General features: G+C 54.2%; 54 protein-coding genes, 1 tRNA gene and 3 pseudogenes (2 of these 58 running past the window's edge). 29 read left to right on the forward strand and 29 right to left on the reverse strand.

The window, feature by feature from the left end:
- Positions 1–342 carry the 3' portion of an energy transducer TonB gene (locus B3041_RS08075; RefSeq protein ID WP_292971249.1) on the forward strand. 396 nt of this gene lie to the left of the window's left edge, so the window shows 342 of its 738 coding nt (coding positions 397–738); the start codon falls outside the window, past its left edge; it ends in the stop codon at positions 340–342.
- A 45-nt stretch (positions 343–387) separates the two neighbouring features.
- On the opposite strand, the gene yciA is transcribed toward B3041_RS08075, so the two are convergent.
- Genes yciA through B3041_RS08095 form a run of 4 tightly spaced genes read right to left on the reverse strand, consistent with a single transcriptional unit; the run spans position 388 to position 2,637 of the window.
- The gene (yciA, locus tag B3041_RS08080) at positions 388–804 is read right to left on the reverse strand and encodes an acyl-CoA thioester hydrolase YciA (RefSeq protein ID WP_065649192.1); all 417 of its coding nucleotides are present in this window, start codon (positions 802–804) and stop codon (positions 388–390) included.
- A gap of 54 nt (positions 805–858) precedes the next feature.
- Positions 859–1,398: a septation protein A gene (locus B3041_RS08085; protein WP_039384629.1), complete on the reverse strand. Its 540-nt coding sequence runs from the start codon at positions 1,396–1,398 to the stop codon at positions 859–861.
- 59 nt (positions 1,399–1,457) lie between these two features.
- On the reverse strand, positions 1,458–2,192 hold the full coding sequence (locus tag B3041_RS08090) for a YciC family protein (protein WP_292971255.1): 735 nt from the start codon (positions 2,190–2,192) through the stop codon (positions 1,458–1,460).
- 49 nt (positions 2,193–2,241) lie between these two features.
- The gene (locus B3041_RS08095) at positions 2,242–2,637 is read right to left on the reverse strand and encodes a YkgJ family cysteine cluster protein (protein ID WP_292971258.1); all 396 of its coding nucleotides are present in this window, start codon (positions 2,635–2,637) and stop codon (positions 2,242–2,244) included.
- A 232-nt stretch (positions 2,638–2,869) separates the two neighbouring features.
- Between B3041_RS08095 and ompW the strand changes: the two genes are divergently transcribed.
- Entirely contained in the window at positions 2,870–3,502 is a 633-nt protein-coding gene (ompW, locus tag B3041_RS08100) for an outer membrane protein OmpW (protein ID WP_065649254.1), read from the forward strand.
- 38 nt (positions 3,503–3,540) lie between these two features.
- Here ompW and B3041_RS08105 read toward each other — a convergent pair whose 3' ends face one another.
- The 6 genes and pseudogenes from B3041_RS08105 to B3041_RS08130 all read right to left on the reverse strand — a co-directional run bounded on the left by B3041_RS08105 (position 3,541) and on the right by B3041_RS08130 (position 10,612).
- Positions 3,541–3,855 carry a BON domain-containing protein gene (locus tag B3041_RS08105; protein WP_065649255.1) on the reverse strand — a complete coding sequence of 105 codons (315 nt, stop codon included), beginning with the start codon at positions 3,853–3,855 and terminating at the stop codon, positions 3,541–3,543.
- Positions 3,856–4,047: 192 nt separating this feature from the next.
- Positions 4,048–4,851: a tryptophan synthase subunit alpha gene (gene trpA, locus B3041_RS08110; RefSeq protein ID WP_065650465.1), complete on the reverse strand. Its 804-nt coding sequence runs from the start codon at positions 4,849–4,851 to the stop codon at positions 4,048–4,050.
- Positions 4,851–6,044, reverse strand: coding sequence for a tryptophan synthase subunit beta (gene trpB, locus B3041_RS08115; protein WP_065649256.1), 1,194 nt, complete (start codon positions 6,042–6,044; stop codon positions 4,851–4,853). The genes trpA and trpB overlap by 1 nt, the downstream gene beginning before the upstream one ends.
- A gap of 43 nt (positions 6,045–6,087) precedes the next feature.
- Entirely contained in the window at positions 6,088–7,449 is a 1,362-nt protein-coding gene (gene trpCF / locus B3041_RS08120; protein ID WP_292972411.1) for a bifunctional indole-3-glycerol-phosphate synthase TrpC/phosphoribosylanthranilate isomerase TrpF, read from the reverse strand.
- A 7-nt stretch (positions 7,450–7,456) separates the two neighbouring features.
- Positions 7,457–9,050, reverse strand: a pseudogene (gene trpD, locus B3041_RS08125) (bifunctional anthranilate synthase glutamate amidotransferase component TrpG/anthranilate phosphoribosyltransferase TrpD).
- Complete coding sequence (locus B3041_RS08130) at positions 9,050–10,612, reverse strand: anthranilate synthase component 1 (RefSeq protein ID WP_065649260.1); 1,563 nt, start codon at positions 10,610–10,612, stop codon at positions 9,050–9,052. The pseudogene trpD and the gene B3041_RS08130 overlap by 1 nt, the downstream one beginning before the upstream one ends.
- Before the next feature lie 280 nt (positions 10,613–10,892).
- Between B3041_RS08130 and rnm the strand changes: the two genes are divergently transcribed.
- Together rnm and B3041_RS08140 are read left to right on the forward strand one after the other, a co-directional pair.
- Entirely contained in the window at positions 10,893–11,768 is an 876-nt protein-coding gene (rnm, locus tag B3041_RS08135; RefSeq protein ID WP_065649261.1) for an RNase RNM, read from the forward strand.
- 21 nt (positions 11,769–11,789) lie between these two features.
- Positions 11,790–12,410, forward strand: coding sequence for an L-threonylcarbamoyladenylate synthase (locus tag B3041_RS08140; RefSeq protein WP_065649262.1), 621 nt, complete (start codon positions 11,790–11,792; stop codon positions 12,408–12,410).
- Positions 12,411–12,433: 23 nt separating this feature from the next.
- Here B3041_RS08140 and B3041_RS08145 read toward each other — a convergent pair whose 3' ends face one another.
- Complete coding sequence (locus B3041_RS08145) at positions 12,434–13,075, reverse strand: hypothetical protein (RefSeq protein ID WP_065649263.1); 642 nt, start codon at positions 13,073–13,075, stop codon at positions 12,434–12,436.
- A gap of 787 nt (positions 13,076–13,862) precedes the next feature.
- Here B3041_RS08145 and rluB point away from each other — a divergent pair.
- Positions 13,863–14,741 (forward strand): 23S rRNA pseudouridine(2605) synthase RluB, encoded by an 879-nt coding sequence (rluB, locus tag B3041_RS08150; RefSeq protein WP_065649264.1) that lies wholly within the window; start codon positions 13,863–13,865, stop codon positions 14,739–14,741.
- Positions 14,742–14,769: 28 nt separating this feature from the next.
- On the opposite strand, the gene cobO is transcribed toward rluB, so the two are convergent.
- A complete protein-coding gene (gene cobO, locus B3041_RS08155; RefSeq protein ID WP_065649265.1) occupies positions 14,770–15,357 on the reverse strand; it encodes a cob(I)yrinic acid a,c-diamide adenosyltransferase in 588 nt (195 codons plus the stop codon).
- Entirely contained in the window at positions 15,354–16,118 is a 765-nt protein-coding gene (locus tag B3041_RS08160; RefSeq protein WP_065649266.1) for a YciK family oxidoreductase, read from the reverse strand. Before B3041_RS08160 ends, cobO begins: the two co-directional genes overlap by 4 nt.
- A gap of 174 nt (positions 16,119–16,292) precedes the next feature.
- On the opposite strand from B3041_RS08160, the gene sohB reads away from it, so the two are divergent.
- The 5 genes from sohB (at position 16,293) to acnA (ending at position 25,594) form a co-directional block, all read left to right on the forward strand.
- Positions 16,293–17,339: a protease SohB gene (gene sohB / locus B3041_RS08165; protein ID WP_292971274.1), complete on the forward strand. Its 1,047-nt coding sequence runs from the start codon at positions 16,293–16,295 to the stop codon at positions 17,337–17,339.
- 558 nt (positions 17,340–17,897) lie between these two features.
- Positions 17,898–20,495 carry a type I DNA topoisomerase gene (gene topA, locus B3041_RS08170; protein ID WP_292971277.1) on the forward strand — a complete coding sequence of 866 codons (2,598 nt, stop codon included), beginning with the start codon at positions 17,898–17,900 and terminating at the stop codon, positions 20,493–20,495.
- 184 nt (positions 20,496–20,679) lie between these two features.
- On the forward strand, positions 20,680–21,654 hold the full coding sequence (gene cysB / locus B3041_RS08175; RefSeq protein WP_039384577.1) for an HTH-type transcriptional regulator CysB: 975 nt from the start codon (positions 20,680–20,682) through the stop codon (positions 21,652–21,654).
- 493 nt (positions 21,655–22,147) lie between these two features.
- The gene (locus B3041_RS08180; protein WP_075050740.1) at positions 22,148–22,306 is read left to right on the forward strand and encodes a YmiA family putative membrane protein; all 159 of its coding nucleotides are present in this window, start codon (positions 22,148–22,150) and stop codon (positions 22,304–22,306) included.
- Positions 22,307–22,912: 606 nt separating this feature from the next.
- Entirely contained in the window at positions 22,913–25,594 is a 2,682-nt protein-coding gene (gene acnA / locus B3041_RS08185; protein WP_065649270.1) for an aconitate hydratase AcnA, read from the forward strand.
- Positions 25,595–25,625: 31 nt separating this feature from the next.
- Here the strand turns inward: acnA and ribA are convergent, their stop codons facing one another.
- Positions 25,626–26,219 (reverse strand): GTP cyclohydrolase II, encoded by a 594-nt coding sequence (ribA, locus tag B3041_RS08190; protein ID WP_039384570.1) that lies wholly within the window; start codon positions 26,217–26,219, stop codon positions 25,626–25,628.
- Between the two features lie 225 nt (positions 26,220–26,444).
- Here ribA and pgpB point away from each other — a divergent pair, with 225 nt between their 5' ends.
- From pgpB to yciH, 5 genes are all read left to right on the forward strand, one after another.
- Positions 26,445–27,209 carry a phosphatidylglycerophosphatase B gene (gene pgpB / locus B3041_RS08195; RefSeq protein WP_065649271.1) on the forward strand — a complete coding sequence of 255 codons (765 nt, stop codon included), beginning with the start codon at positions 26,445–26,447 and terminating at the stop codon, positions 27,207–27,209.
- A 124-nt stretch (positions 27,210–27,333) separates the two neighbouring features.
- Positions 27,334–27,639, forward strand: coding sequence for a LapA family protein (locus B3041_RS08200; protein WP_065649272.1), 306 nt, complete (start codon positions 27,334–27,336; stop codon positions 27,637–27,639).
- Positions 27,640–27,645: 6 nt separating this feature from the next.
- A complete protein-coding gene (gene lapB, locus B3041_RS08205; protein ID WP_065649273.1) occupies positions 27,646–28,815 on the forward strand; it encodes a lipopolysaccharide assembly protein LapB in 1,170 nt (389 codons plus the stop codon).
- Between the two features lie 187 nt (positions 28,816–29,002).
- Positions 29,003–29,710: an orotidine-5'-phosphate decarboxylase gene (gene pyrF, locus B3041_RS08210; protein WP_065649274.1), complete on the forward strand. Its 708-nt coding sequence runs from the start codon at positions 29,003–29,005 to the stop codon at positions 29,708–29,710.
- Positions 29,710–30,033 carry a stress response translation initiation inhibitor YciH gene (gene yciH, locus B3041_RS08215; protein ID WP_292971292.1) on the forward strand — a complete coding sequence of 108 codons (324 nt, stop codon included), beginning with the start codon at positions 29,710–29,712 and terminating at the stop codon, positions 30,031–30,033. Before pyrF ends, yciH begins: the two co-directional genes overlap by 1 nt.
- A gap of 61 nt (positions 30,034–30,094) precedes the next feature.
- On the opposite strand, the gene osmB is transcribed toward yciH, so the two are convergent.
- On the reverse strand, positions 30,095–30,313 hold the full coding sequence (osmB, locus tag B3041_RS08220; RefSeq protein WP_039384556.1) for an osmotically-inducible lipoprotein OsmB: 219 nt from the start codon (positions 30,311–30,313) through the stop codon (positions 30,095–30,097).
- 316 nt (positions 30,314–30,629) lie between these two features.
- On the opposite strand from osmB, the gene araD reads away from it, so the two are divergent.
- Entirely contained in the window at positions 30,630–31,325 is a 696-nt protein-coding gene (gene araD, locus B3041_RS08225) for an L-ribulose-5-phosphate 4-epimerase (protein ID WP_292972414.1), read from the forward strand.
- Between the two features lie 313 nt (positions 31,326–31,638).
- On the forward strand, positions 31,639–32,505 hold the full coding sequence (locus tag B3041_RS08230) for a crotonase/enoyl-CoA hydratase family protein (RefSeq protein WP_065649276.1): 867 nt from the start codon (positions 31,639–31,641) through the stop codon (positions 32,503–32,505).
- A gap of 15 nt (positions 32,506–32,520) precedes the next feature.
- Here B3041_RS08230 and pdeR read toward each other — a convergent pair whose 3' ends face one another.
- The 5 genes from pdeR to B3041_RS08255 form a co-directional block, all read right to left on the reverse strand.
- Positions 32,521–34,503, reverse strand: a complete 1,983-nt coding sequence (gene pdeR / locus B3041_RS08235) for a cyclic di-GMP phosphodiesterase (RefSeq protein ID WP_065649277.1) — start codon at positions 34,501–34,503, stop codon at positions 32,521–32,523.
- Between the two features lie 153 nt (positions 34,504–34,656).
- Positions 34,657–34,953, reverse strand: coding sequence for a YbdD/YjiX family protein (locus B3041_RS08240; RefSeq protein ID WP_292971300.1), 297 nt, complete (start codon positions 34,951–34,953; stop codon positions 34,657–34,659).
- Positions 34,946–37,012, reverse strand: a complete 2,067-nt coding sequence (locus B3041_RS08245; RefSeq protein ID WP_065649279.1) for a carbon starvation CstA family protein — start codon at positions 37,010–37,012, stop codon at positions 34,946–34,948. Before B3041_RS08245 ends, B3041_RS08240 begins: the two co-directional genes overlap by 8 nt.
- A gap of 189 nt (positions 37,013–37,201) precedes the next feature.
- The gene (locus B3041_RS08250) at positions 37,202–39,136 is read right to left on the reverse strand and encodes an exoribonuclease II (protein ID WP_065649280.1); all 1,935 of its coding nucleotides are present in this window, start codon (positions 39,134–39,136) and stop codon (positions 37,202–37,204) included.
- Positions 39,137–39,260: 124 nt separating this feature from the next.
- Positions 39,261–41,570, reverse strand: a complete 2,310-nt coding sequence (locus B3041_RS08255; RefSeq protein WP_292971305.1) for an FdhF/YdeP family oxidoreductase — start codon at positions 41,568–41,570, stop codon at positions 39,261–39,263.
- A gap of 242 nt (positions 41,571–41,812) precedes the next feature.
- Between B3041_RS08255 and B3041_RS08260 the strand changes: the two genes are divergently transcribed.
- The 3 genes from B3041_RS08260 to B3041_RS16900 all read left to right on the forward strand — a co-directional run bounded on the left by B3041_RS08260 (position 41,813) and on the right by B3041_RS16900 (position 45,065).
- A complete protein-coding gene (locus tag B3041_RS08260) occupies positions 41,813–43,402 on the forward strand; it encodes a PTS transporter subunit EIIC (protein ID WP_292971308.1) in 1,590 nt (529 codons plus the stop codon).
- Positions 43,403–44,142: 740 nt separating this feature from the next.
- Positions 44,143–44,217, forward strand: a tRNA-Lys gene (locus B3041_RS08265).
- A 707-nt stretch (positions 44,218–44,924) separates the two neighbouring features.
- Positions 44,925–45,065, forward strand: coding sequence for an antitermination protein (locus B3041_RS16900; RefSeq protein WP_414692378.1), 141 nt, complete (start codon positions 44,925–44,927; stop codon positions 45,063–45,065).
- A 94-nt stretch (positions 45,066–45,159) separates the two neighbouring features.
- On the opposite strand, the gene B3041_RS08270 is transcribed toward B3041_RS16900, so the two are convergent.
- Both B3041_RS08270 and B3041_RS08275 read right to left on the reverse strand, forming a co-directional pair.
- Positions 45,160–45,447, reverse strand: a complete 288-nt coding sequence (locus B3041_RS08270; RefSeq protein WP_292971311.1) for a hypothetical protein — start codon at positions 45,445–45,447, stop codon at positions 45,160–45,162.
- Between the two features lie 231 nt (positions 45,448–45,678).
- Positions 45,679–45,987 (reverse strand): hypothetical protein, encoded by a 309-nt coding sequence (locus B3041_RS08275; RefSeq protein ID WP_292971314.1) that lies wholly within the window; start codon positions 45,985–45,987, stop codon positions 45,679–45,681.
- A gap of 211 nt (positions 45,988–46,198) precedes the next feature.
- Here B3041_RS08275 and B3041_RS08280 point away from each other — a divergent pair, with 211 nt between their 5' ends.
- From B3041_RS08280 to B3041_RS08315, 9 genes and pseudogenes are all read left to right on the forward strand, one after another.
- Positions 46,199–46,438 (forward strand): phage holin, encoded by a 240-nt coding sequence (locus B3041_RS08280; RefSeq protein WP_292971317.1) that lies wholly within the window; start codon positions 46,199–46,201, stop codon positions 46,436–46,438.
- Between the two features lie 58 nt (positions 46,439–46,496).
- Positions 46,497–46,950 (forward strand): annotated as a pseudogene (locus B3041_RS08285) (lysozyme).
- A gap of 93 nt (positions 46,951–47,043) precedes the next feature.
- A complete protein-coding gene (locus B3041_RS08290; protein WP_349678556.1) occupies positions 47,044–47,355 on the forward strand; it encodes a lysis system i-spanin subunit Rz in 312 nt (103 codons plus the stop codon).
- Between the two features lie 289 nt (positions 47,356–47,644).
- The gene (locus B3041_RS08295; protein WP_292971320.1) at positions 47,645–47,896 is read left to right on the forward strand and encodes a bacteriocin immunity protein; all 252 of its coding nucleotides are present in this window, start codon (positions 47,645–47,647) and stop codon (positions 47,894–47,896) included.
- A 154-nt stretch (positions 47,897–48,050) separates the two neighbouring features.
- A complete protein-coding gene (locus B3041_RS08300) occupies positions 48,051–48,566 on the forward strand; it encodes a hypothetical protein (RefSeq protein ID WP_292971323.1) in 516 nt (171 codons plus the stop codon).
- 265 nt (positions 48,567–48,831) lie between these two features.
- On the forward strand, positions 48,832–49,083 hold the full coding sequence (locus B3041_RS08305; RefSeq protein WP_292971326.1) for a bacteriocin immunity protein: 252 nt from the start codon (positions 48,832–48,834) through the stop codon (positions 49,081–49,083).
- Positions 49,084–49,156: 73 nt separating this feature from the next.
- Complete coding sequence (locus B3041_RS08310; RefSeq protein WP_292971328.1) at positions 49,157–49,300, forward strand: hypothetical protein; 144 nt, start codon at positions 49,157–49,159, stop codon at positions 49,298–49,300.
- Positions 49,301–49,494: 194 nt separating this feature from the next.
- Positions 49,495–49,784 (forward strand): annotated as a pseudogene (locus B3041_RS16875) (terminase); the annotation flags it as partial.
- A gap of 257 nt (positions 49,785–50,041) precedes the next feature.
- Positions 50,042–50,938, forward strand: coding sequence for a LysR family transcriptional regulator (locus tag B3041_RS08315; protein WP_065649287.1), 897 nt, complete (start codon positions 50,042–50,044; stop codon positions 50,936–50,938).
- On the opposite strand, the gene B3041_RS08320 is transcribed toward B3041_RS08315, so the two are convergent.
- From B3041_RS08320 to sapA, 7 genes are all read right to left on the reverse strand, one after another.
- Positions 50,929–52,050 carry a carboxymuconolactone decarboxylase family protein gene (locus tag B3041_RS08320; RefSeq protein WP_292971331.1) on the reverse strand — a complete coding sequence of 374 codons (1,122 nt, stop codon included), beginning with the start codon at positions 52,048–52,050 and terminating at the stop codon, positions 50,929–50,931. The two genes, B3041_RS08315 and B3041_RS08320, sit on opposite strands and share 10 nt — an antisense overlap.
- Before the next feature lie 194 nt (positions 52,051–52,244).
- Positions 52,245–53,033, reverse strand: coding sequence for an enoyl-ACP reductase FabI (gene fabI / locus B3041_RS08325; RefSeq protein WP_039384517.1), 789 nt, complete (start codon positions 53,031–53,033; stop codon positions 52,245–52,247).
- A gap of 141 nt (positions 53,034–53,174) precedes the next feature.
- Positions 53,175–53,978: a putrescine export ABC transporter ATP-binding protein SapF gene (gene sapF / locus B3041_RS08330; RefSeq protein ID WP_039384515.1), complete on the reverse strand. Its 804-nt coding sequence runs from the start codon at positions 53,976–53,978 to the stop codon at positions 53,175–53,177.
- Complete coding sequence (sapD, locus tag B3041_RS08335; RefSeq protein WP_065649289.1) at positions 53,978–54,973, reverse strand: putrescine export ABC transporter ATP-binding protein SapD; 996 nt, start codon at positions 54,971–54,973, stop codon at positions 53,978–53,980. Before sapD ends, sapF begins: the two co-directional genes overlap by 1 nt.
- Complete coding sequence (sapC, locus tag B3041_RS08340; protein WP_292971340.1) at positions 54,973–55,863, reverse strand: putrescine export ABC transporter permease SapC; 891 nt, start codon at positions 55,861–55,863, stop codon at positions 54,973–54,975. Before sapC ends, sapD begins: the two co-directional genes overlap by 1 nt.
- Positions 55,850–56,815: a putrescine export ABC transporter permease SapB gene (gene sapB / locus B3041_RS08345; protein WP_065649291.1), complete on the reverse strand. Its 966-nt coding sequence runs from the start codon at positions 56,813–56,815 to the stop codon at positions 55,850–55,852. The genes sapC and sapB overlap by 14 nt, the downstream gene beginning before the upstream one ends.
- Positions 56,816–56,818: 3 nt before the next feature.
- Positions 56,819–57,671, reverse strand: the 3' portion of a protein-coding gene (gene sapA / locus B3041_RS08350; RefSeq protein WP_065649292.1) for an ABC transporter substrate-binding protein SapA. The gene runs 764 nt beyond the window's last position; only the last 853 of its 1,617 coding nucleotides appear in the window; its start codon lies beyond the right edge, outside the window; its stop codon occupies positions 56,819–56,821.

Raw genomic sequence — 57,671 nt, forward strand, 5'->3', positions numbered from 1 at the left:
GAGCGCGCAGCGACTCAGCCCCGGCCCGCCACTGCACCAAAAGCGGCCACGGCCACGGCGCCGGTTAACGCTACCGGACCTAAAGCGCTCAGCATCAGCAAACCTGCTTATCCGGCGCGGGCGGCCGCGCTGCGTATTGAGGGCAACGTACGGGTAAAATTTGATGTCGACAGTGACGGCCGGGTCGGCAACGTCACCATTCTTTCGGCACAGCCGCGCAATATGTTCGAGCGCAGCGTGAAAGATCAGGTTAAAAAGTGGCGTTATCAGCCAGGCCAGCCAGGTCAGGGCATTACCATGAATATTGTCTTTCGTATTAACGGCGGCGCGAAGATCGAGTAGTACGGACACCAGAGCGGCCGGGAAAGCCGCTCTGGTATTTATGGCTCAGTGACTGCGGTTGGCGCGATCTGCAGGCAGCGGACGCGACTTGCCGCTGCTGTCGACCGCCACGTAAACAAACACTGCTTCGGTGGCGCAGTAAGTCTGGCCTATCGGTTCTGATGAAACCTTTTTGATCCAGACCTCAACGTTGATGGTCATAGAACTGTTGCCGGTGCGCAGGCAGTGCGCATGGCAGCTGACCACATCGCCTACCGCGACCGGCTTAAGAAAACTCATGCCGTCGACACGAACCGTGACGACGCGACCTTCAGCGATCTCTTTTGCCAGAATCGCACCGCCCATGTCCATCTGTGACATTAACCAGCCGCCAAAAATATCACCATTAGCATTGGTGTCAGCTGGCATAGCCAGCGTACGCAAAACCATCTCGCCGAGTGGCTGCTTATGTTTATCGTTCATTGCTCAGTTCTTCTGCAGGTGAAAAAAAGCCCGGCTGACCGGGCAATGGAAAGACTATTTTGATTCCTGCTGAGGCATCTGCCGCCAGATATAGAGCCCGCTCAGCAGGGTAAACAGCAGCGTCAGTCCTGTCAGGCCAAACACTTTAAAATTAACCCATACTGGCTGTGGTAACCAGAACGCAACGTAGATGTTGGCAAGGCCGCACAGCAGAAAGAACAGCGCCCAGGCAATATTGAGCCGGCGCCAGACCGTAGCGGGCAGCTGCAGCTCTTTGCCCAGCATGGTCTGGATCAGGGGCTGCTGCATAAACCACTGGCTGTAAAGCAGCGCGAGCGCGAACAGCGAATAGATCACGGTGACCTTCCACTTGATGAACTCATCATTATGAAACACCAGTGTCAGGGTACCGAACACGGCCACCAGCACAAAGGTAAACAGGGTCATCTTTTCCAGCTTGCGATAGAGCACCCAGCTCACTACCAGCGCCAGGCCGGTAGCCACTACCAGCGCGCCCGATGCAACGTAGATGTCGTAGAGTTTGTAAAAAACAAAGAAAACGACCAGGGGGAGAAAGTCGAGTAACTGCTTCATAGCGTTTCCAGTCCGGACAGTAGCCTACAGTTATGGCGCTCAGCGAAGCGCCGTAACCCTTAACGTAACAGCATATAGAGCCGATACAAATAAATAATCAAAACGGCAGAGACCAGATTACCCAGCGCGTTAAGCACCACGGAGGCAATATTGGCGGGCAGAACCGTCAGCGAAGAGAAAAAGAACATCAGAACAATTTTTGCCAGCAGCCACAGCAGAATAGCGGGTGCAATCAGGCGGAGATTTTGCCACGCCAGACGCATGCTGGTGCGCATGGCACCCATCACGCCCATTTTTTCACTGACCAGCATCACCGGCGCCAGCGACAGTAAAATAGCGAGCATGATGCCAGGAACCATCAGCACCATAAAGCCAAGCTGCACCAGCAGCGTGATCAGAAAGGTCTGCAACAGCAGTTTAGGCAGCAGCGGTGCAGCGGTGCCGATAGCACGCAGGGCACTGACGCGCTGACCACCGGAGACCAGCGGGATCAGGCAGAGCATTCCGCCGAGCAGCAGTGTGTTACCAATCAGGGCCGCCAGCGTACCCGCTGCCGAGGCGCGCAGCAGTATACGCTGCTGATCGGGCGACATATTCTGTACCAGTTCAAACAGGGAGGAAGCGCTGCTGTCACTCTGACTCAGCAGCGACAGCTGCTCCTCATCAGGCGTCAATGCATGCCCGATAATCACGGTAATGAATGAGGTCAGCAGCGCCATCAGCACTATAGTGACCAGCTGATGGCGCAGAAAATTTCCTGTGTCACGGTATAACGAGCTTGCCGTGATAGACATGTACACTCCTTGAAAAAAACCGGGTTAATTAACCCGGCGATTGTACATGCTAAGCGGGCAGGCTGGCACCCGGAATACCATAACTTTCTGTCATGTCAGGTAAAGAAGGGTGAAACAGGGCTGGTAATCCATGACGGGCGCGGGCACGGTCGCAGGCCTCATTCACTACACCATCCTCTCCTGACATCGCAAATTCACGGCAGGGAGAGGGGCGCTGCTCATAGATACCGCAGGAGACGCAGCTGCCAGGCTCGCCCTGCAGCGCAACGCAGCGCGGCGTGCGATCGTTTGTGCCGCGCATATTGCGCATCAGCAGGCTCAGTGGCTCAGTGAGATCGACTGGCACTACGCCGCCGGCATCATCGGCTTCAGCCCAGTAAAAGGAAACACGGAAATAGGCGCAGCAGGCGCCACAGGTCATACAAGGGTTGGTTATATCGCTCATCTGATCGCCCGCCACTCCTGAGGCATCGAACCAAAATCACTCGGGATCAACAAAGTAATCACGTCGCGAAACTTCAGCAACCTGTTTTTTATCTTTTTTCGCGCCGGCAAATTTGATCTGTATCAATTCATTGTTAACTAAGCATTTATTCTGCCAGCCAGTTAATGAAATCTGCGCTGAAAACCGTTACATCTGTGCCGCGAAAAAATTTAATTCAGGCAAAGGAGTGATGATGAAACTGGCAACATGCGCGCTGTTCCTGGCAATGGCTGTGCCACAGCTGGCGCTTGCTCATCAGGCGGGTGACTTTTTTATGCGCGCCGGTACGGCAACGGTCCGTCCGACTGAGGGATCTGATAATGTGCTGAACATGGGTGAGTTCAGCGTTGATAATGATACGCAGCTGGGGCTGACACTGACCTGGATGGCGACAGACCATATCGGGATTGAGCTGCTGGCGGCCACGCCGTTTCGCCATAAAGTGGGCCTCGGTCCGACCGGTAACCTGGCCACGGTACGTCAGTTGCCGCCGACGCTGATGGCGCAATACTACTTCCTCGACAGCAACAGCGCGGTGCGCCCTTATGCCGGTGTCGGTATCAACTACACCACTTTCTTTGATGCAAAGCTGAATCAGACCGCCAGAGATGCTCAGCTCAGCGATCTGAGCGTGAAAGACTCCTGGGGCATTGCCGGCCAGGTGGGGCTGGATTATCAGATTAACCGTGACTGGATGCTGAATGCGTCGCTGTGGTATATGGACATTGATACGGAAGTGAAATTCAGACATCAGGGCGTACAGCAGAACATTAATACGCGTATCGATCCGTTTGTCTTTTTCTTTGGGGCGGGCTATCGCTTCTGAAGCAGGAAAAGGGCGACCTGCGGGCCGCCCTTTCGGTATTACTTGATCTGCATGTTGTTAACAACAGACTTCACGCCTGCCACGCCGCGCGTAACGGATACGGCACGGTTAGCCATCTGTGGTGAGCTGACAAACCCGCTCAGCTGAACCTTACCTTTAAATGTCTCAACGTTGATTTCAGTGGATTTCAGCGCTTCATCATTCAGCAGCTGTGCTTTAACTTTAGTGGTAACGACGGTGTCATCGATATAGCCACCGGTGCCTTCTTTAGTTGGCGTTGGCGCACAGGCGCTCAGTGTCAGTGCCACAAATGCAGCCATAAAAATTCCCGCAACGACCTTGAACAATTTCATTTGGTTATCTCCCTGTCATAGATGGATTCACACCGTAACGCAACGGCGCATGTAAGTGTGGGTCGGCCCTGGATAATCGGCAACCCGCCGGCAGAGAAAAAGTGAAAAAAGCCGGCGCTCTGCGTAAAAGAACGAGGGGGGAAGAAAAAGAGTAAAGGATGCGGCTCCGTCAGGAAGACGGAGCCAGAACGTTTAGCGGGTAGCCGCTTTCAGCCCGCTGACAAAGGCTTTCAGCTCACGCAGCAGCGTTGCCGGATCGCGCTGATTTTTCTCAATAATACGTACAATAGCGGAACCGGAGATTGCCCCCGCTGCGCCTGCTGCAATGGCTTCACGCACCTGGTCCGGCTCAGAGATGCCGAATCCCTGCAGCGCAGGCGGCGCCTGAAACTCACGCAGTTTATCAATCAGGTGATGCAGCGGCTGACTGGCGCGATTTTCAGCACCGGTTACCCCCGCGCGCGACAGCAGGTACGTGTAACCGCGGCCATGCTGAGCCAGTTCACGCAGCAGGTCATCGCTGGCATTAGGCGGGCAGATAAAAATCGGCGCGATGTTGTGACGCAGTGCAGCCTGGCGGAAGGGGGCAGACTCTTCAATCGGCACATCAGCGACCAGCACCGAGTCGACGCCCGCGGCGGCACACTGCGCATAAAATGTATCAATGCCGCGGCTGAATACCAGGTTAGCGTACATCAGCAAACCAATGGGCAGATCGGGGTATTTTTGCCGCACCACCTGCAGCATCTCAAAGCACTGCGCAACCGTTGTGCCGGCTGCAAACGCCCGCAGCGTGGCGCTCTGAATGGTCGGGCCATCTGCCAGCGGATCGGAAAAGGGGATCCCCAGCTCAAGCGCATCAGCGCCACCTTCAACCAGCGTATCGATAATCTGCAGTGACAGCTCAGGCGTAGGATCGCCCAGCGTAACAAAAGGCACAAAGGCGCCTTCCTGACGCGCTGACAGGCGTGAAAACAGCTGATTATAACGCTCCATCATATCTCTCCCTTCGCTTTAAGCAGGTCATGAACCGTGAAAATATCTTTATCACCGCGACCGGAAAGGTTGACGACCAGCAGCTGCTCTTTTTCCGGATTTTCACGCATCATTTTCAGCGCATGCGCCAGCGCGTGAGACGATTCCAGTGCCGGAATAATACCTTCTGCCCGGCACAGCGCTTTGAATGCATCGAGCGCCTCGTCATCCGTAATAGAGACATACTCAGCGCGCCCGATGCTGTTGAGATGTGCATGCTGCGGACCCACGGACGGAAAATCGAGGCCGGCCGAAATTGAATAAGACTCTTCAATCTGGCCCTCTTCGGTCTGCATCATCGGCGCCTTCATACCGAAGTAGATGCCCACGCGGCCATGCTTCAGCGGCGCGCCGTGCTCACCGCTTTCGATGCCGTGACCAGCGGGCTCAATGCCAATCAGGCCCACGCTGCTCTCTTCAATGAAATCGGCAAACATGCCGATCGCGTTGGAACCACCGCCTACGCACGCCAGCACGGCATCGGGCAGACGGCCTTCCGCTTCGAGGATCTGCGCTTTGGTCTCTTCGCCGATCATACGCTGGAATTCGCGCACGATGGTCGGGAAGGGGTGCGGACCGGCGGCGGTTCCCAGCATATAGTGTGCGGTTTCATAGCTGCCTGACCAGTCGCGCAGCGCCTCATTACAGGCGTCTTTCAGCGTAGCTGAGCCGCTATGGACCGGGATCACTTCCGCGCCCATCAGTCGCATACGGAAAACGTTGGGTGACTGACGCTCAACGTCTTTCGCGCCCATATAGATGCGGCACTTCATGCCGAGCAGTGCGCAGGCGAGCGCGGAGGCGACACCATGCTGGCCGGCGCCGGTTTCCGCAATGATCTCATTTTTTCCCATTCGCTTTGCCAGCAGCGCCTGACCGAGTACCTGATTAGTTTTGTGCGCGCCGCCATGCAGCAGATCTTCGCGCTTCAGGTAGAGGCGGGTCTTTGTTCCCTGAGTCAGATTGCGGCACAGGGTCAGCGCCGTCGGACGACCGGCGTAATTTTTCAGCAGATCGGTAAACTCCTGCTGAAATTCAGGATCGCGCTGCGCCTCAACAAAAGCAGCTTCCAGCTGGCGCAGGGCCGGCATCAGGATTTGCGGAACGTACTGGCCGCCAAATTCACCAAAATAGGGATTCAATAACGTCGACATAATTGATCTTTCCTCAACGGCCCGCCAGGGCGGGCCGGCAACATTAGTAAGCGCGTAATGTGGTAAATACCGCGGCGATTTTGCCGGCATCTTTAATGCCAGGAGCGGATTCCACGCCGGAGTTGAAATCAAGACCGGCACAGCCAAGCTGCGCAGCCGTCACGCAGTTATCGGCGGCGAGACCGCCTGCCAGCAGTACATTGTCCAGCGACTCCCCCTGCAGCAGCGACCAGTCAAACTGCTGCCCGCTGCCGCCCTGACCATTGTCAAATACGTAGCGATCTACGTGTGGCCAGTCGCGCGCGGGCAGGCGCTCTTTAACGCTCAGCGCTTTCCAGATTTGCGTCTGTGGCGGCAGTGCCTGACGCAGTCTGGCAACGTAGTCGCGATTTTCATCGCCATGCAGCTGTACGGCTGCCAGATTCAGTTCCACCGCCAGCGTGACAACGTCACCAGCAGGCGCATTACGAAATACGCCCACATAGCGCAACGGCGCAGCGGCCATCACGCGGTGTGCCTGGGCGCTGTCGATTTTGCGCGGTGAGCCTTCAGCAAAAATCAACCCGCCATACAGCGCACCCGCTTCACTGGCCGCACGGGCCGCTTCCGGCTGCGTCAGGCCGCACACTTTATTATCACCCAGCAGCACGCGGCGTACCGCAGCTGGCAGGTCAGCCTCTTCCATCAGCGCCGAGCCGATAAGAAAACCGTTAGCAAAGCGGCTCAGCTCACGCACCTGTGCATAATTATGAATACCGGATTCGCTGATGACGGTAACACCGTGACTGAGGCGCGGTGCCAGCTCGCGGGTACGGTTGAGATCGATAGAGAGATCGCGCAGGTCGCGGTTGTTAATCCCTACCACCTGTGCGTCGAGGGCAATGGCCCGCTCCAGCTCCGCTTCATTACTGACTTCAGTCAGAATGCCCATACTGAGGCTGTGAGCCACCGCGGCGAGCTGCCGGTACTGCTCATCATCCAGCACGGAGAGCATCAGCAGGATAGCGTCCGCCTGGTAGTGACGGGCCAGATAGATCTGATAGGGGTCGATGATAAAATCTTTGCACAGCACTGGCTGAGTAACCGCCGCGCTGACAATGGGCAGAAAGGCAAAGTCACCCTGAAAATATTTTTCATCCGTCAGAACTGAAATGGCAGAGGCGTGGTGACGATAGACGGCGGCGATAGCGGCAGGATCGAAATCCGCCCGGATCACCCCTTTTGACGGCGACGCTTTTTTGCACTCCAGGATAAAAACGGTGCGGGTGCCACGCAGGGCATCATAAAAAGAGCGCGTTGCCGGCTGCAGTGCCGGGTGGAATGTCTCCAGCGGCTGCTGCTGCTGGCGTTCTGCTATCCAGAGCGCCTTATCCTGCACAATTTTTTCTAATACGGTGCCTTTAATACTCATCTCATCCTCTCGCTGCCAGTGCAACCACGCGCTCATAAGCCTGCCCGCTGCGAATCGCGGCGATAGCCCGCTCCGCGTTGTCGCGCAAGTCTTCATGACCAAACACTTTTAGCAGCATCGCCACGTTGACGGCGACCGCCTGCTCATGCGCGGGCTCTCCTTTACCCTGAAGTAAACGGGTCAGAATGTCACGGTTTTCTTCCGGCGTGCCACCCGCCAGCGCCTCTTTGTCATGAATGCCAAAACCAAAGTCATCCGGCGTCAGCTGATAGCAGGTAATTTCTCCGTCACGCAGCTCTGCCACCTGTGTAGCGCTGTGCAGCGCGACCTCATCCATACCGCCGCCATGGACCACGGCGGCCCGCTGATAGCCGAGCACTTTCAGCGTTTGCGCGATGGGCAGCACCAGTTCCGGGCTGTATACCCCAATCACCGCCAGCGGCGGCCGCGCCGGGTTAATCAGCGGGCCGAGCACGTTGAACAGCGTGCGTGATTTCAGCTGCTGACGCACCGGCATCGCGTGACGGAAGCCGGTATGATACTGCGGTGCAAACAGGAAGCAGACATTAAGGTCATCCAGCGCCTGACGCGCCTGCTGCGCCGGCATATCCAGATTGATACCAAACGCGGCCAGCAGATCGGAGGAGCCAGATTTACTGGAGACGCTGCGGTTCCCATGCTTGGCAACTTTAAGACCGCAGGTCGCGGCAACAAACGCGCTGGCGGTTGATATATTAATGCTGTTACTGCCGTCGCCACCGGTGCCGACAATATCAGCAAACGCATAGTCAGGGCGCGGAAACGGTTTAGCATCAGCCAGCAGCGCCGACGCGGCACCGGCTATCTCCTGTGGCTGCTCGCCGCGCACTTTCATGGCAATCAGCGCCGCGGCGAGCTGAGTGGGCTCCAGCTGACCGGTGATAATGGCACTGAACAGCTGGTGGCTCTCCGCCTGACTCAGCGTTTGCGCCTGATACAGTTTTTCCAGAATAGTTTGCATCTTTATCTCCCTGTTACTGCGCCAGCGCCCAGGCCAGCGTCTGTTCAAGCAGCCGGGCGCCCTGGGTAGTGAGGATCGATTCAGGATGGAACTGAAAGCCGCAGACGCGATCGGCATCATGCCGCACGGCCATGACCATGCCGTTGTAGCTGGCATTAACCGTCAGCTCAGCGGGTGTATTACTTCCCACCAGCGAGTGATAGCGTGCCACCGGCAGCGGATTACTCAGGCCGCTGAACATTGCGCAACCGTCATGCTCAACCGCAGACGCTTTACCATGCAGAATCTCACCCGCCTGGCCTACGTGGCCACCGTACGCTTCGACGATAGCCTGATGACCCAGGCAGATACCGATAATCGGCAGCTGGCCGCGCAGCGCCTGCAACAGGGCAGGCATGCAGCCCGCATCAGCAGGGGCGCCAGGGCCTGGCGACAGCATCAGTACCGGATTTTCCATCTGCTGCAGCCGCGCAATCAGCGTTTCTGCCGGCACGTTGTTGCGGTAGATCACCACGTTGTGACCAAAACTGCGCAGCTGATCCACCAGGTTATAGGTAAACGAGTCGATATTATCGAGCAGCAGGATATCAGCCATCAGAACATCTCCTTGCAGTGGTGCGCAGTTGCGATAGCGCGCAGGACGGCGCGTGCTTTATTGCGGCTTTCATCCGCTTCAGCCTGCGGGATGGAATCCAGCACCACGCCGGCACCCGCCTGCACGGTAGCAATACCTTCTTCAACCCAGGCGGAACGGATCACGATGCAGGTATCGAGATCGCCGGTTGCGGTGAAGTAGCCCACGGCCCCGCCGTAGCTGCCGCGCCGCGTGCCCTCTTTTTCAGCAATCAGCTGCATGGCGCGTACTTTGGGTGCGCCGCTCAGCGTGCCCATATTCATACAGGCGCGGTAGGCATGCAGGACATCCAGATCGTCACGCAGCGTGCCCACCACGCGGGAGACCAGATGCATGACAAAAGAGTAGCGGTCAACTTTGGTCAGGTCGGCAACATAACGGCTACCTGGCTTACAGATACGGGCGAGATCGTTACGCGCCAGATCCACCAGCATCAGATGTTCGGCCAGCTCTTTGTGATCGGTGCGCATCTCCAGCTCAATACGGCTATCGAGATCGCGATCCAGCGAGCCGTCGGCATGGCGGCCGCGCGGACGGGTGCCGGCAATCGGGTAGATCTCAATCTGGCGCGACTGTGCGTCATACTTCAGCGAACTTTCTGGTGAGGCACCGAACAGGGCAAAATCCCGATCCTGCATAAAGAACATATAGGGGCTGGGATTGCTGTTCTTCAGCGTCTCATAAGCCGCGAGCGGTGACGGGCAGGGCAGTGAGAAGCGGCGCGACGGCACGACCTGGAAAATTTCGCCAATGCGGATGGCCTGCTGCAGCGAGGCCACCACGTCACAGTAAGCGTCATCGCTCTGGCTGGTACTGAGCGTCATCTGTTCAACGCGCTGCACCGGCAGGGCGGGCGCTGGCTGTGTCATCTGCCCGTGCAGCTGCTCAATACGACTCTGCAGACGCTGAAACTCACTGGTTGAAGGCGCAAACAGGCTTGCCTGCAGGCGGGCTGACCTCTGCTGATGATCAATAATCAGCAGCGTTTCAGCCAGATAGAAGCAGTAATCGGGGCAGCGCTGCTCATTACGCAGCGCCGGCAGGTCTTCAAAGCCGGCGACCAGGTCGTAAGCAAACAGCCCGCCCAGCAGCATCGCTTCACGTTCATCAGCAGGTGTGTTGACCAGTTGCGGAATCAGACGCAGCGCATCAAACACTGAAAAGGCTTTCAGCCGCGAGTCTTCATCCTGTACATCATTCGCGGTGGCAAAATGCAGCTCACGTCCATCCGGACGAACCTCAATGTTTACGCTCTCAGGCAGAGCGGCATCCAGCAGCGGCAGCAGGGCGCGGCCATTTTCAGAGAGCGCCTGCAGGGTCACGGTATGGCCCAGGGCGCTGATGCGAAGTGCGCTGTCAACAATCAGCAGGCTTTTCAGATTTTTTTTGCTGTCAATGTCCGCAGACTCCAGTAGCAGAGTCGCCGGGCGTGCGCCGCACAGTTGATGAAACACCGCGGCCGGATCTTCGCGATAAGGTGCGTTTCCGGTAATCAACTTCAATGTAGGTTTCGCATTTGCCATGATAATTTCTCTGAAATTCGCTCAAAAAAAAGCCCGCATGGTGGCGGGCTCAGGTATCTGCACAGCGATCAGGCTTGTGCACAATAACGCCACCCGTTACAGGAAGACGTACGCCAGCTGTCTGTTAACCGCACTATTGCCTGACTCATGACAGATACCTGTTGTGTGTGAACTTGTGTACTAGTTAACTGGTTCGGGCGAAAAATGTCAATACCCTTTCTCAGTTAACAACAAAATCGCTATCATGCCCGCTGATTTTTAGTCGTACTCCGGAGTTACCTTGTCTGATATCAGCCGTTTCCCTCTTTACGATCTCCACAGTCATACCCGCGCCTCCGATGGATTGCTGACGCCAGCAGCCCTGGTCCAGCGCGCGGCTGAGAAGCAAATTGGCGTGCTGGCCATTACCGATCACGATACGGTCGCAGGCGTTGCTGAGGCGCAGGCGTTTGCACAGGAGCAGAAACTGCCGATAAAAGTGCTGGCCGGGCTGGAAGCGTCCACCCTGTGGGAAAATCACGAGATTCATATCGTGGGCCTGAACATCGATTGCGATCACCCGGCACTGCAGGGCTTTCTGATAGAGCAGCATCAGTGCCGTTACGCGCGTGCGCTGCAGATTGCTGAACGGCTGGAGCGGGCGCGGATCCCCGACGCACTGGCAGGCGCACAGCGGCTGGCACAGGGGGGCGTCATCACGCGCGGTCACTTCGCCCGTTATCTGATTGAACAGGGTAAAGCTGAGAATATGGCGCAGGTATTCAAACACTATCTGGCGCGTGGCAAAACCGGCTACGTGCCGCCACAATGGTGTACAATTGAACAAGCTATTGAAGCCATTCATCATTCCGGCGGCGTAGCGGTGCTGGCGCATCCGGGTCGCTACGGCCTGTCGGCAAAATGGCTGAAGCGGCTGATTGCCTTTTTCGCACAAGCGGGGGGCGACGCCATTGAGGTGGCACAGTGTCAGCAGCCGCCGAACGAGCGCACCCAGCTGGCAGGCTATGCGCGCGATAATCAACTGGCTGCATCACAGGGTTCCGATTTTCACCAACCCTGTCCCTGGATCGAGCTGGGGCGTAAACTCTGGCTGCCGGGTGGCGTTGAACCAGTGTGGGAGCGCTTTCCTGCTCTGGCCCCTGCTTTAACTGCCTGAGACAGATGACAAGAGGTTTTTATGAGTCAACGTTTTCACATTCATCCTGATAACCCGCAGCCGCGCCTGATCAATCAGGCGGTGGATTATCTCAATAAAGGCAGCGTCATTGTCTATCCCACCGACTCCGGCTATGCGCTGGGGTGCCGGCTGGAAGAGAAAAACGCGATGGAACGTATCTGCCGGATCCGGCAACTGGATGGCAATCACAACTTTACGCTGATGTGTCGCGACCTCTCAGAGCTTTCGGTTTACTCTCAGGTCGACAACACAGCTTTTCGTATTCTGAAAAACAACACGCCGGGTAATTACACTTTTATTCTCAAAGCGACAAAAGAAGTGCCGCGGCGCCTGATGAATGACAAACGGAAAACCATCGGGCTGCGCGTGCCGTCTAATCCGGTTGCGCTGGCGCTGCTTGAGCGACTGAATGAGCCGATGATGTCTACTTCACTGATGTTGCCCGGTAATGACTTTACGGAATCCGATCCGGAAGAGATCCAGCACAGCATCGGCAAACTGGTCGATCTCATCCTTGATGGCGGCACACTGGGACAGCAACCTACTACGGTTGTTGATCTGACGGACGACACGCCGGTAGTGGTTCGCGCAGGTGCCGGAGATACGCGGCCGTTTAGTTAACGGGCAGGCTGTGCCAGGCGCCGTTACGTGATCGGCGCCTGGCTGAGATTACGATCCAGCCAGCGCTTAAAGTCGCCATAGGGTATATAGAGCGACACATCTTTAAGAATGACTTTTTTACTGCGTCTGTTAGCAATTTCATGGCTGTACCCCACGATCACGCCGGCAATAGTTTCATCATTATTATATACCGCACCGCCTGACATTCCCTGCGTCACTCCTGCATTCGAGGCCATTGCCATGCAGGGTTTTTTATTCCATCGATTAATGATAGCCGTGCGTGCTAAATTAACGCCGCTCGATTCAACCGGCATGGCAGAAATAAAACTATAGCCATACATTTTAATCGCTTCTCCGGGCGCGCTGGTGCGAAACCTGGCCAGCGTATCAGGATTATTTTTGTGATAAATAATCGCGACGTCGCAATAAGGATGATAGGCCTTAACGCGCTGCACAGAAGTTTTAGCAACGTGCGCCGCTGTCAGGCTGTACTCAGGTGTAAGGGGAATGGTTGTACCGAGAACACCTAAACCCAGCACTGTCGGCACTCCTGTCACGCTCATATCAACATGCTCAAGCGCCGCTTTGCTGTATTCAGTCTGTCCAACGGAACAACCGGTCAACGCCAGCGCGAGCAGCGCCGGACACAGTACGGTTATTTTCATTGTTACGATCTTCTTTAATGCGTGTCATAAACATCCCTGGTGAGGAGAGCAGACACGCTAATGACTTTATGATGTCAGCATATACGGGCATATAAAATGGAGCATTGTCCATTCAAACACCCATTATGAAGACTTACGTTAATATTTTGTTATAAATTAGTTCGGGCTTAATTAATAATTTTTGGTGAACGTAAATTTAACCTGCTGATTTATTCTACACCGCTTTTATTTATGTACAAATTCAGTGCGCTAATAAATGGTAATAAAACAGAATATAGAGCCTTAAACCAACCTGTAGCGTGAATTATGCGCGCAACCCAGACAGGTGGAGACGAAATCTCGTTTTAAGTGAAATGGGCGGGCAATTGTAGCTTTCTGATAATAGAAGGCAGAATTTTACCGGAGTGTTGGGGTCTGAACCGATCTGTTTTATCCCGCGGTTAAAAAAAAATGCTCAAATCAGGGGGCGGGCATAAATATGATGAGCGTTTTGTCACAGCCAGGTCATTGACCTGGTTGCAAATAGGATATTGTCAGGGATAAACACGCGTAACGGCGTGCATGCAAAAGAGGCAGAGTCAGAGAACACCGGCCGATCGCCAGCCAGCTATTATCGGCAGCGAAGTTAAAGGTGTTAACAAAACCTTAGCTGGTGTAAAATCGCAGGCCGTTTGCATCCGGTCTGATTGATGCGCAACGTTAACAGTTTCTGACAGAGGACGTGGTAATCCCGCTGTCATACCCATTCTTACCACGACGCCTGGGAAGGCGACAACGAGGCAGCTCCATGAGCGAAAAATTACAGAAAGTATTAGCGCGTGCCGGTCACGGCTCGCGCCGCGAAATCGAAACGATGATTTCCGCCGGACGCGTCAGCGTAGATGGCAAACTGGCCACGCTGGGCGATCGCATTGAAAATGACAAAAGCCTGAAAATCCGTATTGATGGTCACCTGGTCTCTATTGCCGAGTCCACTACGGAAGTGTGCCGTGTGCTGGCCTATTACAAGCCGGAAGGGGAGCTCTGCACCCGTAACGATCCGGAAGGGCGCCCGACCGTGTTTGACCGTCTGCCGCGCCTGCGCGGATCGCGCTGGGTGGCAGTCGGTCGCCTGGATGTTAACACCTGCGGTCTGCTGCTGTTCACAACGGATGGTGAACTGGCTAACCGTCTGATGCATCCAAGTCGCGAAGTTGAACGTGAATATGCGGTGCGCGTTTTTGGCGAAGTAGGTGACGACAAAGTGCGTCTGCTGAGCAAAGGCGTGCAGCTGGAAGATGGTCCGGCGGCCTTTAAAACCATTAAGTTTGCTGGCGGTGAAGGGATTAACCAGTGGTACAACGTTACCCTTACAGAAGGACGTAATCGCGAAGTGCGTCGTTTGTGGGAAGCGGTCGGCGTTCAGGTTAGCCGCCTGATGCGCGTACGTTATGGCGACATTCAGCTGCCAAAAGGCCTGCCACGCGGCGGCTGGATGGAGATGGAGCTGCCTGCGGTAAACTATCTGCGTAAGCTGGTGGGAATGCCGGAAGAGACCGTCACTAAAGTTGCCGTTGAGAAAGATCGTCGTCGCACAAAAGCGAACCAGATCCGCCGCGCAGTGAAGCGTCACAGCAGCGCCGGCAACACCAATCAGCGCCGCAGCAGCAGCAAACGCGGCGCCTGATGTCTGTGTGCCGCTGCTCTGGCAGCGGCTACCAGTCAATTCCCTGTTGCGCCTGGATGCCGGCATCAAAGGCATGTTTCACCGGGCGCATCTCAGTAACGGTATCTGCCAGCTCCAGCAAGCGCCGGTGACAGCCGCGTCCGGTAATAATCACGCTTTGCGACCGCGGGCGCTGTTGCAGAGCGGTAATCAGCGCCTCCAGCTCCAGATAATCCATGCTCACCATATAGGTTATTTCATCGAGGATCACCAGGTCGATGTGGCTATCAGCCAGCATGTGTTGTGCCTGCTGCCAGACCTGCTGACAGGCGATCGTATCCGTGCTGCGGCTCTGTGTCTCCCAGGTAAATCCGGTGGCCATGACCTGAAATTCCACGCCGTGCTGTTCCAGTAAATTACGCTCGCCGTTGGGCCACTCGCCTTTGATAAACTGTACCACCGCCACTTTTTTACCGTGGCCGCAGGCGCGCAGCGCCGTACCAAACGCCGCCGTGGTTTTTCCCTTACCGTTACCGGTAAACACCATGACAATACCGCGATTTTCAGTCGCAGCGGCAATGCGTGCATCCACCTGTTCTTTCAGACGCTGCTGACGTTGCTGATGACGATCGCTCATGCGCTGGCCGGGCCCGCTTTGCGTCCGGGCTGGGCATCGAAGCTCATACCTGTTTTACGCCGGCTATCATCACCCATCAGGTAGAGATAAAGCGGCATTAGATCGGCAGGGGTTTTCAGCAGATTTGCATCCTCCTCCGGAAACGCGCTGGCACGCATTTTTGTACGCGTACCGCCAGGATTGATGCAGTTTACGCGCAAAGTATGATTTTTATACTCATCGGCGAGCACCTGCATCATGCCTTCAGTGGCAAATTTAGAGACGGCATAGGCACCCCAGCCGGCGCGCCCGGTACGGCCTACGCTGGACGTGGTGAATACCAGCGATCCCGCCTCTGATTTCAGCAGCAGCGGTAAGAGAGCCTGCGTCAGATAAAAGGTGGCATCAAGGTTAATCTGCATCACATCGCGCCAGATTGCCGGGTCAAGCCCGGCCAGCGGGACGATGTCACCCAGAATCCCGGCGTTATGCAGTACGCCATCCAGGCGCGGTACGTTTTCAGCAATCTGCGCGGCCAGCTGCAGGCATGATTCAGGCGTGGCGGTAGCGAGATCCAGCAGCAGTGAGCTGGCGGGCTGCTTGTTAAGCTGGTTAATCGCTGCTTCTGTCTGCTGCAGAGTAACGGGGTTACGTCCAAGCAGAATAACGCGGGCACCATAGCGCGCATAAGTCAGCGCCGCTTCACGGCCAATCCCGTCTGATGCGCCGGTGACCAGAATAATGTGGTTTTCGAGTAGATCGCTTTTAGGCTGATAGTGCACAGCAATCTCCTTTTATCAGTAGCAGGGTTTCTGGCTTTATGCCTGAATTCGCCTGCCGGTGCAATGCTCCGGAGGAGCATTCTGTGCCGCCTGCGGGCTTTTCAGGCGACGAACCGGCTTAAAGCAGTTACACTCAGCTGTTAATTGTAATTCACTGTTTAATAAGGCGGCAGAATGGATTTTTTCTCCAGCTATGGGCTATTTCTGGCCAAGGCTGTCACGGTAGTGATCGCCATTGCGGCCGTAGTGTTTATCATACTGAATGCTGCGCTGCGCAAACGTCATCATGCAGGACAGCTGCAGGTAACGCATCTGGATGATGAGTATCGTCAGATGAAAGAGGATCTGCAGCTGGCTAAAATGAAGCCACAGGTACAAAAAGTCTGGCTGAAACAGCATAAAAAAGAAGAGAAGCTGAAAGCGAAGACAGAGAAGCGCAACGCGAAAAACGGCGTCACGGAAACCGCAAAGCCGGTACTGTATGTGCTTGGCTTTAAAGGCAGCATGGACGCGGGTGAAGTTGCCTCGCTGCGTGAAGAAGTGTCAGCTGTGCTGGCCGTAGCGCAGCCGGGCGATGAAGTGCTGCTGCGGCTTGAAAGCCCGGGCGGGGTTGTGCATGGTTACGGTCTGGCAGCGTCGCAGCTGCAGCGCCTGCGCGACGCGGGTCTGCGCCTGACCGCCGCGGTAGATAAGGTGGCCGCCAGTGGCGGATATATGATGGCCTGTGTGGCAGATCGCATTGTCGCTGCGCCGTTTTCCATTATCGGTTCAATCGGCGTTGTGGCGCAGATCCCCAACTTTAACCGGCTGCTGAAGCGCAATGATATTGATGTGGAACTGCACACTGCAGGCCAGTACAAACGCACCCTGACGCTGTTTGGTGAAAACACCGAAGAGGGACGGGAGAAGTTTCAGCACGATCTTGATGAAACACATCAGCTGTTTAAAGGCTTTGTGCAGCAGATGCGTCCGTCACTGGATATGAACCTGGTGGCGACCGGCGAACACTGGTATGGACAGCAGGCGCTTGAGCTGGGCCTGATTGATGAAATCGGCACCAGCGACGCGTTGATCATCCGGCATATGGAGCGCTTCACCGTACTGGGCGTACAGTATGCTCGCAAGAAAAAGATGATGGATCGTTTTACCGGCAGCGCCAGCCTGGCGGCGGAACGGCTATTGCTGAAACTCTGGCAGCGCGGCGAAAAGCCTCTGCTGTAACAGCTACCCGGCTTCGGCCGGGTTTTTTATGCTTAGCGCTTGCAGGGCCTGACAGGCGCGCCGGATCTGTCCGGACAAAAGCCGCCGTATCCGGTTACGCTGCGTGATAAAAGTCACGGCGCAACTTGCTGATAGAGTGACGCAACATTTATCTCAGCCGGTTGTGAAATGAATTCCATTTTTGTTGAGATTTATCCAACTTTTTTTGACAGTGCATTTTCTCCTTCTATATTACCTCCCATTCTGCCGCTGCTTATCCGCGCGCCCTGCTGCAACTGGCGCAAAATTAAACAGAGTGCTATTTAAGTTGCGTATCAGATTTTATCAGGTAGAGTGTGGGCGATTCAGCTTTCAGGGAGTTCACACCAGGATGTGTGATGATGTCAGACGGAAAAAGTGTAGTTAATCATGAGGTTGCGCACACCGTTTTAAACTGAATAGTGGTCAGTCCCCGCCAGCTTGAAAAATAGAGTGCTGGCAGCAATATTAAACCCACTGGGTTTTGGGGCATTAATCCTCTCCCGTTTATCAGGACGTTTTAATCAGGTAAAGGTACATATGGGTAAAGCACTCGTTATCGTTGAGTCCCCGGCAAAGGCCAAAACAATCAATAAATACCTCGGTAATGACTACGTGGTGAAATCCAGTGTCGGTCATATCCGCGATTTGCCGACCAGTGGTTCAACGACCCGTAAAAGTACTGACGGTGAGAAGGCAAAAACCGGTAAAAAAGTAAAAAAAGATGAAAAGGCGGCGCTGGTCAACCGAATGGGTGTTGATCCGTGGCACGGCTGGGAAGCTGATTATCAAATCCTGCCGGGCAAAGAGAAAGTTGTCTCTGAACTCAAAAGCCTGGCTGCTGATGCCGATCATATCTATCTCGCAACCGACCTTGACCGCGAAGGGGAAGCCATCGCCTGGCATCTGCGTGAAGTCATTGGCGGCGACGACAAGCGTTTCAGCCGGGTGGTGTTTAATGAAATCACCAAAAATGCGATTCGGCAGGCGTTTGAAAAGCCGGGCGAACTGAATATTGAGCGGGTCAATGCCCAGCAGGCGCGTCGTTTTATGGATCGCGTTGTGGGGTATATGGTGTCGCCTCTGCTGTGGAAAAAGATCGCCCGTGGTCTCTCTGCCGGACGCGTTCAGTCAGTAGCGGTTCGCCTGGTTGTTGAGCGCGAGCGCGAAATTAAAGCGTTTGTGCCGGAAGAGTACTGGGAGATCAACGCCGATTTTGCTACGCCAAAAGGTGATGCGCTGGCGATGCAGGTGACGCATCAGAGTGACAAAGCGTTTCGTCCGGTTAACCGCGAGCAGACGCACGCAGCGGTCGCGATACTGGAAAAAGCGCGTTATGAAGTGCTGGATCGCGAAGACAAACCGACCAGCAGTAAACCTTCTGCACCATTTATTACCTCAACGCTGCAGCAGGCTGCGAGCACACGCCTTGGATTTGGTGTGAAGAAAACCATGATGATGGCGCAGCGGCTGTATGAAGCGGGTCACATCACCTACATGCGTACTGACTCCACGAATCTGAGTCAGGATGCGGTGGCAATGGCGCGCGACTATGTCGCCAGTGAGTTCGGCAAAAAATACCTGCCGGATGCGCCGGTGACTTACACCAGCAAAGATAATTCGCAGGAAGCGCACGAAGCGATCCGTCCGTCAGATGTCAACGTCAGCGCTGAGCAGCTGAAAGATATGGAAGCGGATGCGCAAAAGCTTTATCAGCTCATCTGGCGCCAGTTTGTGGCGTGCCAGATGGTTCCGGCTAAATATGACTCCACCACGCTTACCGTAGGGGCAGCTGAATTCAGGCTCAAGGCAAAAGGCCGCACGCTGCGTTTTGATGGCTGGACGCGCGTTATGCCGGCGCTGCGTAAAAACGATGAAGACAGAACACTGCCACCCGTAGCGGTAGGGGAAATTATTGATTTAACCGCACTGCAGCCGAGCCAGCACTTCACCAAGCCTCCGGCGCGATTCAGCGAAGCTTCGCTGGTGCGCGAGCTGGAGAAACGCGGTATTGGTCGTCCGTCAACCTACGCGTCTATTATTTCCACTATTCAGGATCGTGGCTATGTGCGCGTTGAAAACCGCCGTTTCTACGCTGAGAAGATGGGCGAAATCGTCACCGATCGGCTGGAAGAGAATTTCCGCGAGCTGATGAATTACGACTTTACCGCGCATATGGAAAATAGCCTCGATCAGGTGGCTAACAATCAGGCGCAGTGGAAAGGCGTACTCGACTCCTTCTTCAGTGATTTCAGCCAGCAGCTTGAGCAGGCTGAAAAAGATCCGGAAGAGGGCGGCATGCAGCCGAATCAGATGGTGCTGACATCAATCGACTGCCCGACCTGTGGTCGTAAGATGGGCATTCGTACGGCCAGCACTGGCGTATTCCTCGGCTGTTCGGGATACGCCCTGCCGCCAAAAGAGCGCTGCAAGCAAACTATCAATCTGATCCCGGAAAATGAAGTACTGAACGTACTGGAGGGTGACGACGCTGAAACCAACGCGTTACGTGCCCGCCGCCGCTGCGTTAAGTGCGGCACTGCAATGGATAGCTATCTGATTGATAACAGCCGCAAGCTTCACGTCTGTGGTAATAATCCAGAGTGCGATGGTTATGAAATTGAGCAGGGCGAGTTCCGCATTAAGGGGTATGACGGCCCTATCGTAGAGTGCGAGAAGTGCGGGTCGGAGATGCACCTGAAGATGGGACGCTTTGGTAAATACATGGCGTGCACCAACGAAGAGTGTAAAAACACCCGTAAGATCCTGCGCAACGGCGAAGTTGCGCCGCCGAAAGAGGATCCGGTGCCGCTGCCTGAGCTTCCCTGTGAAAAATCAGATGCCTATTTTGTGCTGCGTGACGGCGCGGCTGGCGTATTCCTTGCGGCCAACACCTTCCCGAAATCGCGTGAGACCCGGGCACCGCTGGTGGAAGAGCTGAAGCGCTTTGCTGACCGTCTGCCGGAAAAGCTTAAATATCTGGCCGAGGCGCCAGCAGCCGATCCGGAAGGAAATAAAACCCTGGTACGTTTTAGCCGTAAGACAAAACAGCAGTACGTTTCGTCTGAAAAAGAGGGTAAAGCGACTGGCTGGTCGATGTTCTATATTGACGGCAAATGGCAGGAAGCGAAAAAATAACTCTCCGGGGCTGGCATCTGTCAGCCCCGTTTACTTTCCCCGCCTTATAACCTAACGTTCTTTATTTCCTTAAAAACTGATATAGTTGTTATAGTTTTTCTATTCTCCATTCGCTCTGTTCCTCACATCTGCATCAAGGGCGGCTGCCGTAAAGCACGTTAGTCGCTAACGGGAAGATATAACTATGAAACTGCAGCAGTTGCGCTATATCGTGGAAGTGGTCAATCACAATCTCAACGTCTCATCGACCGCTGAAGGACTCTATACCTCACAGCCTGGTATCAGTAAGCAGGTCCGTATGCTTGAAGATGAGCTGGGGGTGCAGATATTTGCCCGCAGCGGCAAGCATCTGACTCAGGTCACACCGGCTGGCGAAGAGATTATCCGTATAGCACGTGAAGTATTATCAAAAGTCGACGCGATTAAATCCGTAGCGGGTGAACATACCTGGCCTGATAAGGGATCTCTTTATGTCGCGACCACGCACACGCAGGCACGCTATGCGTTGCCGGGCGTAATCAAGGGGTTTATAGAGCGCTATCCCCGCGTGTCGCTGCATATGCATCAGGGCTCGCCTACACAGATTGCTGAGGCAGTGTCGAAGGGCAATGCTGATTTTGCGATTGCGACTGAAGCCCTGCATCTCTATGACGATTTAATCATGCTGCCCTGTTACCACTGGAATCGCGCGATTGTAGTCACACCCGATCACCCGCTGGCAGGCAAAGACAATGTGACGATAGAGGAACTGGCCGACTTTCCGCTGGTGACCTATACCTTCGGGTTTACCGGACGTTCTGAGCTTGATACTGCATTTAATCGTGCAGGGCTTACACCGCGGATCGTGTTCACCGCAACCGATGCAGACGTTATTAAAACTTATGTGCGGCTTGGCTTAGGCGTGGGTGTGATCGCCAGTATGGCGGTTGACCCTGTAGCCGATCCGGATCTGGTTCGTATAGAAGCTTCAGAGATTTTCACCAATAGTACAACGAAAATTGGCTTCCGCCGCAGTACCTTCCTCCGCAGCTATATGTATGATTTTATTCAGCGTTTTGCGCCACATCTTACGCGTGATGTGGTAGACACCGCCGTTGCTCTGCGTTCCAACGACGACATCGAAGCGATGTTTCGCGATATCAAACTCCCTTTCAAATAATTTGCTAAATCATGAATTTACCGGGGTGTCCAGTGGGCACCTTCAGGTTTCCTCCCCGCTTAGCGCCATCAGTAGTTCAACAAAAGCTGACATTTTTCTGTAAATAAAACATGCATCACAGGTTTTTTCATTGTTATTAATTAATTGAGAAACAGTACACATTTTTTGGCTCACTACTTTGCACACTGCCAGGATTATTCCCATACTCCAGTTAACACCTGATGAAGAAGGGCTTTAATACTGAGTTCTTTTATTTAACTCAAATTTAAACTGGTACTAATTGTTGTTTAACCCAAATTGGTTTTGCTCTTTTTTTATTAGTTATGCGGTCTGTGTTTCAATAAGGCTAATCAGTTTTCGCAGCTTTGATTAATAGCGTTAATCGTTGTGCTCAATAAAAATAACTGGATTTTTGGACTTAAGAAGTTTAGGATTCATCCTAAATCTTAATCGTTGTTATCAATCGTTTTGTTGAGAGTGATTATCAAAAACTATGGCTACGAGAATAACTGTACAACCCGACTTCCGGGCAAAGAGCACCAAGGTTCAGCGTACCGGTAACACCCGTCGCAAGGCCTGGTTGGCTGTCTTCGCTGCTTCAGCACTGTTCTGGGTAGTGGTGGCATTAACGATTTGGCGTTTATGGGGCTAAGCCATGTGGGCAAACTCACTCAGTCGTAAATATCCGGTAACTGCACGGCAGCCAAATACACCTGCGTGCAAAGCAAAAGAAGCTCCTGCTGCTGAGCAGTCTGTAGCGATTCCTGCTTCCTGGGATCTGAGTGACAAGCAGCGCAGCTTTATCGAATCCTTTATGGATCCAAAACTCAAATAAGTGTTGTTGTACGAACGTTTAGCATCTGATATTGCTTTGATTTTTCCGGTTATTCCGGCGGGCCAGCAAAAAGCCCCTGACTTTACACTGCAAAAAAAGCGTCGACAGTAGATAACTGAAGACTAAAGAAAATTTAGCCCGAGAACCGGGAAGGAGTGACGAATGAATACAACCACTTTTTCATGGCTTAGCGTTTATGCTTTCTCATTTGCCTTTTGGGCAGCGGCAGCCTGGGCTCTTATGTAACCGACGCTCTTTATTACCGAATTCATAGAAATGCCCCGACTCAGGTCGGGGCATTTTTGTTTGTGGCACCCTGTGCCCTATTGTGTTGTTATCAAAACGTTAAGGAAAATGTAGTCTATCTTTAAGCTAAACCTTGCACTCTCTGAGGTTTAGCCTAAAGGAATTAAAGGAGGAGACATGTCGTTAACATTACGCGAGCAAAGTCAGGATACGCTGGCGGTCGGAACACACACCTATCATTATTACAGTCTTGCCAAAGCCGCACAGCATACCGGCAACATTGATCGCTTACCAAAATCGATGAAGGTGCTGCTGGAAAATCTGCTGCGCTGGCAGGATGGTGATTCCGTTACCCTTGACGATATTCAGGCGCTGGCAGACTGGCAGCACAACGCGCATGCTGATCGGGAGATTGCCTATCGTCCGGCACGTGTGCTGATGCAGGACTTTACCGGCGTACCTGCCGTGGTTGACCTGGCAGCGATGCGCGAAGCAGTAGAACGCCTGGGCGGAGATGTGGCAAAAGTTAATCCCTTGTCCCCGGTTGATCTGGTTATTGACCACTCCGTGACTGTTGATCGCTTCGGCAACGATGACGCCTTTGGTGAAAACGTCAGGCTGGAGATGGAACGCAACCATGAACGCTATGTTTTCCTGCGCTGGGGCCAAAAAGCGTTTAACCGGTTTCGCGTTGTGCCACCCGGTACCGGCATCTGTCATCAGGTTAACCTGGAGTACCTTGGCAAAGCCGTCTGGCATGAAGAGCTGGAGGGCAAACATGTTGCCTGGCCCGATACGCTGGTTGGTACCGACTCGCATACCACAATGATCAATGCGCTGGGCGTACTGGGCTGGGGCGTCGGCGGTATTGAGGCGGAAGCGGCCATGCTCGGCCAGCCAGTCTCAATGCTGATTCCTGATGTGGTCGGCTTTAAGCTGACCGGCAAACTGCGTCCGGGCATTACTGCAACTGATTTGGTGCTGACAGTGACCCAGATGCTGCGTAAGCATGGTGTTGTTGGCAAATTTGTCGAATTCTATGGAGACGGGCTGGCAGATCTGCCGCTGGCCGATCGTGCAACGATTGCCAATATGGCCCCTGAGTATGGTGCTACCTGCGGTTTCTTCCCGATTGATGAAGTCACCCTGAGTTATATGACGCTGACCGGGCGTGATGAGCAGCAGGTTGAACTGACAGAAGCGTATGCGAAACAGCAGGGGCTATGGCGTAATGCTGGCGATGAGCCCGTCTTTACCAGCACGCTGTCGCTGGATATGGCTGACGTCGAATCCAGTATTGCAGGACCCAAGCGTCCGCAGGATCGGGTGGCGCTGGGCGATGTGCCCGCCGCGTTTGCCGCCAGTAATGAACTGGAAATTAACCACGCGCAAAAACCGCATAAAGCGGTCAGCTACTGCGACAGTGAAACCCGCCAGTCACATCAGCTTGATGATGGTGCGGTTGTGATTGCCGCAATTACCTCCTGTACCAATACGTCAAACCCCAGCGTGCTGATGGCTGCCGGCCTGCTGGCAAAAAAAGCGGTTGAGCGCGGACTGAAGCGCCAGCCGTGGGTAAAAGCCTCGCTGGCACCAGGATCAAAAGTGGTGTCTGATTATCTGGCAACGGCACGCCTGACGCCTTATCTGGATAAACTCGGCTTCAACCTGGTAGGGTATGGCTGCACTACCTGTATCGGCAACTCGGGGCCGTTGCCGGATGAGATTGAAAGCGTCATTAAAGAGGGCGATCTTACTGTTGGCGCCGTGCTGTCCGGCAACCGTAATTTTGAAGGGCGTATTCATCCGCTGATCAAAACCAACTGGCTGGCTTCGCCACCGCTGGTGGTAGCCTATGCGCTGGCCGGCAATATGAACATCAACCTGCAGAGCGACCCTATTGGTCAGGATCAGACCGGGAAAGATGTGTATCTCAAAGATATCTGGCCATCGCCGGAGGAGATCGCCGCCTCGGTGCAGCTGGTTAATAGCAGTATGTTCCGCAAAGAGTATGCGGAAGTCTTTGACGGGACGCCAGACTGGCAGCAAATCTCCGTCAGCGAAGCGGCAACCTATGACTGGGATGAAGGGTCGACCTACATCCGCCTTTCTCCTTTCTTTGATGATATGGAGAAAACGCCAAAACCGGTTGAGGACATCCGCGGTGCCCGTATTCTGGCCATGCTGGGCGACTCAGTCACCACTGACCATATTTCGCCTGCGGGAAGTATCAAAGCCGAGAGCCCGGCGGGGCGCTATCTGCTGGCGAAAGGCATAGAGCGTAATGACTTCAACTCCTACGGTTCGCGCCGCGGTAACCATGAAGTGATGATGCGCGGCACCTTTGCCAATATTCGTATCCGCAATGAAATGGTGCCCGGTACGGAAGGCGGCTACACCCGGCACTATCCGGGTAATGAAACGCTGGCTATCTATGATGCCGCAATGAAATATAAAGAGGAGGGCGTGCCGCTCGCCGTGGTGGCCGGGAAAGAGTATGGTTCAGGCTCCAGCCGCGACTGGGCCGCTAAGGGACCACGTCTGCAGGGCGTGCGCGTAGTGATCGCTGAATCCTTTGAGCGTATCCATCGTTCCAACCTGATTGGTATGGGGATCCTGCCGCTGGAGTTTCCGACTGACGTCACCCGTAAAACGCTGCAGTTAACCGGTGAGGAGCGGATAGATATTGCCGATCTGTCGCAGCTGACGCCTGGCTGTACGGTCAATGTGACCCTGACACGCGCAGACGGTCGTCAGGAACAGGTTGCCGCACGCTGTCGTATTGATACCGCCACCGAACTGACCTACTACCGTAATGACGGCATACTGCACTATGTTATCCGTAATATGCTGAACTAAAAAAAAGCCGGGCTTGCCCGGCTTTTCTCTTTCAGGATTTCGGCAGCAGATGCCCCATTTTTTCCGCTTTAGTATCGAGATAATGGGCATTTTTTGGATTACGCCCGACAATCAGCGGCACGCGCTCGACAATATTGATCCCTGCTTCGCTGAGGATCTCAACTTTGCGCGGATTATTGGTTAGCAGGCGCACTTCATCAATCCCCAGCAATTTAAACATATCAGCACACAGGGTGAAATCACGCTCATCGGCGGCAAAACCCAGCTGATGGTTCGCTTCTACGGTGTCATAGCCTTTATCCTGCAGCGCATAGGCGCGGATCTTATTCAGCAAACCGATATTACGGCCTTCCTGACGATGATAGAGCAGTACACCGCGACCCTCTTCAGCAATCGCTGTTAAGGCCGCTTCCAGCTGAAAGCCGCAGTCGCAGCGCAGACTGAACAGCGCATCGCCGGTCAGACACTCAGAGTGAACACGCGCCAGCACCGGCGTGTGATCGCTGATATCACCGTAAACCAGCGCCACATGATCGTGGCCGGTTGCCAGTTCTTCAAAACCTACCATCAGGAAATCTCCCCATGGCGTGGGCAGTTTAGCTTCTGCTACCCGTTTAAGCTGCATGTGATTCTCCAGAACCTTCAGAGGATGCGCTATCATCTTGATAACGCACGGGCCGACTGACCCGAAAATTGTGTCTATTGTGCCATATCCACAAGCAGGCCCGCTAATCAGTCAGAAAGATTGTAGTGATAAAGCACGATTATCCAAGCTGCTTTAGGTATGTTATTCTTTTTTCAGCTAAAGTTATTCAGCAAACGCGTCATAACCCGCAGGAAAAGCCAAAGTATGTTGAAAATAGTGCAGCGCACGACGCTGGGTGCCTTCTTATTAATCGCGATGCCACTCTGCGTCTGGCTTTCGGGCTGGCAATGGCAGCCGGGCGAAAGCGGGGGCGTACTGCGTTTTTTGTTCTGGATGACGGAAACGGTCACCAGCCCATGGGGGATCATCACCAGTAGCGTGCTGAGTGCCTGGATGCTGTGGTGTCTGCGCTTCCGCCTTAAGCCTGCTATTCTGCTGCTGATTATCATGAATGGCGCCATCCTGGCCGGGCAGTACACGAAGTCATGGATCAAAGAGCAGGTGCAGGAGCCGCGACCCTATGTTGTCTGGCTCGAGCAGCAGCATGGCATCAGCAACGACGCATTTTATCAGCTGAAAAGAAAACAGCGGGGTGAGATGGTTAATACGCTGCTGGCCAGTGATACGCAAATTCCCCGCTGGTTAAAGCAGCACTGGGCATTTGAGACGGGATTTGCTTTTCCTTCCGGTCATACTATGTTTGCTGCCAGCTGGGCACTGCTGGCAATGGGACTGCTCTGGCCGCGGCGCCGGGTGGTTACGCTGGTTGTGCTGTTTAGCTGGGCCGTTATGGTTATGGGCAGCCGGCTGTTGCTGGGTATGCACTGGCCGCGTGATTTGATTGTCGCAACGCTTATCTCCTGGCTGCTGGTGACCGTCGCCACCTGGCTGGCACAGCGCTTTTGCGGTCCGCTTACGCTTCCGCCTGACGAGCAGCGCGAAGTCAAAGCGCGGGACGATGGATTGTAATCAGCTGAACTGCCCCCATATAGCTGATTACGCTTGCGCAAAGCCAGCTAACTGATAACGTGAAAGCAGCACGGTACGCGCTTTTTTGGCATACTCTATTGGAAACTCTACGACAGGACGCATTGTGAAATATTTGCTGATTTTTCTGGTGGTACTGGTCATTTTCATCATTTCAGTGACGCTGGGTGCTCACAATGATCAGGTGGTGACCTTCAACTATCTGCTGGCGCAGGGTGAATTTCGTGTTTCCACGCTGCTTGCAGTGCTGTTTGGCGCCGGTTTTTTACTGGGCTGGGCAATCTGCGGGCTATTCTGGTTACGTATCCGCGTTTCACTGGCACATGCTCAGCGTAAACTGAAGCGTATGCAGGCGCAAAACGAACATGCTTCAGCAGCCACTACCGTATCGACCACAGGTCGTCGGGATTAATGTTCAATGCATGAATTGTTGTTTCTGCTTCTCCCGGTCGCAGCGGCTTACGGCTGGTATATGGGACGACGCAGCGCGTACCAGAATAAGCAACAGGAAGCGAACCGCCTGTCACGAGAATATGTGGCCGGGGTGAATTTCCTGCTTTCAAACCAGCAGGACAAAGCCGTCGATCTGTTTCTCGATATGCTGAAAGAAGACAGCGGAACGGTTGAGGCGCATCTGACGCTTGGCAATCTGTTTCGTTCACGTGGTGAGGTTGACCGCGCTATACGTATCCATCAGTCGCTGATGGAAAGCGCTTCATTAACCTACGACCAGCGACTTCTTGCGATTCAGCAGCTTGGCCGCGACTATATGGCCGCAGGCCTCTACGATCGCGCAGAGGATATGTTCAGTCAGCTAACGGATGAAACCGATTTTCGCATTGCCGCCCTCCAGCAGCTTTTACTGATCCATCAGGCGACCAGCGACTGGCAGAAAGCGATTGATGTTGCGGAGAAGCTGGTAAAACTGGGAAAAGAGAAGCAGAAGGGCGAAATTGCGCACTTCTATTGTGAGCTGGCGCTGCAGGCAATGAGCAGTGACGATCTCGATCGCGCCATGTCGCTGCTGAAAAAAGGCGAAGCGGCCGATAATCAGAGCGCGCGCGTTTCCATTATGATGGGGCGCATTCTGATGGAGCAGGGGGAGTATGCGAAAGCAGCACAGCGCCTGCAGCGGGTGCTGGATCAGGATAAAGAGCTGGTCAGTGAAACGCTGCCTATGCTGGAAACCTGTTATCAGCGGCTGGCACAGCCAGAAGTCTGGGCCGGTTATCTGCAGCGCTGCACCGAGGAGAATACCGGTGCCGCCGCCGAGCTCTATCTGTCAGATATTCTTGAACAGCAGCAGGGTCCGGAAGCGGCGCAGCTCTATATTAATCGCCAGCTGCAGCGTCATCCTACTATGCGTGTTTTCCACCGGCTGATGGACTTTCACCTGCATGAAGCGGAAGATGGTCGGGCAAAAGAGAGTCTGATGGTTCTGCGCGATATGGTCGGTGAGCAGATCCGTACCAAACCACGCTATCGCTGCCATAAATGCGGCTTTACCGCCTACGCGCTCTACTGGCACTGTCCATCCTGCCGGGCGTGGTCTTCAATAAAACCGATCAGGGGACTTGACGGGCAGTAACCGTAATTTTTAAAAAAAACAAGCCAACTAGTTACAACATAATTTTTATGCAATTCTCTTCTGGTCAGTCGGAGAGCCGCGGAAAGCTTAACAGGGTGCATTGGCGGCCCATAAGATTGTTCTGCCGCAGCATGGCAGGTAGAATGCAGGCCGTTTGTTGCCCTGTGCCTGTTTATGAGGAAACGTTATGTCTGTAACCCCTTCACCCATTCTGGTGGCGCTCGACTACAGTAATCTGGATGACGCACTGCGCTTTGTCGATCGTATTGACCCTGCTCAGTGTCGCCTTAAAGTAGGCAAGGAGATGTTCACGCTGTTTGGTCCGTCAGTGGTCCGGACATTACAGGCACGCGGATTTGATATATTTCTTGATCTGAAATTTCATGATATCCCCAATACCACCGCGCATGCCGTAGCTGCCGCCGCAGAACTGGGCGTCTGGATGGTCAATGTGCACGCGAGCGGGGGAGCACGTATGATGCAGGCCGCCCGCGAGGCGCTGGTACCTTTTGGAAAAGATGCACCGCTGCTCATTGCTGTAACCGTACTGACCAGCATGGATGAAGAGGATTTACGCGGGCTGGGCATTACGTTGACGCCGGCACAACAGGCAGAACGGCTGGCGCGGCTTACCCGTCAGTGTGGGCTGGACGGCGTTGTCTGCTCAGCTCATGAAGCGGTAGCCTTTAAACAGGCGTTTGGCAGTGAATTTGCCCTGGTCACACCCGGTATTCGTCCGGCAGGCAGCGAAGCTGGCGATCAGCGCCGTATTATGACGCCCCTGCAGGCTAAGCAGGCCGGGGTTGACTATATGGTTATTGGTCGTCCGGTTACGCAGTCAGCCGATCCGGCTGCCACGCTGCAGCAGATCATTACATCGTTAGAGGAGGCGTAATGGCCCAGGACAATCCACTGGTTTACTCCACTGACAGCGGGCGTATTGTGCCGGCAGAAGAGAAGCCACAGCGACCGCGCGGCGACGGTATTGTACGCATTCAGCGTCAGACCAGCGGACGTAAAGGCAAGGGCGTTTGTCTCATCACCGGTATCGATCTGGACGATAACGCGCTGGCTACCCTGGCCGCTGAGCTCAAGAAAAAGTGCGGCTGCGGTGGTTCGGTCAAAGAGGGCGTGATTGAGATTCAGGGTGATAAACGCGACCTGCTCAAAACCCTGCTCGAAGCTAAAGGGATGAAAGTTAAACTGGCGGGCGGTTAATGAAAGCGGGCCACGCTGGGTGGCCCGTACAAAATTATGTCTGCTGTGTAGCCTGCAAAAATTAACGGTCGATTTGATGGCCGATGATGCCGCCCACCGCCGCGCCACCAACGGTGCCCAGACCACTGCCGTTGGTCAGTACTGAACCACCAATGGCACCGGCACCGGCACCTATTGCCGTATTACGATCGCGCTTAGACCAGTTTGAACAGCCGCTCAGCGCAACAACTAATGTTGCTGCCAGCACGGCAACGGATACACGTTTCACTGTTGTAGTCATAACTATCTCCTTGATGATTGGCTCAGAGGCAACAGCAATAAGTATAGATGCCAGACGGCAAAGTTCGTCATTCCCGGATGGAAAAGTTGGACAAAGCCGCGCGGTTTATGCTGCCTGCGCACAGTAAAAACCCTGAAACCGGGTGGCCCTGTTTACTTTTCATCGTTGCAGAGTATCGTCAGACAGAAACCGCCGGATCTGCGCCGCACTTATCAGGATACAGCGACTTTCCACAAAGCATTCAGCCATTCTTTCCATAACATCCGGTCTCTTCTCTGAGCACAATCTCTCTATCACAGACTGGTGGAGAACAATGATGCTGGAAGCGCTAAAGCAGCAGGTCCTGGAAGCGAATCTCGATTTACCCCGCTATAACCTGGTGACGTTTACCTGGGGCAACGTCAGCGCCATTGACAGAGAGCAGGGGGTTTTGGTGATCAAGCCTTCCGGAGTGAGATATGAAAAGATGCAGCGGGATGACATGGTGGTCGTTGATCTGCAGAGCGGTGCGGTGATTGAAGGTGCACTGCGCCCGTCATCTGACACGGCAACGCATCGTGCGCTCTATCAGGCCTGGCCAGATATTGGCGGCATTGTTCATACGCACTCCCGGCATGCCACAATCTGGGCGCAGGCAGGACGCGATATACCCGCCTGGGGCACGACACATGCTGATGATTTCTACGGCACGATCCCCTGCACCCGCGCCATGCTGCGCATGGAGATCGATCAGGAGTATGAGTGGAATACCGGACAGGTCATTATCGAAACCTTTGCCCATCGAAATATTCAGCCGGCTGCTGTTCCTGCGGCGCTGGTTAACTCTCACGGCCCTTTTGCATGGGGCAGCGATGCAGCGGCGGCAGTACACAGTGCGGTGGTCCTGGAAGAAGTCGCCTATATGGCGCTGCATACCGAACAGCTGCGCGCTGAATTACCCCCCATCTCACAAAATCTGCTGGATCTGCACTATCTGCGCAAGCACGGCAAAAATGCGTGGTATGGACAATAAGGCTGTTCTCAGTAAGCCAGGCGCCTGCGGGCGCTTTTTTTATTACTGCGTCAGTAAATTCCTGGTCAGAAATATCGGTTTTATTCGCACACCCCGCGCTAAATCATCTTTATTCACAACGCGTTAGGCGATCTCATGTAGTCTGGCTCCCGCTCGACTATACCCTGAAATGGCGCTAATGATTATTCACCCCCCTGTTCAGGGATACTTCTGGATTTTGCTTTATAAATCAATCTCTCATTTGGTCTGGCCTCACTCTGCATTACGCTGATGTGGCGTTAAACGCATCACATAAATATTAGAGGATGAGACTATGACCGTTATTAACCAACCAACCTGCCGCCTGTTTACCGAAGCGGGACAGACTACCCAACTTGTTGCCTACTACGAAGAAGGGCGTCGCACCATGTGGATGATGTTGCGGGCTCAGCCACGCCCAAGCTTCAACCATGAATTAATCGAGGAGATCATGAACCTGAGCTATACGGCTCAGCGTTCCGGACTGCCGATCGATTTCTGGGTAACCGGCTCTTTAGTTCCACAGATGTTTAACGCCGGTGGCGATCTGCGCTTTTTTGTTGAGTGCATTCGCAACAACCGTCGTGAGGCGCTGCGGGCTTATGCCCGGGCCTGCGTTGACTGCATTCACTCGGCGGCGCGCGGGTTTGATACCGGCGCGGTAACGCTGGCGATGATCGAAGGCAGTGCCCTTGGCGGAGGCTTTGAGGCTGCGCTGGCGCACCATTTTATTCTGGCACAGAACAGCGCGCGGATGGGTTTTCCGGAAATTGCGTTCAATCTGTTCCCGGGAATGGGGGGCTATTCGCTGGTCGCGCGTCGCTCCGGCATGAAGCTGGCAGAAGAGCTGATTTGTGAAGGAGAGTCGCACAGTGCGGAGTGGTATGAAACACGCGGCCTGGTCGATAAGGTATTCCAGCCGGGTGAAGCGTATCGCGCCACGCGCACCTTTATCGACACCTTACGGCCTAAGTTAAATGGTGTGCGTGCCATGCTGAAAGCGCGTCAGCGCGTGCTGCAGCTGTCACGTGCTGAATTGATGGATATTACGGAGGACTGGGTAGATTATGCCTTTACGCTTGAACCCAAGGATATCGCCTACATGGAGCGCCTGGTGCAGTTACAAAACCGCCACAGTGCTTCATTACGTAAAGCCGGATAACACGTCCGCGCAGCGTTAAACACGGGCAGGATGCTTCAGCCAATGCCCGAGCTGTTCTGCGGGCATTGGTTTGGCGTAATAATAGCCCTGGCGCCCATCCACACCGTTAGTGAGAACAAATTTTTCTTCCGCTTTGGTTTCAATACCCTCTGCAATCACCTGCAGCTCAAGGGCTTTGGCAACCGCCACAATCGCGCGCACTAAAGATTGCGAAACCGGTTGTTTATTGATATCCCGGACAAAACTCTGATCCAGCTTAATGGCATCAATGGGTACCCGTGCCAGCTGGGAAAGAGAGGAGTAGCCGGTGCCGAAATCATCGAGATGTACCTGCGCCCCAAGCTCCTGAAACTGTTTCATGAGCTTAAGCGCCCCGGCTTCATTCTCAATCAGGCAGCTTTCGGTTAATTCAATATCAATCGGGGATTCCGTCAGCCCGGCTTCGCTCAGTGCATTTTTCAGATCGCTGTAAATGCTCTGATCGATAAGCTGCTTCGCGGAAACATTGACGGCAACGCGCAGAAAAATACCTTCACTGCGCCATTTTATAATCTGTTGCAGCACATTAAGCATGACCCAGCGGCCCAGTGGAACAATCAGGCCGGACTCTTCAGCATAGGGGATAAAGTCGCCAGGCGAGACCATACCGCGTTCCGGAGAGTTCCAGCGTACCAGAGCTTCAGCGCTGCGCACCTCGCCGTCGCGATCAACCTTAGGCTGGTAATAGACCACCAGGTGATCCTGCTCCAGCGCTTTACGCAGGTTAGTATCGAGCCAGAGGTATTCAAAGACCCGCTTGTTCATTTCACTGGTAAAGATGCAGAACTTACCGCGTCCGTTTTCTTTGGCGTGATACATTGCCGTGTCAGCATTGCGGATCAGGCTTTCGCGATCCTCGCCATGCAGGGGGGCCAGCGAAATCCCGATTGAGCAGCCGCTGTAAACTTCAATCAGCCCGATGCGGAAGGGCTGCCGCAGCCGCTCAAGGATGCGCGACGACATCGCCTCCAGCGCCGCCTGACTGGTATGTTCAGCCAGTACCACAAATTCATCGCCGCCAAGACGCGCCAGCGTCTGGTCTTTACCCAGGCAGCTGAGAATAGCCAGCGATACCGCCTGCAGCAGCTGATCGCCGAACATATGACCGTACGCGTCATTTACCTTCTTGAAATTGTCGAGATCGAGGTAGACCACACCGGTCTGGGAACCGTTCGCCAGCTCCAGTGCCAGGCTAATTTGCTGATGAATAGCGTTACGATTAGGCAAACCGGTGACCGTATCGGTATTTGCCAGCACCCGGAGCCGCTCCTGCGCCCGTCGCTCTTCGGTAATGTCTGTCCCGGAACAGATGAGGAAAATTTCATTTTTCCCACTGCCACTGTGAACGAACTTATTACGGAAGAGAAACAGTCGCTGACCCTTTTTGGTCTTAACCCAGCGCTCGACTTCATACGAATTTCCGTCGCGGAAAAAACCGGTGATATTACGGCGCGAAGCCTGCGCTTCCTGCCGGGTCATAAAGAGCTGAAATACATTGCGGCCGATAACTTCCTGCTCTTTCAGACCGGTATACTCTTCACTCAACCGATTAAAGCGCTGAATGTTACCGCGCTGATCGAGGATAACAATAACCGAGTTGGCTTCGGATACCACCTGTTCGGCGAAAGAGAGTCCCTGAGTCAGATCGCGTGCCACTGATGACGTATCACCCCATGCAGATGCGGTGCCAGCCCAGGTAGACTGGTTCACCTTACGACCGACAAAGTGCATTGGCACCGGGGTTCCGTGCAGCGGCAGAGTAAGATTGATGCTGGAGGTAATCACCGTCATCGCCCGTAACAGACTGGCCTGTGCCGGGGTAAGCGAAACGGCCAGATTGGTATTGGCATTCTCATCTTCGGCAAAATGCAGTGCGTCACTGTCAGAGGTTAACCGCCAATGGGGGCTGGTGGTGCCAAACAAGGCATACAGCAAAGTTTGCCCCTGTTCATCGGTCATGTAAACGTCCTCCGGCCATGTCTCTAAGACTCTATCTCATTATTTTAGCAACAGTATTCAACCTCCTGCATAAGCACAAGATGCAAACCGAATATATTTTTGTTTTTATTAAAGAATGGCACGAAAAAGCCCCGAAAACGGGGCTTATGGCGATCAGCAGGGACATCTGCCAGGGTTTCCGGCCTGGCTCGGAAAGCGTGCATCAAGACAGTGCCGGTGAAAGGTACGTTCATCCATGGGCGGCATTTCAGGATGGTGGCAGCGCATATGCTTCAGATAAGTTTGATAGTCGTGTACGCCAACCATTAAACGAAAGCTTTGCTGCAACCCTCGCCAGATCTGCTGCCAGCGGGAGAGCGGCGGCGCATCAGTAGCGCACGCTATCGGTAAGCAGCGCTGAATCTGCCAGCCTGCGCCGGGAGGCGTCCAGCGATAAATGGCCTCAGACATGACGTACCTCCTTACGCAGTGAAACCTCGGATTCGCGCACGGTAGGCGTGGTACTGCGGAGCGCACGACGAATGACAAAAAAGGCGGCAATCAGCATGACCACTGCGACCAGCATAAAGAATCCGCACAGCGCCGCATTGATCTGATTACTGAACACAATGGTCTGCATATCCGCTACGCTTTTAGCCGGGGCAATCACCATGCCGTTATCGATACCCTGCTGAAATTTGCGCGCCTGTGCCAGAAAGCCAATGGCCGGTTTTTCATGGAAAATCTTCTGCCAGCCTGCGGTCATTGAGGTAATAAACAACCACGCGGTGGGCAGAATAGTGACCCAGGCGTAACGCTGTTTTTTCATTTTGAACAGCACGACAGTGCCGAGGATCAGCGCCATAGAGGCGAGCATCTGGTTACCAATGCCAAACAGTGGCCACAGCGTATTAATTCCGCCCAGCGGATCCACCACGCCCTGATAGACAAAAAAGCCCCAGCCCGCGACGGCGACGGTGGTACCAGCCATATTGCCCAGCCAGGAGCGGTTGCTGCCCATTGCCGGAACCACGGTACCCACTAAGTCCTGTACCATAAAGCGACAGGCGCGGGTACCGGCATCCACGGCGGTCAGGATGAACAGGGCCTCAAACAGAATGGCAAAGTGATACCAGAACGCCATCATCGCGCGACTGTTGAATACCTCGGTGATGATGTGTGCCATGCCCACGGCGAAAGTGGGGGCACCTCCGGCGCGTGAGAGCACCGTGCTTTCGCCCACGTCACGCGCAATGCTGCTCAGCATCTCCGGCGTGACAACAAAGCCCCAGCCGTTAATGACCTGAGAGGCGTTCTCTACGGTGGTTCCAATCAGCGCGGCCGGTGAGTTCATCGCGAAGTAGACGCCCGGGTCCAGCACCGAAGCGCAGATCAGCGCCATGATTGCCACGAACGATTCCATCAGCATGGCGCCGTAACCGATAAACCGGATATGGCTTTCGCGCTCTACCAGTTTTGGCGTGGTGCCGCTGGAAACCAGCGCATGAAACCCGGAAATAGCCCCGCAGGCAATGGTGATAAACAGGAACGGAAAGAGTGCGCCGGAGAAGACCGGACCAGTGCCATCAATAAATTTTGTTACTGCCGGCATCTTCAGCTCCGGCATGGCAAACAGAATGCCAATCGCCAGCCCGACAATGACGCCAATTTTCAGGAAGGTAGAGAGGTAGTCGCGCGGGGCCAGCAGCAGCCAGACCGGCAGCGAAGAGGCGACAAAACCGTAGATCACCAGCACCCAGGTCAGCTCTGTGCCTTTCAGGGTGAAGAAGGGACCCCAGTAAGGATCGGCGGCGACGTCTCCCCCATAGATAATCGCTGCCATCATCAGGACAAAACCGATGAGGGAAACCTCAGCAATTTTTCCCGGGCGCAGAAAGCGCATATATACGCCCATAAACAGCGCAATAGGAATCGTCGCTGCAATAGTGAAAAGCCCCCACGGGCTGTTAGCGAGTGCTTTGACCACCACCAGCGCCAGCGCGGAGAGAATGATGATCATCACGCCCAGCGCACCGAGCATCGTCACCACGCCGGCAAAAGACCCCAGCTCCTGGCGCGCCATTTCTCCCAGCGAGCGTCCGTCACGGCGGGTAGAGATAAACAGAATCAGGAAATCCTGTACCGCGCCGGCGAACATAACGCCTACCAGAATCCAGATCGTGCCCGGCAGAAATCCCATCTGTGCGGCCAGAATCGGTCCGACCAGCGGTCCGGCTCCGGCAATGGCTGCAAAGTGATGACCAAACAGCACCCATTTATTGGTCGGAACATAATCCAGGCCATCGCTGAGTCGCTCTGCCGGCGTGCGGCGGCGATCGTCAAGTTCAAAGATGCGGCGGGCGATAAACAGGCTATAGAAACGGTAGGCGATGCTGTAACAGGCTACCGAGGCGATAACCAGCCAGACCGCATTCACATGTTCGCCGCGGCTGAGCGCGAGCATGGCAAATGCGCCAGCACCTATTAACGCCACGGCTAACCAGACGAGGCCGGTTTTGACGTTGTTCATGAGTTAACTCCTTGTAGAGGCCGGAAAAACAGGCAAGCGAAATACAACGAGTTAAAAGTAAGGTAAAAAAATGTTAACGAAAGGTGGTAAAAGCAGAAGTGTGAAGCGCGATACAAATTTAAGCAGAGAAGAAGCAGAGAGGAAAAGGCGACGCGGGATAACAGCCGTTATCCCGCGTTATTATTACAGTCAGACTGCCGGGCGGGCAACCACGCTGCGGGTCTCCATGCGCACTTCAGCGATGGTGACGTCAATGATGTCCGTAACGCGATAAACCACTTCACCTTTGATCTGCACCGTGCCGCTCTCCTGCGAGCAGACCAGCTCATCGCGTACCGCATGAATGAACGGTGCCGGAATAAAGGCCACCGCACCATTTTCCTGCAGGCGTACGCGCATACCGCCGCGCGAGACATCAATGATCTCGGCGCTGAATTTGCGCTCGCTGCCGGCGAACGGCGTCAGGAAACGCGCATAGAGCCAGTCGCCCACGTCGCGCTCAGCCATCCGGTTAAGGCGACGACGCTCACCCATGGTAACCGTGACGTCACTTTGCGGACGGGCAATACTCTCGCCGCGCACGATGGCTTTCAGCAGGCGATGATTGATCATATCGCCAAACTTACGGATCGGTGAGGTCCACGTCGCGTAGGCATCCAGACCCAGGCCAAAGTGCGGGCCAGGTTCGGTACCAATTTCAGCAAAGCTCTGGAAACGGCGAATACGGCTGTCGAGATACTGAGTCGGCTGCGCGTCCAGTTCGCGACGCATCTGGCGGAACCCTTCCAGCGTAGTGATGACCTGCGGATCAACGGTAATACCGTGGCCAGCCAGCACGCCTGCAACCTGTTCAGCGTTGGCCAGGTCAAAACCGGTATGCAGGTTATAGATGCCAAAGCCCAGTTTCTTCTGCAGCACAGTCGCCGCGCAGATGTTAGCCAGAATCATCGCTTCTTCAACCATGCGGTTAGCGATACGACGATGTTCAGCGATAATATCCAGTACTTCACCTTTCTCTCCCAGCAGGAAGCGGAAATCAGGGCGATCTTTGAATACCAGTGCATGCGTCTGACGCCATTCGCTGCGCGCCAGGCAGAGACGATGCAGCAGACGGATCTGCTCAGCAATCGCGTCATTTTCCGGCTGCCAGCTGCCGCTGTTTTCCAGCCAGTCTGAGACGTTGTCGTAAACCAGTTTGGCTTTCGATTCAATCCAGGCAGCAAAGAACTGCACGTCATCGGCGAGCGCACCATCCGGCTGGACGGTGACCCGGCAGGCGAGCACCGGGCGTTTTTCATGCGGACGCAGCGAGCAGACATTGTCGGAGAGCTCGCGCGGCAGCATCGGAATGTTAAAGCCGGGGAGATAGTTGGTAAACGCGCGCTGTGCAGCCAGTTTATCAAGCTCGCTGCCTTCTGCTACGTAAGCCGTGGGATCGGCGATAGCGATGGTCAGCAGCAGGCTGCCATCCGCCTGCGCTTCAGCATAGAGCGCATCGTCCATATCCTGGGTGCTGGCGCTGTCGATCGTGACAAAGTTCAGCGCGGTCAGGTCTTCACGCGTCAGCTGCTCATCCAGCATCCCGCCGCATTCACTCTCTGGTGCCTCGCGCTCCAGATTATGACGCGACAGCGTAACCCACCACGGTGCCAGAGGATCGTCCGCGGTAACGATAAATTCAGTCAGCTCAGCATAAAAGCCGCGATCGCCTTTTAGCGGGTGGCGACGCATCTCAGCCACAGCCCAGTCGCCGTTCTGGAAATCGTGCGTCAGACCGCGCACGGCGCGACACTGAATCGCATCTTTCAGCAGCGGATGGTCCGGTACGATTGAAAGACGATCGTCTTTTTTCTGCACCCGCCCGACGAAGCGCGTCAGAAACGGCTCAATCAGGGCATCCGGCTCAGCACTTTCACGATCTTTATCCGTGTGGATCACCGCTGTGATACGATCGCCGTGCATCACTTTCTTCATTTGCGGTGGCGGAATGAAGTAGCTTTTCTGAGCATCAACTTCAAGGAAGCCAAAGCCTTTTTCTGTGCCTTTCACAACGCCTTCGGCGCGCGGAGTCTGCGCGTGAAGCTTCTCTTTCAGCTGCGCGAGCAGCGGGTTATCCTGGAACATAATTTAGTCAGTTTCGTGGCCTAAGAGCGGTGGACAGTTTTACGCGAATCGGGCGCGCGCGGCAAGGTCAAAACGGGTTAAAAAGCCGCAGAGCGCGGCTTTTGTTTCAGAGAGTAAATCGCCATCAGGCGATGCGCTGCGTCGGCAGGGCGGCGCTGAGCGTGAGCTTTACCGGCACCGATTTAGAGGTCGGTGTCCCGCTGATATCGCCGTAGCTTGAGAGCGGTACCAGCGGATTGGTTTCCGGATAGTAGGCCGCGAGATTACCGCGCGGAATATTGTAAGGCACCAGTTTAAAGCCGCTGACGCGGCGGGTCAGGCCATCATTCCAGAGTGTTTCGATATCCACCTGCTGGCCTTCGGTAAAGCCCAGTGCCGCCATATCGTCCGGATGAATAAACACCACTTCGCGCTGACCATAGACACCACGATAGCGATCGTCGAGGCCGTAAATCGTGGTGTTGTACTGATCGTGCGAACGCAGCGTCTGCAGCGTAAACGGCACAGTAACGTCGCTGCCCAGCTGAGGAAACAGCGAGTCGGGCAGGGCGGACGCGCTGAATTCAGCACGCTTAGATGGTGTACTGAAGCGCAGTTCTGCCGCTGCATTGCCAAGATAAAAACCGCCAGGCTGGTCGCACTTCGTATTGAAATCGGCAAAGCCCGGAATCGTGGCAGCGATATGATCGCGGATAATATTGTAGTCCGCTGCCATGCCGAGCCAGTCGATATGCTCACTGCCCAGCGTAGCGTGTGCGATACCCGCTACAATGGCAGTTTCCGAACGCTGCGTCTCTGCCAGCGGGATGCCCACACCTTCTGAGGCGTGAACCATGCTGAAGGAGTCCTCAACGGTAATAAACTGGTTGCCGCCAGCCTGACGATCGCGTTCAGTGCGACCCAGCGTAGGCAGAATCAGCCCTTCATGACCCGGTACCAGATGACTGCGGTTGAGCTTGGTACTGATATGCACCGTCAGACCACAGTGCTGCAGCGCGGCTTCCGTTACCGGAGAGTCAGGCGCGGCCGCGGCCAGATTGCCGCCAAGGGCAATCAGCACTTTGACTTCATCGCGCAGCATAGCGCCCAGCGCTTCAACGGTATTGTGACCGGCATTGCGCGGGGGTTCGAAACCAAAATGGGCACCCAGCGCATCCAGGAAAGGCTTAGCGGGTTTCTCATCGATCCCCATCGTGCGGTTGCCCTGCACGTTGCTGTGGCCGCGCACCGGGCAGAGACCGGCACCTTTTTTGCCCAGCTGACCAAATAAAAGCTGCAGGTTGACAATTTCACGCACGGTGTCGACGGAGTGCTTGTGCTGTGTGATCCCCATCGCCCAGGTGATAATGACCCGTTCCGCACTCTGATAAATCGCTGCGGCTTCGCGAATTTGCGCTTCGCTCAGGCCTGACTGCTGCACAATCTGCTGCCACGGGGTGTTATCAACCGCGTCCAGATAGGCCTCAACGCCCTGAGTATTTGCCGCGATAAACGTCTGGTCGAAGATACCCGGCTCACCGGCAGCAAGACGCGCGCGCTCCACTTCCAGCAGCGCTTTTACCATGCCGCGCAGGGCGGCCATATCGCCTCCGAGGTTAGGCTGGTAGTAGGCCGAGCTGATGGTGCCCGCTTTGGATGTCACAACTTCCAGCGGCTTCTGCGGATCGGCAAAGCGCTCCAGCCCACGTTCGCGCAGGGTGTTAAAGGTGACAATTTTTGCGCCATGATCGGCTGCATGACGCAGGCTATGCAGCATACGCGGGTGGTTGGTGCCCGGGTTCTGTCCCAGCACAAAGATAGCGTTTGCGTGATCGAAGTCGTCAAGACGAATGGTCCCTTTTCCGACACCGATACTGCGTTTCAGACCGCTGCCGCTGGCTTCATGGCACATGTTGGAGCAGTCAGGGAAGTTATTGGTGCCCATCACGCGGCCAAACAGCTGATAGAGCCAGGAGGCTTCGTTACTGGCGCGCCCTGACGTATAGAGTTCCAGCTGATCGGGGTGGTCCATCGCATTCAGGTGCTGCGCAATCAGCGCAAACGCCGCATCCCAGCTGATGGGTTCGTAGTGGTCGGTAGCGCTGTTATAGCGCATCGGGTGCGTCAGACGCCCCTGATACTCAAGAAAATAGTCGCTCTGCTGATAAAGCGTGCTGACGCTGTGCTGAGCAAAAAATTCAGGCTCAACCACGCGACGTGTCGCTTCCCAGGTAACCGCTTTGGCGCCGTTTTCACAGAAGCTAAAGGTGCTTTTGTTATCATCACCCCAGGCGCAGCCGGGGCAGTCGAAGCCGCGCGCTTTGTTCATGCGCATCAGATTACGCATGTTTTTCAGGGCGGCTTTGCTGTCAAATACGAAGCGGGTGGTGGCTTCCAGTGAACCCCAGCCGCCGGCAGCAGCGCGGTAAGGCTGAATTTTACGTTTAAATTTCATGGTAGTCGCAGGCTTATTGTTTATGAGTTGTTATCAGAATATGTCTTCTGTTGAAAAGAAGTGTGCGACTGAGGACAGAAGTTGTCTAATTGATTGACTTAATTGAGCGATAGGCGGCGTTTATCGCATCAGCGATAAACTGTGATCTGCTTCAAATTAACATCGCCCTGAGAGACACGCTGCTGCGTAAGCGGCGTAATAGTGGCTAATAATTGCTCTTTCACCCTGTGAAGGAGTGCGTCATGAAACAACTCACCAGCCAGATCCACGCGTTTGGTAAAGCGCTGATGATGCCCATCTCCGTGATCGCCGCCGCTGGCATCTTTCTTGGCCTGGCCGCCGCGCTCCAGAACCCGGCGATCACCGGTGAAGCCTTTGCACAGATGCAGCTGCCACAGCTTGTCATCGGCTTTATCCGCAAGGTTGCCGGCGCGCTGTTTGCCAATCTGCCGCTGTTCTTTGCCGTGGCCAGCGCAATTGGGCTGGCGAAAGCGGAGAAACCCACTGCGGCTTTTGCCGCCGTCATTGGTTATCTGATGATGAACACCGGCATCAGCGCCACGCTGGCAGCCAAAGGATTAACCGCCACCACCACCACGCCACAGGCGCTGCAGCAGGCGGGAATGGATCAAACCAGCGCGATGATGCTGTCAGCTGAATATATCCAGATGCTGGGCATTTTTACGTACAACATGAGCGTGCTGGGGGGCGTGATTGCCGGGCTGCTTACGGTGGTACTGCACAACCGCTTTTACACCCAGCAGCTTCCGGTTGCGATCAGCTTTTTTGGCGGACGCCGCTTCGTGCCGATCGTCACCGTTGTCGTGCTGCCGCTGGCGGGCGTGCTGCTGGCGCTCATCTGGCCGACTATCGGGGCCGCTATTGCCTGGGTCGGAGAGATGATTGGTAAGAGCGGGCAGTATGGCGCCTTTCTGCTGGGGGCCTGTGAGCGCCTGCTCATTCCGACCGGCCTGCACCATATTCTGAACGAGACGGTGCGCTTCACTCCTATCGGCGGGATGGCTACCGTTGACGGGCAGAGCGTTGTCGGAGCGCTTAATATCTTTAACAGCTCGCTGACGCATCCGGGCGCCATTCCGGATGAGACCGTACGCAGTGCCACGCAATTTCTGGCGCAGGGAAAAATTCCGGTCATGATGTTTGGATTGCCGGCCGCCGCGCTGGCGATCTATCACACCGCCCGGCCTGAACATAAGCAGCGGGTAAAAGCGCTGGTGCTGGCAGGGGCGCTGACCTCATTTACCACCGGTATTACTGAGCCGCTGGAGTTCTGTTTTATTTTTGTCTCACCGGTACTTTATATTCTGCATGCGCTGCTGACCGGTCTCTCTTTTATGCTGATGTCGATGCTGCACCTGATGATTGGCAACGTGCAGGGCGGTGCGATCGATCTGGTGGTATTTGGCATTCTGGGCGGCAGTAAAACTCACTGGTGGTGGACACTGGTACTGGGTGCCTGCTACGCACCGCTTTACTACTACCTGTTCCGCCTGGTCATCACGCGTATGCGGGTAGAGACGCCGGGACGTGAGAGTGAAGAAGATCAGAAACCGCTGCAGGTAACGGCAGACGAGCGTACCAGAGTCATTATCAGCGGGCTGGGCGGCGAAGCGAATATAGAGGAGGTCGATTGCTGCTTTACCCGCCTGCGGGTTCGCGTCAAAGCAATGAATGAGGTAGTTGATCAGACGCTGCTTTCCACCGGGGCTAACGGTGTTAACCGCGTCACTGAACATGACGTTCAGGTGATCTATGGCCCGCAGGTTGAAAAGATTGCTAATGAGGTCAAGCAGGCGCTGGGCGTAAGCTGACTTGTAAGCCTGCTAATAGTGAATACCGCAATCATTGTTAAACGCGCCGGGCTGATATTTGCGATAGTGGCGCTGCCCTTTCAAGAGCTAAGCCATTGCGAGTGCCGGAGATAAGCGCCGGATAGGGCACCATTCTGAAGCTGCCTGCGGGCAGCTTTTTTGTGCGCACCGCTAACCGGTCACTCAGCGCAAAGCGCATAAAAAACCCACCTCCCGGTGGGCTGACTGAAAACAACGCCGGCTGTTTATGCCGTAAAACGCATTTACAGGTATCCGGAATGAATCAGTAACACGTACCGCCAGCATGGTGTGAGCCTGTACCGCCGTGAGGGTGAGTCCCTTTAGGACAGGCAACCGCTGCCGTTGAAAATACAAATGCTGCCGTTAAAACCAGAAGCGTGGCGACTTTTTTCATTTTTATTGTCCTTTTGCTGTGTGCAATCTTTGCACACACAATGTATCAGAATAATCCTATAAGTAAATGTTTATTTATCATCTTTGCTTATGCATTAGCTGGTGGCTATATCGCTCATAGCGCGAGCTGATTTAGTCATACCAGGCGGGAAAAGCAGACAGTCTGCCGGCCCGCGCTTTTACTGCGGTATGCCACTGCCTCTCTGCATCAGCGGGTTGCGAATATGTTATAATCAGGTAATGCATTAAAATGCATTGACGGGCAGCGTCAGCATGCAACAGGCTCTGTTCTGAGCACATCAGAAAGTGTCTGATAACGCAGTTATCCGCCGTTAGCTCATTGGACAGAGCGCTGGCTACTTAGGGCAGAGAGCGGGGTTAAAATCCCCGACGGCGGTCCAGCCTGACTTTTCAATAATTAAAGCTCTGCATCAGCCGCGCTTTTATGTCGCCGCCGGAAACCTCTTCAAATATTGCGATCCTTAACTCAAACAGATGAGCACTTCGGGACGGGTATAAAGGTTATAGCGAATGATTAAGAATTGTATAAATTATTGATAATTAATTAAAATAAATATAAAGCAATTAATTTACCCGTGTAATCATTGATTCGATAACATCCAATAACGATTGCTTTTGCTGATAATCAGTGGCGAGTTGACGCAGGAGGCTATCAGGCACTCAGCCTTGAAGATGCACGTGATGAATTAATCAAAATCAGACGTGCACTGGAAGAGGGGATCAATCCTCATATGTAACTTGCTGCGCGTTATGAAAAAAATGTCACGGCTATGACTGTTGAAAAGCTTATACGGTAATGGGTCAGGGTATCTAAACACTCGCAACATATGCCTGCATGAATTACTGCTGCAGCGCCACCAGCGTAAAGTCCGGCGATTGCTACGGTGCAAAAGGGTTTATTGAGGCCGATGTGTTTTCAATGAAATCGCCTCGGTCCGGCGGTGAGACCAGAAACGTCAAAGAGACCGTGCGCGTGCTCTGTAAGTCTTACAGGGGGAAGAGTGTCGTATTAACAGCATATCTTGACTGCAACGGCTATGGCCGCGCAGTGATGAATACTAAAACCGAAAGGTAGGGCGTACCAATGATGGGGGATTGCAAACGCTACTGCGGGCATGGATATGAGCGCATCCCATCAACTGAAGCTCACAATGCCGTTTGTGCACTGACCGATATAATAAGCCTTGATACCTGGAAGAAGAGTGCCAACCATTTTATGATCAGTTGAGCGGCAAGCTGGATATTGAGGGATTACGGGAAAATACAATTTTTGATAAGATAACTAAATAAATATGAAAGCCCACTTCAGTGGGCCGATTTTATTATAACCTTTTTCGTGGTTTTGGAAGGTGAACTAGGTCAGGCAACCTTTTAAGCAAGATTTCTCTCTCTTCGTGAGCTTCAATTTCCTGATCAATTTCGCATAGTTTTGCCTCAACTTTCTTTTTTTCAGGATCTTTATCATCCATTTCTCTAAATTTCTTCAAAGCATCCGCCAGGCTCTCTAAGGGCTCATCCATGAGTTGGCTTGATGCTTTTGACTGAGAAAGAATGTTATGAATATTTCGTTGTAAGTTGCTTAGCTCAATTAAGAATGCACTAGTATTCACTGTTTTCAATTCCTTGTGATTTGCAAAACTCAATTCAAAAAAAACACATTGAAAATAGCCTATTGCTTTTCCGCAAGCTATTTATTTTTACCGAAACTAGGGGTGAGGTCTCCAATAGTTGAAATTGCGTGCTGTTGTTCGATGCGCTGCAAAATACAATTTTTATTACTCTGTGATAATAAAAAAGCCCTCCGGACTCACAATATGTGAGGGCTTTTGTGTTTTATTGCTCTACTCTTTTTCGCCGGTGAAGCGTTTTGTGGCAACTGCTGTGCCTATCGTCAGGGCTATCCCGGCAATAGCTTTTGCAGCTGTTCCAGCATTTTCAGCTAAGGATTTTGTGCATGAAGGGCACAACTCTTCGTCGTAGCCTTTGCTTCCCTTAGCATAATCATCACAACCTGGTGAGCGGCAGGTATACAAATCCTTCTCGCATTCAGGGCACTTACATTTATCGCGGCGCAGAATGTTTTCTTCGATTATGATCGGCGAAACCTTCTTACGGCAATGTCCGCATATTCCTTCATTTTTAGTAGCCACAATCAATCCTCACAGGGTTTACATGGCGAAGTTATCGGCACAAAGTACAGGCAGTTTAATCAAAAATATTTATGGATACTGCATCCGCAGTGCCTTTTTCGTTTTCGCCTCCGCCAGCCAAAGTAACCTTAATTCTATCCATAGTGGCGTCGGGCGTCTTTTCTCCTGACTACAAACAGCACCTGTCCGCACTGGGAGGTGTCTATGAGCATTGAAACTACGAGCAAACTTGTTACCGGTGTTGCCCTCCGGTATGTCCAGGCGCTCCATCCTGAACGGCGTGCTCACCAAACTAATCCCTGATGAGTGGTTAGCCATCGGCGTGCTGGCAAGTATCTTCGGTATCGTCATTACAGGACTCATCAATTGGTACTTCAAAAGCAAGGTCGTCAACGCCCAGGTAAAAGCTCTTGAGAAATATGGCTTGGCCGTAAACGCTGGAGATGACTGATCTGACTATGTCATAGAGCCTGCACAAAAAGCTGATAGCTGCTGCGGGTGGCGGGGCAATGTTTATTGCCAGCGTATTTTTCGGCGGTAAAGACGGCGTTGAAGGTCGCGCTTATGAGTCTTACAAAGATGTGGCTGGAGTCTGAAGAATCTGCGACAGTCATACCGGCAGCGACATCATTAAGTCCAGGAAGTAACACCGACCGCAAATGCGATCAGCTGCTGTGGAATGACCTGAAGCCCGTAAAGCAAGCTGTTGACTCTATGGTTAAGGTTCCGCTAAGCGAATACCCCCGAGCTGCTCTTTACAGTTTCACCTACGACGTCGGCGTATCTGCGTTCTCAAAATCCACTTTGCTTAAGATGCTCAACAATGGCGACTAAACTGGTGCCTGCGAAGAGTTGCGTCACTGGGTATATGTCGGTGGCATGAAGTGGAAAGGTCTGATGAACCGTCGCGACATGGAGCGCCCACTTTGCCTGGCGAAGAGTGCAGATGACCTTAAAGGCTAAAGTGCTCACTGCGCTCATCCTGCTGGTTCTAATGCTATTAGGCACATCAAAGCGTTCGCGCTTAATAACCGTGGCAACACTATCGACTATAAGGTGCAGCGGGGCAAAGCAGCAGGTAACCTCAAGCTGGCGAACGATACCATCACCGATATGCAGGCGCGCCAGCGTGATGTTGTTGCTGCCAAGTGCTGGTTACAGCTCAACACCATCTGCGCGAAGCAATCCATCTCCGGCGGCGTCGGCCTGAATGATGCAGTCAGCTCCCGACTTACTGACGCCGCTCAACGAGATTATTTCACCCTCAGAGAACAAATCGAAGTTGCCGTAAAGCCAATAGGTGGCCTGCAGCAATACATTAGAAGTCAGTGCGAAAAAATGACGCTAGTGGGTTATAACTATCAGTAATAATTCAGGAATTGTAATTTAATTATTTCACAATCTGAGGAGATAAAGTAAATGTCAGAGAAAAGTCGATTTACTAAAATCGTTCCGGTCGCTGGAAAATGGTATTTGTACGTGGAAGGTGGTAAAGGAAGCGAAACTACTGATGCGATCTACCCAATTGCAGCCTGAGGTCGTTAACGGTTTCATTGGAATCGCCCGAGAACCTGGCACCTGATGACGTGCTCAGGATGAGGTATGTACCGTAGCAAAAATAGTAAGATGTCCTTCACCACAAAGGAGGAGGTCAGTAATGAAAGTGAAGTCAAGATTTCAAGATTACACGGAAGCCGAGTTCACTCAGCTTGTAAGTGAAATCTGTAACGCGGAAGGCGGTGAGGCTTATCAGGATAAACTTTTGGAAAATTTCATTGCGGTAAGTGAGCACCCTGAAGGTTGTGATCTGATTTACTATTGCGACGATGAAAATGCAACACCTGAGAGAATTGTGTTCGCTGTGAAGTCCTGGCGCAATGCTAACGGCAAGCCAGGACTCAAAGCCTAATCCATTAGCCGCCTCCGGGCGGTTTTTTATTGGGCGCTATTTATCAATGTAGCTATCACTCAGCTCATCACTTCCGGTGGGCCGACTAATGAATGGTTAAGGTGACCACGTTTAATGCATGATGAAAATCCCTTTGTAAAATTAAGGAGACAAAATGGACGCTGATTTCATATCTTTTGAAACTCTAATTGCCACGCGTGACTCTGCGTGGTGGGTAATGTGGGGCGCGATAGCAACTATAGTAACCGCTATTGGTTCATTGCTTACTTTGGCCTATGCTGTGGCAGCTCTGAGCACCTGGAAGAAGCAAGAAAAGACAAAGATAAAAAGTGAATTCAAAAGGTCGTTTCTGGCATTGGACTATGCCGTCCATATGATGCCTGATGACTGGAACAGAAGTATGGCACAATTCATCAGAGTAAAAGGTAGGGCGATCTCTGCTGAGACAAGCGAAGCAGAGCTATGCCTTAACGAACTCAAGAAGTGTTGGCATGATGCAATTTCTGCCTGGGTTATGTGCGAGGGTTTGTTGAAAAAAACAAATCTTAAGGCCTTATGGCATGAGTTGTCGGACATTAATATAGATTATCTAAATGGACGAACTCAAAAGCTGGTAGTTCTGGAGAAGTTAGCTGATATGCCCTCAGTCGAGTTTATATTTAAGGATTAAGCCGTTAAATAAATCCTCTAATTTTTTGGAGGGTTTATTGGAGTGAATACGCCAGGCGCTTAACGCATTATCTTCATCAACAATTCCGCTGCAGCCCATGAAAGACTGACGAACCGATCACAGCCAGAAGTGGTTAACGGCTTAATTGGCGTGGCGAAGGAAGATGGCGTTTGGGTATACCTTGCGCCGGATGGCGTGCTTAATATGGAGTACGTACCAGAGCAAAAAGAGTAAGATGGTCTTCACCACAAAGGAGGGGACAACGATGAAGTTTAAGCCTGGATTTGAGAATTACACGGAAGCAGAGTTCACCAGTCTGGTACAGGAGATATTCAATGCTCAGGGTGGCGAAGCATACCAGGACGAACTGATTGAACATGTTTGCTCTCTGTCTGAACATCCAGAAGGTTCAGACCTGATTTTCTATAATGATGACGATGACCTGACTCCAGAGAAGGTTGTCGCGACAATGAGAGAGTGGCGAAAAGGTCAGGGTCTGGCTGATTTCAGGGCGTAGTCATCATAAGGCGCATTTGTGAGTGCACCTGATGATTATCGATTAATATCTCTGCATTTTCTGGAGATTGAACATGAAATGGATCAGCACGGATTCTGATAAGCCAGAGGCACAAAGGTTATTAATTGTGTCAACAGATAAAGGTCTAGGGTTTGCAACCTATAATCCGCTCTACAAAAATTTTGAAGTTTTGAAGATAGAAGGCAATTCGCAATAGGACAGATACACGGTATCGCACTGGATGTATCTGCCAGAAAAGCCGACTAAATAACAGGCCGCCTGCGGGCGGTTTTTTATTGGGGTAAATATGGCAATAAGATTACCAATGAAATGGCTGGCAAAGACGGCGGTGCCATTCAGCATGAGCATAAGGTCAGGGTAGAGGAGTTAACTGATAAATAGCTTGCCACAATAATCATGGCTACGCACTGGGCGACAGATGATTTGTCGGGGCGCGCGGTGGAGATTACTCCTTGCGCTAAGATGCCAGCCTTTCCGGTGATTAATGAGTCAGAAGAGGCTTAGGTACCAGACCTGCACCCCAAAGAGAAGCGCTCGAAACGAAAGCGATCCCTGGAGACTATTTCTGGTCAGCCATGTACCAGCAGTCGCCTAAACAAGCGGGCGGCTCAATCTTCAAAGACGAGTGTATGCAGTACGGTCTGCCTGAAGACCTGCCGGCGAGTTTCGACACGGTTATCCCGGACGGCTTTCTGCTGGCTGACTCAGCTACGAAGGTAAAGCCCGGCAACCGAATCGCATATCAGTGGAACGGCTACTCAGGGCTGGGGAAGATGACGCGCAAGGTGAGACTCATAAAGGTTTCATTTTGACATTCTTACTGAGCTATCTGCTTATCCGGACTCTGTATCTGAGCATTTTTATTTAGTACACAGGTAGTACATAATAGCCTTAACGGATGGTTTTTAAATTTATAAGTTATTGATAGGTAATCAAAATAGACATAAAACAACTCATTTACCTCTGCAACCTTGAGCGGGAGCGCCATTTTGGCCGGGCGGCAGAAGCGAGTTTTGTCAGCCAGCCCACACTCTCAATGCGACTCAAAAACCTCGAGCGTGAGCTGGGGTTATCGCTGATTAATCGCAGTAATAACTTTGACGGCTTTACCCCGGAAGGTGAACGGGTGCTGACCTGGGCGCGGGAGATTGTCTCGGTTTATCAGGGGCTGAAGCTGGAGGTTGAATCCCTCAAGCACGGCGTAAACGGTACGCTGCGGCTGGGCGTTATGCCGCAGTGCAGCGTGGCGCTGCCTGCGCTGCTCAAAGCGGTTGAGGCACGCTATCCTCAGCTGGACTATCGCGTCGCAGCGATGAGCGCCGATCAGCTGCTGGAGGCGCTGAACAGCCATACTGTTGACGGCGGCATCGGTTTTTTTGAACTGACGTCCCTGCGCGAGCTGCATTTTCAGACCGCGCTGCTGAACGATGGCGGAGTGGAGGCGATTTTTAACCCACAGCACTTTCCGGCGCTGCAGCAGCAGCAGCGGCTTTCACTGCAGACCCTGGCGGCGCAGCCACTCTGTCTGGCTGAACCCACGCGCTATTTCCGGCGTTATCTTGATGGCCAGCTGCGCGAAACCGGTGTGCTGCCGCGTGTGATCGTTGAGAGCGCCTCCATTATGCAACTGCTGCAGAGCGCACAGGTTGGCCTCGGCGTAATGGTATCACCGTGCGGACATCTGCTGCCCGAACTGCTGCAGAACCTGGCGCGGCGCCCGATCGATATGGCACCCATGGGGCGGCAGGCTGCGCTGGTGATCGCAGAGCCGGGACGTGCTTCACCGCTGGCGCAGCACTTTTTTGACGAGGCGCGCCGCCATCTTCATGACTGACGCGTCTCTGCCAGCGCCATAGAGAGCCGATCTTCCCAGCTGGCGAGCGCCACCTTTTGCAACAGCGCAAACAACGCCTCCTGATCCCAGCCACTGTTAATCAGCGGCTGCAGATGCGCAGCACTGAACCGATCGGGCTGACGCGTCAGCTGTCCGCTCAGCGCAGCCACGGCGTCGCGATGATGCGCAGCGTCAGCCAGTAACGCCTCACGCCAGCCTCCGGCGTAGCGGGCAAAACGCTGGCGGCAACCGAGAATACGCGCGCTGACCGCCAGCGCCAGCGCTTCCGCCTCCGGATGAACTGAAACCAGCTGCTGTTTCAGGCGCTGCAGGCCGCTCAGAACCGGCGCATCATACATCAGGAGCCCGCTCAGCGGCGCAAGATCGCTATCTTTCAGGCAGTCCGCCTGCGCGCTCAGCTGTTGCGGGCTGGCATAGCGTCGCTCCAGCGATTTCAGCGCCGGTGAGCCGGGCAGGTCTTCAGCAAACAGCGTGGCGCAGGCGTCGGGCGGCACTGACACGCCGGGGATCCAGCGCACCGGCTGTGCCAGCAGCGCCTGGACGCCAGCCACCATCCGCGCCTGAAAGCCTGTGAACCCTGCAATCTGGTTCAGCGTGATGATATCGGGCTCTGTCAGTCCTACCGCCTCCAGTGCGCCGATACTGTGTGCGTTAATCAGCGCGGGCTGCATTGCCAGCTGACGGACATACTGCGTCATCTGCGTCAGGCGATTGTTGCTCTCGCGCGAAGAGTCGGGGCCGGGGAGCGGATTAAGGCGTGCTGAATAGTGATTGCACAGGCGCTGAACGCCCGCTACCTGCGCAACCGTCAGAGCGGCGCTTAGCCGGTCATAGAGTGTCAGCGTATGCGTTTGCGATGCCGTCAGGCTGTCGGGAAACAACAACTGGCTTACATCGCGAGCCGCCAGCAATGCCGGCTGAAAGCGGCGAAACAGCGGCTGTAAAGCCGTTGCTTCCTGCTGCAAGCCGAGCATGAAACGATCGTTAACCAGAGCGGCCTCAGGGACCAGCGGGGCGGTAGTGGAGGTGTATGGGCGAGCCTGGCTTTCATACAGCCAGAGGTTATGGCCGGTAAAACGGCGTTGTTCCATAATCCATCCTTTCGCTAAATTCGGGCTGAGCGTACGACGGGAAAGTCTGAAAAGCGTGTCGCCGCTCGGGGGCAGGCTTATCGTCGCTGAAGGTCAGGCGCAGGCAAAAGAATGAAGGGGAATAATTAATATCGAATGGGTATATAGTGCGGGCAGAGAGAGAGTGGGGCGAGTCAGGCTCGCCCCTGCAGAACTTATTTCAGTTCCAGCTCGTTCATAGCGGCAATGCTGAAGCCGCCATCAACGTGTACGACTTCACCGGTGATACCGCCCGCCAGGTCAGAACACAGGAAGGCCGCAGAGTTACCTACGTCTTCGATAGTTACTGTACGGCGAATCGGCGTAACCGCTTCACAGTGGGAAAGCATCTTACGGAAATCTTTGATGCCGGATGCCGCCAGAGTACGGATTGGACCTGCAGACACGGCGTTGACGCGCACGCCTTCCGGACCCATGGCGTTTGCCATGTAGCGTACGTTAGCTTCCAGCGACGCTTTCGCCAGACCCATAACGTTATAATTTGGAATAGCACGCTCTGCGCCCAGGTAAGAGAGGGTCAGCAGGGCAGCATTCGGGTTCAGCATCGCGCGGCACTCTTTGGCCATCGCCACGAAGCTGTAAGCGCTGATATCGTGCGCGATTTTGAAACCTTCGCGCGTTACGGCATTTACGTAGTCACCATCCAGCTGATCGCCCGGGGCAAAGCCGATAGAGTGCACGAAACCGTCAAATTTTGGCCAGGTTTTTGCCAGCTCAGTGAACAGGGCAGTGATGCTCTCATCTTCTGCCACATCGCAAGGCAGAACAATGTCTGAACCCAATTCTTTAGCGAACTCTTCCACACGACCTTTCAGTTTGTCGTTCTGGTAGGTGAAAGCCAGTTCTGCGCCCTGCTTATGCATCGCCTGCGCAATACCGTAGGCGATGGAGAGTTTACTGGCAACGCCAGTAATCAGAATGCGCTTACCGGAAAGAAAACCCATAGCTGTAATCCTTATGGTCATTGTTGTTGGCGGTCGCGATGATTAAAAAGTATACGACCGACGTTAATCGACGTGCGGATTCTAGCACGTCTGTATCAAATACGGTAAACCGCACCGCGTTTTCCGCGAGACGGGCGGCATTCAGAGCGCGCGCCGCCAGGCTTCAGCGGTCAGCGCTTCACCAAAGTGGCTGGCAATCAGTCTTTTGGTCAGCTCATGCAGCGGCGAGGCTAAAACATCTGCGGTGCCGCCGCGCTCCACGACCTCACCCTGATGCATCACCAGCACCTGATCGCTGATATGTTTCATCATGCCCAGATGCTGCGTCACGTAGATATAAGCGATGCCGTGTTTCTCCTGCAGCTCCAGCATCAGGTTCACCAGCTGAGAGCGCATGGTCATATCCAGCGAGGCGAGTGCTTCATCGGCCACGATCACTTTGGGCTGCAGGATCAGTGCCCGCGCCAGCGCCAGGCGCTGCTTCTGGCCCGGTGCCAGCATATGCGGATAGTATCCAGCATGGTCGCGCAGCAGCCCGACCTGGCGTAGCGTGCTGATGATACGCTGCTCGCGCGCCTCATCATCCAGTTCTGTGTTCAGGCGCAGCGGCAGGTCGAGGATCTGACTGACACGCTGGCGCGGATTCAGCGAGGTCGACGGGTCCTGAAAAATCATCCGGATGCGCTGGCTGCGATAGCCGTAATCGCCGTAGCTCAGTGGGTGATCGTCAATCAGCATTTCACCGGCGCTGGGGGCGACCATGCCGCTCAGCATCTTGGCCAGCGTTGATTTGCCGGAGCCGTTTTCGCCAATGATTGCCAGCGTCTGCTTCTCGCGCAGCGTAAAACTGACATTTTTGACCGCCTCAACGTGCTGGCGGCGAAACAGCCCGGTGCGATAACGATAGGTTTTGCTCAGGTTGCGTACTTCCAGCAGCGTTTCCATTACTGACGCTCCCGGTTAAGCGGAAAGTGACAGGCAAACAGATGCGATTTGCTGCCGGTCAGGCGCGGCGTTTCAACGCATTTACGCTGCGCATAAGGACAGCGCGGACCAAGCCGGCAGCCAATTGGCAGATGCTCCAGCGAAGGAATGGCGCCGGAAAGCGTATTCAGACGACTTTTATGCGGCAGCGCGCTGCCGAAATCGGGCATTGCACGGATCAGCGCCTGCGTATAGGGGTGGTGCGGCGTGCTCATCAGCTCCTCGCTCTGCGCGGTTTCCACCGTCTGTCCGCAATACATCACGTTAATACGGTCAGCCCATTTGCTCATGGTGCGCAGATCGTGGCTGATCAGCAGAATCGTGGTGTTGTTATTCTGGTTCAGGCGGCTGAGCAGGCGAAATATCTGCGCCTGGGTAGTGGGTTCCATAGCGTTGGTCGGCTCATCGGCAATCAGCAGGCGCGGCTGATTTGCCAGCGCAATCGCTATCATCACTTTCTGACACTCGCCCTCGGTGAGTTCGTAGGGAAAGCTGCGCAGAATATCGTTGTGATCGCGGATGCCCACCCGGTGCAGCAATTCAATGGCGCGTGCTTTGCGCCAGAACCACAGGCGCTGATACCAGCGACCTTTATGCGTCCAGCGCGGGATAGCCTGCATCAGCTGGCGGCCAACGCTCTCAGAGGGATCGAGGCAGGATTGCGGCTCCTGAAAAATCATTGAGACATTGTGCCCCATGATTTTACGCCGTTCGCGCGGCGAAAGACGCTGCAGATCGATGTCGTCAAACACCATACGATCGGCGGTGACGCGCCAGTTATCTTTGGTTACGCCGCAGATCGCTTTCGCCACCAGGCTCTTTCCGGAACCCGATTCACCCACCAGTCCGCGGATCTCTCCCTCACTCAGCGTCAGGTTAATGCGGTCCACCGCCTTCACCGGGCCTTCCGGCGTCATAAACTCAATTGTCAGATTGCGGATATCAAGTAGCGGCATTATTCAGCTCCCGCCTCAACCGCGCGACGGATACCGTCGCCCAGCAGGTTAACAATCAGGACGCTTGTCATCAGCGCCGCACCCGGCAGCATCACCGTCCACGGGGCAACATAGATTAGCTCCAGCGCATCTCCCAGCATCGCGCCCCATTCCGGCGAGGGCAGCTGCGCGCCTAAATCAAGAAAGCCCAGCGCGGCAATATCAAGGATCGCCATTGAGAGTGAGCGGGTAAATTCGCTAATCAGCAGCGGCAGAATATTGGGCAGCACTGCATTCCACAGAATGCTGAGATTGCGTGCGCCATCCAGCCGCAGTGCCACGACATACTCTTTCTCCAGCTCATCGTGCACGGCGGTGTAGATCTCCCTTACCAGCCGCGGGATCAGCGCCAGCAGCACCGCCAGCATGGCGTGCGCCAGCTGTGGTCCAAGAAACGCAACCACAATAATCGCCAGCAGCAGTGACGGAATCGACAACAGCGTATCCAGAATGTGATTCATGACGGCAGAACGTACGCCGCGCGTCATGCCCGCCAGAATGCCCAGGAGCAGTGCCGCCAGCGCGGCCAGCAACGTGACAATCAGTGCCGACCCCACCGTCGGGGCCACGCCACTCAGCAGGCGGCTCAGCACATCGCGGCCCAGGTCGTCAGTGCCGAGGAAAAAAGAGACGTCGCCGTAGCGTGACCATGAAGGCGGCAGCAGCTGATAGCCCAGAAACTGCTGATCGATGCCGTAAGGCGCGATCACCCGGCCGAACAGGCAGAGCAGCAGCAGTGTACCAAAGCCATACAGGCCGATCATGGCGCCCGTGTCGCGATAGAAGTGGTGCCAGCTCAGGCGCAGCGTGCTCGGCAGCCGCTTCTCGGCATAAACGTTATCTGAGGGCATACCACTCCTTGTGCTTCAGCGGATTCAGGGCGGCGCCAAGAATATCAGAGAGGACGCTGACAATAATGACCAGCCCGCCAGCAACCATCACACCGGCGGAAATGGCCGCATAATCCTGCTGGCGGACAGCATTAATGAGCCAGCGCCCCAGGCCCGGCCAGTTGAAAACAACTTCCGTGATCATCGCCAGCGTCAGCATAGTAGAGAACTGCAGTCCCAGACGCGGGATAACCGGCGGCAGGGCATTGTGTAACACGTGACGGCGGATAACAGTAAAGCGTGACAGGCCACGGGTAGCCGCCGCTTTGACATAGTTTTTATCCATAACTTCACTGGTGCTGATGCGCAGCAGCCGGATCACTTCTGTGGTGGGCGCTACCGCGAGCACGATCACCGGCAGCACCATATGTGACAGCGCGCTCAGCAGCATCTCATGGCGCCAGCGGGAGGGACTCAGCCAGGCGTCGATAAGCGCAAACCCGGTGACATTCTGCACCGGATAAAGCAGGTCGAATCGGCCCGATACCGGCAGCCAGCCCAGCGTCAGTGAAAAGAACAGGGTAAACAGCAGCGCCAGCCAGAATACCGGCATCGAAAATCCCAGCAGTGCCAGCGCGCTAATCACTTTATCCGGCCATTTTTTTCGCATGACGCCGGCGCAGATACCGAGCGGGATCCCGGCCAGCAACGCCAGCATAAATGCGAGCACGCACAGTTCCAGCGTGGCGGGAAACACTTCGCGCAGCTGCAGATTTACCGGCAGGCCATTAATGCTGGAAACACCAAAATCAAACTGCAGTAAGCCCTGCGTCCAGAACCACCAGGCATCCAGTAGCGAGGCACCTTCCAGCGGCGCGTTTGGCGTAAAGTAGCTCAGGCTGAAGCTGACCAGCGACAGCAGAAACAGGGTGATCACCAGCAGCAGTATGCGGCGCAGCAAATAGATAATCATCGGTTACTCTCCGCTCTGCTCATCGCGATGTACGCCGGCGAAGGAAGCATTGCCAAACGGACTCAGCACCAGCCCCTGAACATCGTGCCGGTACGCCTGCACGCGCAGTGAAGACGCGAGCGGCAGTACCGGCAGCTCCTGAGCGAGCAGCTGCTGCGCACGGTCATAGTTTTCAATTCGCGCGGAGAGCTGCTGTGAGAGCAGGGCGCGCTGCAGTGACTCATCGAACGCCGGAGAACACCAGTGAGCATAGTTGGTCTGCGAGCGGATCGCCGCACAGCTGAGCAGCGGACGAAAGAAGCTGTCGGGATCGTTGCTGTCAGTAGCCCAGCCGCTCAGGGTTAAATCGTGGTTCATCGCCATCAGCTGCGCTTCCTGAAAACGGCCCTCTACCGGGGTAATAATGACGTTAACGCCAACCTGCGCCAGATCTGCCTGCAGCAGTTCAGCGGTTTTAAGCGGGCTGGGGTTCCAGGACATCGAGGCCGTTGGCACCACCAGACGCAGCGTCAGATCTTCGATGCCGAGTGCTTTCAGCGCAGCACGCGATTTGTCCGGATTATATTCCGTTACGCGGGCGTCGCTGTCGTAGGCCCAGGACGCGCGCGGCAGGATAGAGGCAGCGGTTTCCGCTGTGCCGTAATAAATAGACTCCATCAGGCGTTCATTATTGATTGCCAGCGCCAGCGCGTGCCGCACTTCGGGGCGATCCAGCGGCGCTTTACGGGTGTTAAACGCCAGATAAGCGATATTCATGCCGGGGCGCAGCGTCATGCGCAAACGCGGGTCGTCACGCAGAATCGACAGCTGGCTCGCCGCCGGATAGGCCAGCACATCGCACTCGCCGGTCAGCAGT

This window comes from Pantoea sp. UBA4549 (genome assembly GCF_002387285.1).
GTDB classification, from domain to species: Bacteria; Pseudomonadota; Gammaproteobacteria; order Enterobacterales; family Enterobacteriaceae; genus Pantoea; species Pantoea borealis.

Excerpts from the sequence above, each read along its gene's own strand:
- yciA (WP_065649192.1), bottom strand. The coding sequence starts at position 804 with ATGAACGATAAACATAAGCAGCCACTCGGCGAGATGGTTTTGCGTACG.
- B3041_RS08085 (WP_039384629.1), bottom strand. The coding sequence starts at position 1,398 with ATGAAGCAGTTACTCGACTTTCTCCCCCTGGTCGTTTTCTTTGTTTTT.
- B3041_RS08090 (WP_292971255.1), bottom strand. The coding sequence starts at position 2,192 with ATGTCTATCACGGCAAGCTCGTTATACCGTGACACAGGAAATTTTCTG.
- B3041_RS08095 (WP_292971258.1), bottom strand. The coding sequence starts at position 2,637 with ATGAGCGATATAACCAACCCTTGTATGACCTGTGGCGCCTGCTGCGCC.
- ompW (WP_065649254.1), top strand. The coding sequence starts at position 2,870 with ATGAAACTGGCAACATGCGCGCTGTTCCTGGCAATGGCTGTGCCACAG.
- B3041_RS08105 (WP_065649255.1), bottom strand. The coding sequence starts at position 3,855 with ATGAAATTGTTCAAGGTCGTTGCGGGAATTTTTATGGCTGCATTTGTG.
- trpA (WP_065650465.1), bottom strand. The coding sequence starts at position 4,851 with ATGGAGCGTTATAATCAGCTGTTTTCACGCCTGTCAGCGCGTCAGGAA.
- trpB (WP_065649256.1), bottom strand. The coding sequence starts at position 6,044 with ATGTCGACGTTATTGAATCCCTATTTTGGTGAATTTGGCGGCCAGTAC.
- B3041_RS08130 (WP_065649260.1), bottom strand. The coding sequence starts at position 10,612 with ATGGCAAATGCGAAACCTACATTGAAGTTGATTACCGGAAACGCACCT.
- B3041_RS08140 (WP_065649262.1), top strand. The coding sequence starts at position 11,790 with ATGAGTCAACGTTTTCACATTCATCCTGATAACCCGCAGCCGCGCCTG.
- B3041_RS08145 (WP_065649263.1), bottom strand. The coding sequence starts at position 13,075 with ATGAAAATAACCGTACTGTGTCCGGCGCTGCTCGCGCTGGCGTTGACC.
- rluB (WP_065649264.1), top strand. The coding sequence starts at position 13,863 with ATGAGCGAAAAATTACAGAAAGTATTAGCGCGTGCCGGTCACGGCTCG.
- cobO (WP_065649265.1), bottom strand. The coding sequence starts at position 15,357 with ATGAGCGATCGTCATCAGCAACGTCAGCAGCGTCTGAAAGAACAGGTG.
- sohB (WP_292971274.1), top strand. The coding sequence starts at position 16,293 with ATGGATTTTTTCTCCAGCTATGGGCTATTTCTGGCCAAGGCTGTCACG.
- topA (WP_292971277.1), top strand. The coding sequence starts at position 17,898 with ATGGGTAAAGCACTCGTTATCGTTGAGTCCCCGGCAAAGGCCAAAACA.
- cysB (WP_039384577.1), top strand. The coding sequence starts at position 20,680 with ATGAAACTGCAGCAGTTGCGCTATATCGTGGAAGTGGTCAATCACAAT.
- B3041_RS08180 (WP_075050740.1), top strand. The coding sequence starts at position 22,148 with ATGGCTACGAGAATAACTGTACAACCCGACTTCCGGGCAAAGAGCACC.
- acnA (WP_065649270.1), top strand. The coding sequence starts at position 22,913 with ATGTCGTTAACATTACGCGAGCAAAGTCAGGATACGCTGGCGGTCGGA.
- ribA (WP_039384570.1), bottom strand. The coding sequence starts at position 26,219 with ATGCAGCTTAAACGGGTAGCAGAAGCTAAACTGCCCACGCCATGGGGA.
- pgpB (WP_065649271.1), top strand. The coding sequence starts at position 26,445 with ATGTTGAAAATAGTGCAGCGCACGACGCTGGGTGCCTTCTTATTAATC.
- lapB (WP_065649273.1), top strand. The coding sequence starts at position 27,646 with ATGCATGAATTGTTGTTTCTGCTTCTCCCGGTCGCAGCGGCTTACGGC.
- pyrF (WP_065649274.1), top strand. The coding sequence starts at position 29,003 with ATGTCTGTAACCCCTTCACCCATTCTGGTGGCGCTCGACTACAGTAAT.
- yciH (WP_292971292.1), top strand. The coding sequence starts at position 29,710 with ATGGCCCAGGACAATCCACTGGTTTACTCCACTGACAGCGGGCGTATT.
- osmB (WP_039384556.1), bottom strand. The coding sequence starts at position 30,313 with ATGACTACAACAGTGAAACGTGTATCCGTTGCCGTGCTGGCAGCAACA.
- araD (WP_292972414.1), top strand. The coding sequence starts at position 30,630 with ATGCTGGAAGCGCTAAAGCAGCAGGTCCTGGAAGCGAATCTCGATTTA.
- B3041_RS08230 (WP_065649276.1), top strand. The coding sequence starts at position 31,639 with ATGACCGTTATTAACCAACCAACCTGCCGCCTGTTTACCGAAGCGGGA.
- pdeR (WP_065649277.1), bottom strand. The coding sequence starts at position 34,503 with ATGACCGATGAACAGGGGCAAACTTTGCTGTATGCCTTGTTTGGCACC.
- B3041_RS08240 (WP_292971300.1), bottom strand. The coding sequence starts at position 34,953 with ATGTCTGAGGCCATTTATCGCTGGACGCCTCCCGGCGCAGGCTGGCAG.
- B3041_RS08245 (WP_065649279.1), bottom strand. The coding sequence starts at position 37,012 with ATGAACAACGTCAAAACCGGCCTCGTCTGGTTAGCCGTGGCGTTAATA.
- B3041_RS08250 (WP_065649280.1), bottom strand. The coding sequence starts at position 39,136 with ATGTTCCAGGATAACCCGCTGCTCGCGCAGCTGAAAGAGAAGCTTCAC.
- B3041_RS08255 (WP_292971305.1), bottom strand. The coding sequence starts at position 41,570 with ATGAAATTTAAACGTAAAATTCAGCCTTACCGCGCTGCTGCCGGCGGC.
- B3041_RS08260 (WP_292971308.1), top strand. The coding sequence starts at position 41,813 with ATGAAACAACTCACCAGCCAGATCCACGCGTTTGGTAAAGCGCTGATG.
- B3041_RS16900 (WP_414692378.1), top strand. The coding sequence starts at position 44,925 with ATGGGGGATTGCAAACGCTACTGCGGGCATGGATATGAGCGCATCCCA.
- B3041_RS08295 (WP_292971320.1), top strand. The coding sequence starts at position 47,645 with ATGAAAGTGAAGTCAAGATTTCAAGATTACACGGAAGCCGAGTTCACT.
- B3041_RS08300 (WP_292971323.1), top strand. The coding sequence starts at position 48,051 with ATGGACGCTGATTTCATATCTTTTGAAACTCTAATTGCCACGCGTGAC.
- B3041_RS08305 (WP_292971326.1), top strand. The coding sequence starts at position 48,832 with ATGAAGTTTAAGCCTGGATTTGAGAATTACACGGAAGCAGAGTTCACC.
- B3041_RS08310 (WP_292971328.1), top strand. The coding sequence starts at position 49,157 with ATGAAATGGATCAGCACGGATTCTGATAAGCCAGAGGCACAAAGGTTA.
- B3041_RS08320 (WP_292971331.1), bottom strand. The coding sequence starts at position 52,050 with ATGGAACAACGCCGTTTTACCGGCCATAACCTCTGGCTGTATGAAAGC.
- fabI (WP_039384517.1), bottom strand. The coding sequence starts at position 53,033 with ATGGGTTTTCTTTCCGGTAAGCGCATTCTGATTACTGGCGTTGCCAGT.
- sapF (WP_039384515.1), bottom strand. The coding sequence starts at position 53,978 with ATGGAAACGCTGCTGGAAGTACGCAACCTGAGCAAAACCTATCGTTAT.
- sapD (WP_065649289.1), bottom strand. The coding sequence starts at position 54,973 with ATGCCGCTACTTGATATCCGCAATCTGACAATTGAGTTTATGACGCCG.
- sapC (WP_292971340.1), bottom strand. The coding sequence starts at position 55,863 with ATGCCCTCAGATAACGTTTATGCCGAGAAGCGGCTGCCGAGCACGCTG.
- sapB (WP_065649291.1), bottom strand. The coding sequence starts at position 56,815 with ATGATTATCTATTTGCTGCGCCGCATACTGCTGCTGGTGATCACCCTG.